The sequence below is a fragment of the Rhodococcus jostii RHA1 genome, from assembly GCF_000014565.1.
GTDB lineage: Bacteria > Actinomycetota > Actinomycetes > Mycobacteriales > Mycobacteriaceae > Rhodococcus_F > Rhodococcus_F jostii_A.
On sequence record NC_008268.1, the window covers coordinates 853,499 to 909,826 of the forward strand.

55 protein-coding genes and 1 pseudogene (2 of these 56 only partly in view) are annotated in these 56,328 nt (G+C 67.8%); 18 read left to right on the forward strand and 38 right to left on the reverse strand.

The window, feature by feature from the left end; translation table 11 throughout:
- Positions 1-159: the 5' portion of a transporter substrate-binding domain-containing protein gene (locus RHA1_RS03825; RefSeq protein ID WP_016880730.1), read on the reverse strand. The gene continues 765 nt to the left of window position 1, outside the view; only the first 159 of its 924 coding nucleotides appear in the window; the start codon lies at positions 157-159; its stop codon lies off the left edge, out of view.
- Positions 156-1,349, reverse strand: a complete 1,194-nt coding sequence (locus RHA1_RS03830) for an alpha-hydroxy acid oxidase (protein ID WP_041811045.1) — start codon at positions 1,347-1,349, stop codon at positions 156-158. The genes RHA1_RS03825 and RHA1_RS03830 overlap by 4 nt, the downstream gene beginning before the upstream one ends.
- Positions 1,350-1,577: 228 nt before the next feature.
- On the opposite strand from RHA1_RS03830, the gene RHA1_RS03835 reads away from it, so the two are divergent.
- Entirely contained in the window at positions 1,578-3,230 is a 1,653-nt protein-coding gene (locus RHA1_RS03835; RefSeq protein WP_011594046.1) for a PucR family transcriptional regulator, read from the forward strand.
- Between the two features lie 333 nt (positions 3,231-3,563).
- On the opposite strand, the gene RHA1_RS03840 is transcribed toward RHA1_RS03835, so the two are convergent.
- Genes RHA1_RS03840 through RHA1_RS03850 form a run of 3 tightly spaced genes read right to left on the reverse strand, consistent with a single transcriptional unit; the run spans position 3,564 to position 6,733 of the window.
- Complete coding sequence (locus RHA1_RS03840; protein WP_011594048.1) at positions 3,564-4,754, reverse strand: YbfB/YjiJ family MFS transporter; 1,191 nt, start codon at positions 4,752-4,754, stop codon at positions 3,564-3,566.
- Between the two features lie 45 nt (positions 4,755-4,799).
- Complete coding sequence (locus RHA1_RS03845; protein WP_009473451.1) at positions 4,800-5,699, reverse strand: LysR substrate-binding domain-containing protein; 900 nt, start codon at positions 5,697-5,699, stop codon at positions 4,800-4,802.
- Positions 5,700-5,704: 5 nt separating this feature from the next.
- Entirely contained in the window at positions 5,705-6,733 is a 1,029-nt protein-coding gene (locus RHA1_RS03850) for an NAD(P)H-dependent flavin oxidoreductase (RefSeq protein ID WP_029538125.1), read from the reverse strand.
- A 105-nt stretch (positions 6,734-6,838) separates the two neighbouring features.
- Here RHA1_RS03850 and RHA1_RS03855 point away from each other — a divergent pair, with 105 nt between their 5' ends.
- Positions 6,839-7,708, forward strand: coding sequence for a LysR family transcriptional regulator (locus RHA1_RS03855; RefSeq protein WP_041811047.1), 870 nt, complete (start codon positions 6,839-6,841; stop codon positions 7,706-7,708).
- Here RHA1_RS03855 and RHA1_RS03860 read toward each other — a convergent pair.
- The 6 genes from RHA1_RS03860 to RHA1_RS03885 form a co-directional block, all read right to left on the reverse strand.
- Positions 7,696-8,385 carry a pyridoxamine 5'-phosphate oxidase family protein gene (locus tag RHA1_RS03860; protein WP_011594051.1) on the reverse strand — a complete coding sequence of 230 codons (690 nt, stop codon included), beginning with the start codon at positions 8,383-8,385 and terminating at the stop codon, positions 7,696-7,698. The genes RHA1_RS03855 and RHA1_RS03860 overlap by 13 nt on opposite strands.
- Positions 8,382-9,758: an MFS transporter gene (locus tag RHA1_RS03865; protein ID WP_011594052.1), complete on the reverse strand. Its 1,377-nt coding sequence runs from the start codon at positions 9,756-9,758 to the stop codon at positions 8,382-8,384. Before RHA1_RS03865 ends, RHA1_RS03860 begins: the two co-directional genes overlap by 4 nt.
- A 58-nt stretch (positions 9,759-9,816) precedes the next feature.
- Positions 9,817-10,806, reverse strand: coding sequence for an NAD(P)H-dependent flavin oxidoreductase (locus RHA1_RS03870; RefSeq protein WP_011594053.1), 990 nt, complete (start codon positions 10,804-10,806; stop codon positions 9,817-9,819).
- Positions 10,807-11,035: 229 nt separating this feature from the next.
- Positions 11,036-11,776 (reverse strand): lipoate--protein ligase family protein, encoded by a 741-nt coding sequence (locus RHA1_RS03875; protein ID WP_011594054.1) that lies wholly within the window; start codon positions 11,774-11,776, stop codon positions 11,036-11,038.
- Between the two features lie 227 nt (positions 11,777-12,003).
- Positions 12,004-12,993: a transketolase family protein gene (locus RHA1_RS03880; RefSeq protein ID WP_011594055.1), complete on the reverse strand. Its 990-nt coding sequence runs from the start codon at positions 12,991-12,993 to the stop codon at positions 12,004-12,006.
- Positions 12,990-13,853 (reverse strand): transketolase, encoded by an 864-nt coding sequence (locus RHA1_RS03885; protein WP_011594056.1) that lies wholly within the window; start codon positions 13,851-13,853, stop codon positions 12,990-12,992. Before RHA1_RS03885 ends, RHA1_RS03880 begins: the two co-directional genes overlap by 4 nt.
- Positions 13,854-13,965: 112 nt before the next feature.
- On the opposite strand from RHA1_RS03885, the gene RHA1_RS03890 reads away from it, so the two are divergent.
- The 9 genes and pseudogenes from RHA1_RS03890 (at position 13,966) to RHA1_RS03930 (ending at position 24,223) form a co-directional block, all read left to right on the forward strand.
- The gene (locus RHA1_RS03890; protein ID WP_016880740.1) at positions 13,966-14,736 is read left to right on the forward strand and encodes an IclR family transcriptional regulator; all 771 of its coding nucleotides are present in this window, start codon (positions 13,966-13,968) and stop codon (positions 14,734-14,736) included.
- A 200-nt stretch (positions 14,737-14,936) separates the two neighbouring features.
- Positions 14,937-15,648: pseudogene (locus tag RHA1_RS03895) on the forward strand (SDR family NAD(P)-dependent oxidoreductase).
- 31 nt (positions 15,649-15,679) lie between these two features.
- The gene (locus RHA1_RS03900) at positions 15,680-16,648 is read left to right on the forward strand and encodes a substrate-binding domain-containing protein (RefSeq protein WP_011594058.1); all 969 of its coding nucleotides are present in this window, start codon (positions 15,680-15,682) and stop codon (positions 16,646-16,648) included.
- A gap of 3 nt (positions 16,649-16,651) precedes the next feature.
- Positions 16,652-18,187, forward strand: a complete 1,536-nt coding sequence (locus tag RHA1_RS03905) for a sugar ABC transporter ATP-binding protein (protein WP_011594059.1) — start codon at positions 16,652-16,654, stop codon at positions 18,185-18,187.
- Positions 18,184-19,203: an ABC transporter permease subunit gene (locus tag RHA1_RS03910; protein ID WP_011594060.1), complete on the forward strand. Its 1,020-nt coding sequence runs from the start codon at positions 18,184-18,186 to the stop codon at positions 19,201-19,203. The genes RHA1_RS03905 and RHA1_RS03910 overlap by 4 nt, the downstream gene beginning before the upstream one ends.
- Positions 19,204-19,222: 19 nt before the next feature.
- Positions 19,223-20,725 carry an NAD-dependent succinate-semialdehyde dehydrogenase gene (locus tag RHA1_RS03915; protein WP_041811048.1) on the forward strand — a complete coding sequence of 501 codons (1,503 nt, stop codon included), beginning with the start codon at positions 19,223-19,225 and terminating at the stop codon, positions 20,723-20,725.
- On the forward strand, positions 20,722-21,783 hold the full coding sequence (locus RHA1_RS03920; protein WP_011594062.1) for an SDR family oxidoreductase: 1,062 nt from the start codon (positions 20,722-20,724) through the stop codon (positions 21,781-21,783). The genes RHA1_RS03915 and RHA1_RS03920 overlap by 4 nt, the downstream gene beginning before the upstream one ends.
- Before the next feature lie 30 nt (positions 21,784-21,813).
- The gene (locus tag RHA1_RS03925) at positions 21,814-23,556 is read left to right on the forward strand and encodes a flavin-containing monooxygenase (protein WP_011594063.1); all 1,743 of its coding nucleotides are present in this window, start codon (positions 21,814-21,816) and stop codon (positions 23,554-23,556) included.
- Positions 23,557-23,785: 229 nt separating this feature from the next.
- Positions 23,786-24,223: a cupin domain-containing protein gene (locus RHA1_RS03930; protein ID WP_011594064.1), complete on the forward strand. Its 438-nt coding sequence runs from the start codon at positions 23,786-23,788 to the stop codon at positions 24,221-24,223.
- Positions 24,224-24,244: 21 nt separating this feature from the next.
- Here the strand turns inward: RHA1_RS03930 and RHA1_RS03935 are convergent, their stop codons facing one another.
- From RHA1_RS03935 to dprE2, 4 genes are read right to left on the reverse strand one after another with little or no spacing between them, the layout of a single operon-like run.
- Entirely contained in the window at positions 24,245-24,988 is a 744-nt protein-coding gene (locus RHA1_RS03935) for a cobalt-precorrin-6A reductase (protein WP_011594065.1), read from the reverse strand.
- 2 nt (positions 24,989-24,990) lie between these two features.
- Positions 24,991-25,740, reverse strand: a complete 750-nt coding sequence (gene cobM, locus RHA1_RS03940) for a precorrin-4 C(11)-methyltransferase (protein WP_009473503.1) — start codon at positions 25,738-25,740, stop codon at positions 24,991-24,993.
- A complete protein-coding gene (locus RHA1_RS03945; RefSeq protein ID WP_011594066.1) occupies positions 25,737-26,972 on the reverse strand; it encodes a bifunctional cobalt-precorrin-7 (C(5))-methyltransferase/cobalt-precorrin-6B (C(15))-methyltransferase in 1,236 nt (411 codons plus the stop codon). Before RHA1_RS03945 ends, cobM begins: the two co-directional genes overlap by 4 nt.
- Positions 26,969-27,745 (reverse strand): decaprenylphospho-beta-D-erythro-pentofuranosid-2-ulose 2-reductase, encoded by a 777-nt coding sequence (dprE2, locus tag RHA1_RS03950; protein WP_016880746.1) that lies wholly within the window; start codon positions 27,743-27,745, stop codon positions 26,969-26,971. Before dprE2 ends, RHA1_RS03945 begins: the two co-directional genes overlap by 4 nt.
- A 30-nt stretch (positions 27,746-27,775) precedes the next feature.
- On the opposite strand from dprE2, the gene RHA1_RS03955 reads away from it, so the two are divergent.
- Positions 27,776-28,189, forward strand: a complete 414-nt coding sequence (locus RHA1_RS03955) for a TIGR03618 family F420-dependent PPOX class oxidoreductase (protein ID WP_009473506.1) — start codon at positions 27,776-27,778, stop codon at positions 28,187-28,189.
- Here RHA1_RS03955 and RHA1_RS03960 read toward each other — a convergent pair.
- A complete protein-coding gene (locus RHA1_RS03960; RefSeq protein WP_011594068.1) occupies positions 28,149-28,907 on the reverse strand; it encodes a polyprenol monophosphomannose synthase in 759 nt (252 codons plus the stop codon). The genes RHA1_RS03955 and RHA1_RS03960 overlap by 41 nt on opposite strands.
- Before the next feature lie 118 nt (positions 28,908-29,025).
- The gene (locus RHA1_RS03965; RefSeq protein WP_011594069.1) at positions 29,026-30,165 is read right to left on the reverse strand and encodes a M24 family metallopeptidase; all 1,140 of its coding nucleotides are present in this window, start codon (positions 30,163-30,165) and stop codon (positions 29,026-29,028) included.
- A 36-nt stretch (positions 30,166-30,201) separates the two neighbouring features.
- Between RHA1_RS03965 and RHA1_RS03970 the strand changes: the two genes are divergently transcribed.
- Positions 30,202-31,158 carry a 5'-3' exonuclease gene (locus RHA1_RS03970; protein ID WP_011594070.1) on the forward strand — a complete coding sequence of 319 codons (957 nt, stop codon included), beginning with the start codon at positions 30,202-30,204 and terminating at the stop codon, positions 31,156-31,158.
- A 7-nt stretch (positions 31,159-31,165) separates the two neighbouring features.
- On the opposite strand, the gene RHA1_RS45770 is transcribed toward RHA1_RS03970, so the two are convergent.
- The 8 genes from RHA1_RS45770 to pafA form a co-directional block, all read right to left on the reverse strand.
- Complete coding sequence (locus tag RHA1_RS45770; protein WP_009473510.1) at positions 31,166-31,855, reverse strand: DUF4333 domain-containing protein; 690 nt, start codon at positions 31,853-31,855, stop codon at positions 31,166-31,168.
- 102 nt (positions 31,856-31,957) lie between these two features.
- Entirely contained in the window at positions 31,958-34,693 is a 2,736-nt protein-coding gene (locus RHA1_RS03980) for a DEAD/DEAH box helicase (protein ID WP_011594071.1), read from the reverse strand.
- 18 nt (positions 34,694-34,711) lie between these two features.
- Positions 34,712-35,752, reverse strand: a complete 1,041-nt coding sequence (tatC, locus tag RHA1_RS03985; RefSeq protein ID WP_009473512.1) for a twin-arginine translocase subunit TatC — start codon at positions 35,750-35,752, stop codon at positions 34,712-34,714.
- Positions 35,753-35,823: 71 nt separating this feature from the next.
- Positions 35,824-36,099 carry a Sec-independent protein translocase subunit TatA gene (gene tatA / locus RHA1_RS03990; protein ID WP_005563470.1) on the reverse strand — a complete coding sequence of 92 codons (276 nt, stop codon included), beginning with the start codon at positions 36,097-36,099 and terminating at the stop codon, positions 35,824-35,826.
- Between the two features lie 72 nt (positions 36,100-36,171).
- Positions 36,172-37,236 carry a 2-dehydropantoate 2-reductase gene (locus RHA1_RS03995; protein ID WP_011594072.1) on the reverse strand — a complete coding sequence of 355 codons (1,065 nt, stop codon included), beginning with the start codon at positions 37,234-37,236 and terminating at the stop codon, positions 36,172-36,174.
- The gene (locus RHA1_RS04000; RefSeq protein ID WP_009473514.1) at positions 37,233-38,213 is read right to left on the reverse strand and encodes a helix-turn-helix transcriptional regulator; all 981 of its coding nucleotides are present in this window, start codon (positions 38,211-38,213) and stop codon (positions 37,233-37,235) included. Before RHA1_RS04000 ends, RHA1_RS03995 begins: the two co-directional genes overlap by 4 nt.
- On the reverse strand, positions 38,206-39,201 hold the full coding sequence (locus RHA1_RS04005; protein ID WP_011594073.1) for a helix-turn-helix transcriptional regulator: 996 nt from the start codon (positions 39,199-39,201) through the stop codon (positions 38,206-38,208). Before RHA1_RS04005 ends, RHA1_RS04000 begins: the two co-directional genes overlap by 8 nt.
- A gap of 47 nt (positions 39,202-39,248) precedes the next feature.
- Positions 39,249-40,607, reverse strand: coding sequence for a Pup--protein ligase (gene pafA / locus RHA1_RS04010; protein ID WP_012687833.1), 1,359 nt, complete (start codon positions 40,605-40,607; stop codon positions 39,249-39,251).
- A gap of 73 nt (positions 40,608-40,680) precedes the next feature.
- Between pafA and RHA1_RS04015 the strand changes: the two genes are divergently transcribed.
- Complete coding sequence (locus RHA1_RS04015; RefSeq protein WP_011594075.1) at positions 40,681-42,147, forward strand: bifunctional phosphatase PAP2/diacylglycerol kinase family protein; 1,467 nt, start codon at positions 40,681-40,683, stop codon at positions 42,145-42,147.
- Here RHA1_RS04015 and prcA read toward each other — a convergent pair.
- The 5 genes from prcA to RHA1_RS04040 form a co-directional block, all read right to left on the reverse strand.
- Positions 42,138-42,917: a proteasome subunit alpha gene (gene prcA, locus RHA1_RS04020; RefSeq protein WP_011594076.1), complete on the reverse strand. Its 780-nt coding sequence runs from the start codon at positions 42,915-42,917 to the stop codon at positions 42,138-42,140. The genes RHA1_RS04015 and prcA overlap by 10 nt on opposite strands.
- Positions 42,914-43,798, reverse strand: coding sequence for a proteasome subunit beta (gene prcB, locus RHA1_RS04025; RefSeq protein ID WP_037229527.1), 885 nt, complete (start codon positions 43,796-43,798; stop codon positions 42,914-42,916). Before prcB ends, prcA begins: the two co-directional genes overlap by 4 nt.
- Positions 43,795-43,989 (reverse strand): ubiquitin-like protein Pup, encoded by a 195-nt coding sequence (locus tag RHA1_RS04030; protein WP_007299058.1) that lies wholly within the window; start codon positions 43,987-43,989, stop codon positions 43,795-43,797. Before RHA1_RS04030 ends, prcB begins: the two co-directional genes overlap by 4 nt.
- 170 nt (positions 43,990-44,159) lie before the next feature.
- Positions 44,160-45,659, reverse strand: coding sequence for a depupylase/deamidase Dop (gene dop / locus RHA1_RS04035; RefSeq protein ID WP_007299057.1), 1,500 nt, complete (start codon positions 45,657-45,659; stop codon positions 44,160-44,162).
- Positions 45,660-45,733: 74 nt separating this feature from the next.
- A complete protein-coding gene (locus tag RHA1_RS04040) occupies positions 45,734-46,111 on the reverse strand; it encodes a nitroreductase family deazaflavin-dependent oxidoreductase (protein WP_011594078.1) in 378 nt (125 codons plus the stop codon).
- A gap of 82 nt (positions 46,112-46,193) precedes the next feature.
- Between RHA1_RS04040 and RHA1_RS04045 the strand changes: the two genes are divergently transcribed.
- Complete coding sequence (locus RHA1_RS04045; protein ID WP_009473520.1) at positions 46,194-46,742, forward strand: NUDIX domain-containing protein; 549 nt, start codon at positions 46,194-46,196, stop codon at positions 46,740-46,742.
- A 63-nt stretch (positions 46,743-46,805) separates the two neighbouring features.
- Here the strand turns inward: RHA1_RS04045 and arc are convergent, their stop codons facing one another.
- Positions 46,806-48,581, reverse strand: a complete 1,776-nt coding sequence (gene arc / locus RHA1_RS04050; RefSeq protein ID WP_009473521.1) for a proteasome ATPase — start codon at positions 48,579-48,581, stop codon at positions 46,806-46,808.
- A 182-nt stretch (positions 48,582-48,763) separates the two neighbouring features.
- Between arc and RHA1_RS04055 the strand changes: the two genes are divergently transcribed.
- Positions 48,764-49,267, forward strand: a complete 504-nt coding sequence (locus RHA1_RS04055) for a WKL family lipoprotein (protein ID WP_009473522.1) — start codon at positions 48,764-48,766, stop codon at positions 49,265-49,267.
- 49 nt (positions 49,268-49,316) lie between these two features.
- Here RHA1_RS04055 and RHA1_RS04060 read toward each other — a convergent pair whose 3' ends face one another.
- Positions 49,317-50,171: a tRNA (adenine-N1)-methyltransferase gene (locus RHA1_RS04060; protein ID WP_009473523.1), complete on the reverse strand. Its 855-nt coding sequence runs from the start codon at positions 50,169-50,171 to the stop codon at positions 49,317-49,319.
- Positions 50,172-50,265: 94 nt separating this feature from the next.
- Here RHA1_RS04060 and RHA1_RS04065 point away from each other — a divergent pair, with 94 nt between their 5' ends.
- Positions 50,266-51,171: a RecB family exonuclease gene (locus RHA1_RS04065; protein ID WP_011594079.1), complete on the forward strand. Its 906-nt coding sequence runs from the start codon at positions 50,266-50,268 to the stop codon at positions 51,169-51,171.
- Positions 51,168-52,004: a thioesterase family protein gene (locus RHA1_RS04070; RefSeq protein WP_009473525.1), complete on the forward strand. Its 837-nt coding sequence runs from the start codon at positions 51,168-51,170 to the stop codon at positions 52,002-52,004. The genes RHA1_RS04065 and RHA1_RS04070 overlap by 4 nt, the downstream gene beginning before the upstream one ends.
- 64 nt (positions 52,005-52,068) lie before the next feature.
- On the opposite strand, the gene hisG is transcribed toward RHA1_RS04070, so the two are convergent.
- The 6 genes in view from hisG to metH are tightly spaced (at most 47 nt apart) and all read right to left on the reverse strand, a layout consistent with a single transcriptional unit that may run on beyond the window.
- Positions 52,069-52,920, reverse strand: a complete 852-nt coding sequence (gene hisG, locus RHA1_RS04075; protein ID WP_011594080.1) for an ATP phosphoribosyltransferase — start codon at positions 52,918-52,920, stop codon at positions 52,069-52,071.
- A 47-nt stretch (positions 52,921-52,967) separates the two neighbouring features.
- Complete coding sequence (locus RHA1_RS04080) at positions 52,968-53,249, reverse strand: phosphoribosyl-ATP diphosphatase (protein WP_009473527.1); 282 nt, start codon at positions 53,247-53,249, stop codon at positions 52,968-52,970.
- 25 nt (positions 53,250-53,274) lie between these two features.
- Positions 53,275-54,168, reverse strand: a complete 894-nt coding sequence (locus RHA1_RS04085; RefSeq protein ID WP_009473528.1) for a pseudouridine synthase — start codon at positions 54,166-54,168, stop codon at positions 53,275-53,277.
- Position 54,169: 1 nt separating this feature from the next.
- Complete coding sequence (trhO, locus tag RHA1_RS04090) at positions 54,170-55,027, reverse strand: oxygen-dependent tRNA uridine(34) hydroxylase TrhO (RefSeq protein WP_011594081.1); 858 nt, start codon at positions 55,025-55,027, stop codon at positions 54,170-54,172.
- Between the two features lie 15 nt (positions 55,028-55,042).
- A complete protein-coding gene (locus RHA1_RS04095) occupies positions 55,043-55,735 on the reverse strand; it encodes an HAD family hydrolase (RefSeq protein ID WP_011594082.1) in 693 nt (230 codons plus the stop codon).
- On the reverse strand, positions 55,728-56,328 hold the 3' portion of the coding sequence (gene metH / locus RHA1_RS04100) for a methionine synthase (protein WP_011594083.1). 2,969 nt of this gene lie beyond the right edge of the window; only the last 601 of its 3,570 coding nucleotides appear in the window; its start codon lies beyond the right edge, outside the window; it ends in the stop codon at positions 55,728-55,730. Before metH ends, RHA1_RS04095 begins: the two co-directional genes overlap by 8 nt.

Consider the following 56,328-nt stretch of genomic DNA (forward strand, 5'->3'; position numbering starts at 1 on the left):
CACCGCGAGTGACGGCGTGCTGTCGCCCTCGACAGGAGCCGAGGCCGGCGGGTCCGCAAATTCCTCGAGCCGGCCGCAGCCGATCGTGGAGAAGAGGAGGGCGGCGAGTGCGCCGGCACACAGAAGCCGGTGAGAGTAGCCTCCGGGAGTCCTCGTCATGACGAGGACTTCTGCTTCGGTGTGGCCGCGTGCGGTCCGGTGGATGCGTGCGTCGAGCGGGCGAACGCGGCATGGCGGTTCCGAACGAGGGACGGCCCGTTGTCCTGCAGTTCCTTGATGCTCGAGACCCCCAGCAGCATCATCGTCCGGGTCATCTCCTCCGCGAAGATCCGCAGCACGTGCGCGACACCCTCCTGGCCCGCCGCCGCGAGGCCGTAAAGGTACGGGCGGCCGATCGCACACGCATTCGCCCCCAGCGCCAGCGCCTTGATCGCGTCCGAGCCGCGGCGGATGCCGCCGTCGACGATGATCTCGACCCGACCGTTCACGCGTTCGACGATCTCCGGCAGCACGTCCATCGGGGAGGCCATGTGATCGAGTTGCCGTCCACCGTGGTTGCTGACCTGGATGGCGTCGATCCCGATGTCGGCGGCGATCGCCGCGTCGTCGGCGCTGACACACCCCTTGAGGACGATCGGACCGCTCCATCGGGAGCGCAGGTCGCAGAGGGTGTCCCAGTCGGTGGGCTCGTAGGAACCCGACAGCAGAGTTCGCCACATATCCGGCGTGCTCGCCAGCGGCCCCGCCGCGATGGTCCCGTCGAGATTGGGGAAGGCGATCGCGTCGTTGCGCAGAAATCTCCACGCCCACACGGGATGTAGCGCCCCTTCGATGACCGTCCGCGGTTTCAGGGACGGGGGTGCCGTGAAGCCGTTGCGGTAGTCGCGTTCGCGATGACCGATCGCTCGGCAATCGACGTTGACCAGCAGGGCTTCGTATCCCGCGTTCGCTGTCCGGTCGAGCATCGCCTGGAGCATGCCCTTGTCCGCCATCGGTTCGATGTTGAACCAGCGACGAAGGCTCGGGGTCTGCGCGCTGACCAATTCCATCGGCGTCGTACTCAAGTGCGCCAGACCGTATGGGACATTCGCGGCGAGAGCAGCACGCGCCGCACCGATTTCGCCCTCCGGGTGAAAGAGGCGTGTTCCCCCGGTGGGCGAGAGCATCAACGGCATGGCAACCGGCTTGCCCAGGAGGGTCGACGCCAGGTCGAGGTTCTCCACCGCGCCCCACCGTGGCACGAACGACCAGTCGTCGAACGAGGAACGATTGCGGCGGACCGACGCTTCGTCTTCGCCGCCGCCCTCGATGTAGTCGAAGATGCTCAGCGGGAGACGCGCGGCGGCCATCTTTCGTACGTCTTCGATGCTGTGGCATCGCCGTGCAAGCCGTTGCGACGCGGACCGAGCGGGGCCCTCGACATTCACTAACGACCTGACATCTCTGAGTTTCATCGGGACTCCTCGAAGTGGTGCTGACACCCGGTGCGCGGGGTGGAACCAATAGTGATCCAGACCTCACCCGGTTGATATGGAGGAGTTTCCAATCTGTGAGGTGATGCTTGTAAGATCTTCCAAATGCACCCAACGGAGGAGTTGGCGCGGCACGGCGACGCGACACCTGTGCCGATCGCGCTGTCGGCGTGGACAGACTTGGTGCAGGAAGATTTACTGCACGCGAATCCGACGGCAGAGAACCTTCGCCGTCCCGTCGCCGACGTGCAGCTCTACGACGCACTCGACGACCAGGCGAACGTGAGGAACACCGTCGTCCTTGCGATGGGGGTGTCCTGCGGGTCGGCCGGATTCGAGCGAGTGCTCGTCCACGCCGCCGACGGCGAGGCCGCCGCCGTGATCGTCAAAGCACGAGGAACGCCGATCGAGGACCTGCGGGCCGCGTCCAGTCGTCACGACGTTCCCGTGCTCGTCGTCGGCGACGACGCGGATTGGACACGACTGATCGCGATGGCACGCACAGCGGTCGCGGGTGCTGCGGTCGATTCGGTGTCGGGCGTGCGTCTGGGTGATCTGTTCGCCTTCGCCAACGCCGTGGCCTCGATAGCCAATGGAGCGGCCAGCATCGTCGATCCTTCGGGCCGCATCCTCGGATACTCGACGGTGCCGGGCCAGCCGATCGATGACCTTCGGCGCGAGACGACTCTGACCCTGCAGGAGCGGACACCTCCTGCCCTCGACGCCGATTTCAAGGTCGTCTACTCCTCCACTGCCGCACTGTTCGTGCAGTCGCCCAGCGGGATCGCGGACCGGCTGGCGCTCGCGGTCCGGGCGGGCGGGGAACTGCTCGGATCGATCTGGATCATCGATCCCGGAAGTGAACGCCGCCAACCCGCCCTCGATGCGCTCGACAGGCTGGCTCCACTGGCCGGACTGCACATGCTTCATGCCCGATCCGCTTCCGATTTCACCGAGCGACGAAACGCCGATCTCATGCGCACGTTGATGGACGATCCGGCCCAGGCCTCGTTCGCTGCCGCACAACTCGGTCTCGAGTTCACCGACGGATTCGCCATCGCGGCGTTCGCCCTCGCCCACCCGAACGCCGGCAGCCTCGACGCCATGCGCGAGCAACATCGGCTACTGCAGCTCGTGACCGTCACGTGCAACGTCCAGTTCCGCAGTGCGTACAGCGCCCTGATCGACTCGGTTGTATATGCCCTGCTGCCCTGCGCGGGCGACTCTCCCCGTGCAGCCCACCGTCGCGTCATTCGTGACATCGGCTCCTACGCAACGACGATCAGCGCGCATCCCGTCGTCGCGGCAGTGGGCGGAATCGCCGCGCAGATCAGCGAGTTACCTCGATCCCGGACCGAGGCGGTGCGCACATTGCAGTATCTGATGCACCAGCAGTCGGTCACGCGAGAGAATCCGACACCTCGAGCCCCGGCAGCGGCTGTGTTCGAAGACTATTGGACCGAGCTGAACCTACTGGAGATCGGTCAGTACATCGCCGAGAAGCATCTCGACAAGTTCGACGTCATCGATGCGATCCGGGCGTACGACGCCACCCATCACACCGACTTTCTGATCACCCTGCGTGCGTACTTCGATTCGAACGCGAACGTGTCCAAAGCGGCGGACCGAATGCATGTCCACGGCAATACCATTCGGTACCGGATCACCCGTCTCGCCGAAGAGTTTCAGATCGACTTCGACAATCCGACCACGCGGCTATGGCTGTGGCTCCGACTGGTTTCGACAGACCTGATGTAGGTGGACGCTTGCGGGGTGGATCCACTCCCCCACGCTGTACCGGCTCTGGGACGTGACGGTCGCAGCCTGCACGCCGGGTGCAGGGAACGCGAGAATCGTCAGCGCCATGGCGCCGATGACGAGGCCGGCGAGACAGGCCGCGCCACCTACACTCGCGCGAATCGCGTGAAGTGGTTGAAATCTGCGGCCTCTGCGTTGACTCACCATGACGATCTCCATGTGCTCTTGCCTGTGCCGCGGCGCCGGCGACATGAAAGCCAGCATGGCCGCTACCCGTCGTGACGACATCGGCCGATGTACGCGTGCGCATACCTGCTTTCCGACCGTCACTCCTCATTCGACCGTCGCTCGCTGACGAAACCGGGCGGTCAGTAGCGCGGCGGCGAGTGCTGCCGCCAGAACAATGCCCGAAGCGACGAGCAATGCCAGGTGGTAGCCATCGGAAAGCAGTGGCGTGACGATGAGCGGGCCCGCGATCTGACCGAGGCTGTATCCGGTTGTCAGGATCGCGACCGCGCGTGGGAACTGGAGGTGAGCGCCGATCCTCAACGACATCTGACTGATGCCGAGGAATGTTCCCCCGAACAGGAAGGCGGACACCAGGGCGGGCCACATGCCGTCTGCCACCGCGGGCAACGCGATGCCGGCGGCCTGAACGACGAGGGCGATCACCAGCAGAATCGGACGAGACCACCGTCGGCCGAGCAACGCCCAGAGTGGAGCGGACGGTAGCGCCGCCAGCCCGACGATCACCCAGGCGCCACTACCCGCGAAGCTGCCTGCGGTGTGGTCGATCGCTGCGACGAGAAAGGTGCCGGCAATGATGTATCCGACGCCCTCGAGGGAGTAGCTGATGAAGAGCGCACTGAACCGGCGGTGCCCCTGCGTGCGCGACCGTCTGCGCTCGGCCGCCGGCGCCGTCGGAGCGCGTTCCGGTGTGAGAGTCCACGCCGCGAGGGTGCAGATCAGGGTCAGCAGTGCGGCCGCCCACCACACGGATCCCCACGTGCTCATAGACCGCAAGACGAGGACCACGAACCCGGAGAGGGCAATACCTGCTCCGATTCCGCCGAACGCCCAACCCGACAGGTGTGCCGCGTGCCCACTCAGAGTGGAATGCATGGCGCTGACAGCGATGACGAAGACCATCGCACTGGTAGCACCCGCAATACAACGCAGTACGGCCCAGGCGGTTTCGTTCGATGTCACCGGCATGAGCGCCAGCGTGGCGGTCAGGATCAGCAGCGAGACACGCATGACTGCCGCCGAGCGCACCAAGGCGGGTAGGACGATTCCGGCCAGCGCCCCGACGAGGTAGCCGAGATAGTTCGCCGTCGCCAGAGCGGCGCCCGCCGACGGTGTCAATCCTGCCTGGGCCTCCATCAGAGGGAGAACAGGTGTGTAGACGAACCGTCCGATGCCCATGCTGGCCGCCAATGCAGCCCCGACCTGGCCGACCGTCACCCACGGCGACGTCGGCGTGCGGAATGCGACGAGCTCCTCGGCACCGTGTACTGCGTTCATGCGTTCTCTCTCAGAAATATTCGGTCGGCAGGCGTGCGGGCGGCTCTAGCGAGCCACGGATTTCAGGGAGGCCGGGCGGCTGGACTCGTGGGTGTGGAACAGGAAACGCGACATGGCAGGGGTCATGGTGGAGTCCGCGCGGCGGATGAACAGGGTTTCCGCGCGCGAGTCGGCCGGCGCGAGGTGATGCACCTTCAAGGCCGCCGTCAGCGGCGACGTGGTCACCACGCCCAGCGGCAGCAGGGTCACGCCCATCCCCGCAGCCGCGCACCCGAGGATGCCCTCGAGAGTTCCGAACTCGAGGATGTCCGGGCCCGGCACTCCGTGCTGCTCGAAGAGCCGCTCGAGGCGGGCCCGGTAGGCGCAGCCGGCCCGGAGGACGAGAACCTTGTGCCGCCGGCCATCGGCCATGATGGAGTCCAGATCGGCCACGCGAACGCCGCTCACCAGCACGAGTTGCTCGATGAAGACCTGCTCGGAGACCAGGTCCGGGTGCCGCACCGGTCCACAGACGAAAGCGCCGTCGAGTCGATGCTCGATCACCTGGGTGGTCAGCGCGTCCGTGGTGTCGGTCGCCAAGGTGAAGTCGACGCGGGGGCACTCCTCGCTGAACGCTGCCAGCACCCCGGGAAGCCGCAATCCCGCGGTGGTCTCCATGGAGCCGATCGCCAGTCGTCCGCCCGGATCTCGATCGTCGCTGACGACCTGCGTGACTTCCCGCACGAGCTGAGTGATCTGTTCGGCATAGGGCAGCAGACGTTCGCCGGGGTTCGTCAGGGTCACCCCACGGGCATGGCGGCGGAACAGTTCCACTCCGAGTTCGTCTTCGAGCGCGCGGATCCGCGAGCTGATGTTCGACTGAACCGTCAGAAGTTCCTTCGATGCCCGGGAAATTCCGCCGGCCCGGGCCACGGCCAGGAAGAAGTTCAGATCGCCGATGTCCATGAGAATTACCGTGCTTCACTCCACAGGTCCCGAACGATCTCCCCGGCGGGGGCCGAACGGGCACTGCGATAGCCGACACCGGCCCAGAGGGCGAGTCCGTGCGGGTCGCCGGCGGCGCCTGCTGCGGCTCGCAGCCCACTGGTCAGCAGGTGTACCTGTGGATATGCCGCCACCGCGTGAGCATCGAAGTCGGTGATGAAATCGTTGACCAGGCCACGCGCGGGACGACCGGAGAACGCGCGGGTGACGACGGTGTCGGTGAAGCGGGCGTCGTGCAACGCGGCGCGGTGCGCGGGTTTGGTCCCTGCCTCGTCGGCGTCGAGGAGAGCGGTGCCGATCTGGACGGCGGTGGCACCGGCCGCGAGCGCCGCCGCGACGTCTGATCCGGTCGCTATCCCGCCCGCCGCGATGAGGGGAAGGTCGATTGCCGAACGGGCCGCCTCCACCAAGTCCCTCGTCGAACGTGGGTCCGGCTCGGCGTCGGGGTCGAGCGTCGCTCGGTGCCCGCCCGCGTCCACTCCTTGCAGACCTATCGCGTCGACGCCCACCCGAGCGGCCGAGCGCGCCTCGTCGACATCGGACACCGTGGCCACCACGGCGCTGCCGGCGTCGTGTAACCGATCGACGACGTCCCGCGGCGGAAGCCCGAAGGTGAACGACACCACGGGAACGGCCCGCTCGACCGCGAGGTCGACCTTGGCGTCGAAGGCGTCGTCGTCGAAGTCGACGACCTCCGGCAGCGACACCTGCCTGCGTTCGGCGAGCGGCTGCAGCAACGACCGGTAGGCTTCCACCGCTGCACGGTCGGCCAGGGGGTGGCCGGGCACGAAAATATTGAGTCCGAACGGTGCACTCGTCAGCGCGCGGACCGCATCGACCTCACGTCGAACCGCATCGACGGTCTTGTACCCGGCCGCAAGGAAACCGAGGCCACCGGCGGACGAGACCGCGGCAACGAGCTCGGGTGTGCTCGGTCCTCCTGCCATGGGCGCCCCGATGATGGGAATTCGGAGGCCGTCCTCGAGATCGAACACCAGGATCCTTTCGGTCGATGTGTGCGTGGTCTTTCCGTTCCTCATCGTGCACCGCCGCATTGCGGAGCGGAAATGCCTAATCGGCCGGATCTATGCTTGGGAGTTATGTCCATCGAACTGCGGCATCTGCGGGCGGCCGTCGCGATCGCCGAGGCAGGCTCGTTCACCGCCGCAGCGAACGCACTCCACATCACCCAGCCGGCGCTCACCCGAACGGTGCAGCAGCTCGAGACCTCGCTCGGCGTGCGATTGTTCGACCGGACCTCGCGGGCACTTGCCCTCACCGAGGACGGTGCCGGGTTCGTCGAGAAGGTGCGCGTCATCCTCGGCGATCTCGATTCCGCGGTTGCGCTGTACACCAACCGATCCCTCGTCCTCGGCTTCAGTTGGCTCCTCCCCGATCCCTGGGCGCAGCAGGTGATCGACGACGTCGAGAAGAATTCCCGCGCCACCGTCGTTCCGCGACGCTACGACGACCCCGTTGCCGCACTGAACAACGCCACCGTGGACGCTGCCGTCGTCCGCCGGGATGTTCCCGGCGACGAGTTCGTGCAGCATCCGCTGTTCGAGGAGCAGCGGATCGCGGCGGTCTCGACGGCGTCGCCGCTCGCGACCCGAGAATCGATCGACTGGGCCGAGTTCGGAACGCTTCCCCTGGTCATCAATACCCTCAGCGGCACCACATCCGAAGACCTGTGGCCGAACCACGACGGCCCGGTGGTGACGTGCTCGAACTTCGACGACTGGCTCGAGTTGATCGCCGCCGATCGGGGTGTCGGCACGGTTCCCGAAGTTGCCCGCAGGCGGGTAACCCATCGGAACGTCCAGTTCATCCCGCTGGTCGGTGCGCCGCCCGCGGTCGTGAGGTTCGTGTACCGCCGCAACCGGGTGACACCGCTGCTGCGGGTCCTGCGGGACGCCGCGATCCGGCACTCTCCGCCACCCGGCAGTGTCACCGTCGGTCAACACGACTGATCGTCGTCGGTGTGCAGGCGTAGCCGGGCGACTTCCCGCTCCAGTTCTGCATTGCGGGATAGCAGGACTTCGATCTCTTCTTGTATACCCTTGCGGGCCAACGCGAGCGACTCCTGCATCCGGGCCTCGCCGTACTTCGGCGGGATGTTCTTCGTGCAGTTCCGGTCGAGGGCCTCGACGTGGATGGCGAACGCGCGATCGCATCCTGCCGGACCGACTCCGTCCGGTGTGGTGAGAAGCCGGGCGATCAGATCCGGATCGTCGGCACGCTCGACGACCTCGGCTCGGCCGTAGACTTTGACTCTGGTGCGGGTGGGGTAGTCGATGAAGAAGAGGGCCACTCGGTCGTTCTCGTCGAGGTTGCCGACCGTGACGAACTGTTGATTACCCGCGTAGTCCGCCAGCGCAATCGTCGTGGGGTTCGGCACGTGCACGAAGCCGGGCGGGCCGCCTCGGTGTTGGATATAGGGCCACCCGGAGGGCGTCACGGTCGCGATGAAGAACGAATCGGTGGCTCGGATCAGGGCAGTGACGCGGGTGTCCAGTTCGTCGGGCAGACCTGGGTCGTCCTCCTGCGCCCGCATGCCCCCGTACCAGTTGATGCTCCCCGTCGCCTTCTGCCGCTCCGCCACCGGAGCAGTGAACGCGATCGCGCCGTACCGGGTCGGGTGTCTCATGACGAGCACTCGGAATCGATCTGCTTCCACGCCCTCCGGACTATCGGGCTGTCCACTCCGCGCCGCAACGTCAGCACGAACACCACCGCTGTGACCGTGGTTACCGCGATGGGGTAGATCAGCCCGGCGAGGACGTTCCCGGTCGCCGAGTTGAGCGAGAGCGCGACCAGAGGGGTGAAGCCACCGAACACGCCGGTCCCGATGTGGTACGCCAGCGACAGTCCGGTGTAGCGGATCTGTGGTGGGAACAGCTCGGACAGGAATGCCGCGGTGGGCCCGTAGACCATGGTGACGAAGATGACCTGAATCGTCAGAGGGACGACCATCTGGATGTGGTGGCCGTGGACCGCGGCGTCCCGTATCCACAGGAACAGCGGGAGGTAGCCGACTGCCGAAAGCACCAAGCCGCACAGGATGATTCGAGTCCGCCCATATCTGTCGGACATCTTGCCGAAAAGGACGAAGAACGGCGTCGCGATGACCAGGGCGATTCCGACGGAGACATTCGCGGTGAGGAAGTCGATCTTCAAGATCGTCTGCAGGAAGTACAGCGTGTAGAACTGGCTGGTGTACCAGGCAACTCCCAGCCCGGCCGTGACTCCGAAGAGCACGACGAGCAGCAACGCGAAGGCCGGCTTGTGCGCCACCGCGTCCTTGATCGGTGAACGCGAGAGGTTCCCGCTCCGTCGCATCTCCTCGAACACCGGCGATTCGTGCATCTTCATGCGGATCTTCAGCGAGAACAGCACCAGGACCGCGGACAAAAGGAACGGAATCCGCCAGCCCCACACACTGAATGCCTGCTCGCCCAACCCGACCCGGCAGAGCACGATGACGCCGATCGAGAGGAGGAGGCCACCGGTCGCGGTGGTCTGGAGAACACTGGTGAGGGCTCCGCGTTTCTTCGCCGGTGAATTCTCCGCGATGTAGACGACTGCACCCCCGTACTCTCCGCCGATCGCGAGACCCTGCAGCAGCCGCAACGTCACCAGCAGTATCGGCGCCAGAATCCCGATGTGGTCATAGGTGGGCATCAGTCCGAGCATCGTGGTGGCGCCGCCCATGATGAGCAACGTCGTCATGAACGTCTTCTTACGTCCGACGCGGTCCCCCATTCTGCCGAACACCATGGCGCCGATGGGGCGTACGACGAAGCCCGTTCCGAAGGCGGCGATCGTGACGAGAAGTGCTGCGGTTCCGTTTCCTTCGGGAAAGAACATCCCGGAGAACACGACTGCGAGGCTGCCGTAGATGTAGAAGTCGTACCATTCGATCAACGTCCCGACGCTCGACGCGGTAATGATCTTGCGAAGACTGCTCTTCGCGACACCGCTCGCGAGAGCGGGCGGTGAAACGGACTGGCTGGTGGTCATGGGGAATCCTTCTCCGGGACGCGCGGGGTGAGGGTTGGCGAGGTCGCACCGATGGGCGCTAGGAGCCGATCGCCGCCAGGTCGTGGGAAGTGCGGCCCAGGATGGCGGCGGCGGTGTCGACCATGTCATCGATGATCGACGCGGCGGTGTCGACACGATCGATCTGTCCGACGACCTCACCGACGATCAGATTCGCGACGTCGTAGTCCTCGGCCTTCACTGCTGCCCGGAACTGCTCCTGCTTCTCAGGAAGCTCGCCCCGGAGACCGGACTCGTCGCCGTGCCAACGGCGGATGAAGTCGTTGTGCAGGACTCGGCCCGTGTATCGAGTCGGCCAGGGCTTCTCACGCACGATGTCGAAGGCGCTCTGCCTGATCGTGTCGTCCCCACTCGCCCGCAGGGCACGGTGCTGGGCCGCACGGGGAATCGCCGCCTCCTCCGCCGCCCAGAACCTGGTCCCGACGAGGGCACCGTCCGCTCCGAGCGCGAGCGCGGCCGCCAGGCCTCGGCCGTCGCCGATTCCACCGGCCGCCAGCAGCATCACATCCGGGGCCTCCCGCCGGAGAAAGTCGGCGATCTCCGGCACCAGAGTGAACGTCGATCGGGTTCCTGTTCCATGGCCACCCGCCTCCCCTCCTTGAGCAGCGATGACGCTCGCACCTACCGCCACCGCGCGGCGCGCTTGTTCGAGATCGTGCACCTGGCAGATCAGTGGGATTCCCGCGGCACGAATCGCAGGCGCATGCGGTGCCGGGTCGCTGAAGGAGAGGAATATGGCCGCCGGCCGGTAGCCGATCGTCTTCTCGAGGAGTTGCGGTTGCTGCGCCATGGACCAGGTGATGAAGCCACAGCCGACCGCGTCGGTCGTCACGCGGTCGAACTGATCGCGGAGCCAGGACTCGTCGCCGTATCCGCCGCCGATCAACCCCAGCCCACCCGCCTCCGCCACGGCAGAGGCCAATCGCCAATCGGAGACGTAATCCATCGGTGCAAGGACGATGGGGTGCTCGATTCCGAACTTCTCGGTCAGACGGTTCTGTAAGCGCATGCTGGGCTCCTCCACAAATTTCCGACGTGTCGCAGTGGTGTGCACGTGCTGCACGTCACACCGGACGGCTTTGCGACAACGCTAGAACCCGGCAGAACGGCGGTCCAACAGTTTGTACCGATGCCTGCGTTCTCCAGAACAGAACGCTCGCGCGCGCCCCGCCGGACGTGTGACATTCACTGTCCGGCAACGTACTAGGACAATGGGTCAACGCCTGGCGCGGTGACCCTCACGCCACATGTGCGTCGCGCAGGGTCGCGGCCTCGTCGAGTACGTCGGGGTCTGCGGTCAGTTCGCGGACCACACCGCCCTCGGCGAGGACCGCAGCCCGGACCTGTTCGAGGGTGACGTTCGGGTTCAGGTCGGTCAGGGACGCCGCCGTGCCCGGGTCGAACTCCAGCTCGAGCGCGGCGTTGACATCGGTGAGCACCGCCCGCACCGGGTCGGAATCGGACACCACCAGTTCGAAGCCGAAGAGCCACGCCCCGGCGACTATTCGCTGCGCGGTTCCTGCGAGCTTGACGCGGCCCGCGCCGTTCACCGTCCAATCACCGGGGCAATACTCACCGGGCACCGGTCCGATGCGCGCGTCGACCCCGAGCTTCCTCAGCACCTCCACGAGTCTCGGGGTGATGCGCTGGAAGCGGGGTCGAGCCCCGACCATGCCCTCCGAGTCGCTCGAGAACATCTCCACGACGAGGGTTTGCTCGTGGTAGGCCGCCGCCCGACCGCCTGCCCCTCGGACGACGGGGGTGAATCCGTGTCGCCGCGCCTCCGCGGCGGCGGCCGGAAACTGCGGTCGAACAGCGTCCAGCCGCCCGAACGACAGAGTCGGCGCAGGACTGTAGATGCGGATCAGCGCAGGGGCATTCGGCTCTCGCGCGGTGCGACGCAGAAGTGCCGTGGCGAGCGCCGCGTCCAACACGGGATCGTCCGGAAAGTGCGTGGTCAGCAACTGCTCGATCGTCATGCTCGTCCCGTCGGTCCACTCCGCAACACCACAGTCACGACATTATCGCCGCAACCGGCACGCCCCTACAGTGTCGCCGAGGGCGACCAGAGCACCCTCATCGCCGCGAGGCCACGCGAGGCCCGCGGTGGAATGGCCGGGCAGGGCGGGGGTCGTGTTGTCGTGACGACCCACCCGCCCGCCCGCCCGTATATCGGATCGCGGGAATGTTACTGCCGTGCGCGGGCTTACGACCCGACAGCGGCTCGCGCAACCTCCTCGATACCAGCGGCGTCGAGCTTGTAGTGCCGATACAGGTGGGTCGGCGGTCCGATCAGCGCGTATTCGTCCTTCACACCGTGTCGGATGACACGAGTGCCGTACCCGTGCTCGGCGACGACCTCCGCGACCGCTCCCCCGAGACCGCCGATGACATTGTGTTCCTCCACGGTCAGAACGATGCGGGACCGCTGTGCGGCGCGGGCGACGGCGTCGGCGTCGAGGGGCTTGACGGTGTGCATGTCGACGACTCCCGTGGAGATCCCGCCTGCGTTCAGAGCCTGCGCCGCCTCGAGCGAGGGATGCAACATCGATCCCGTGGCGATGATCGTCAGGTCGGTGCCGGCACCGTGTTCGATGGCGGTGCCGATGGTGAAGGGGTGAGCGCCGTCGGCGTATACGTCCGGGTCCTGACCACGGCCGATACGGAAGTAGATCGGTGCGGGATGGTCGACGGCGGCGCGGAGCGCGGCTCCGAGCTGAGCGGTGTCGGCGGGTGCGATGACCGTGAGCCCAGGGATGCTGCGGGTGATGGCGAGGTCCTCGGTGGCGTGGTGCGAGGTGCCGTAGAACCCGAGCGTGATGCCGGCGTGATGGCCGATGAGCCGGACGGGCTGCTTGGTGTAGGCGATGTCGGTGCGGATCTGCTCGCAGGCCAGGTAGGCCATGAACGACGCGAAGGTCGCAACGTACGGCTGGAGACCCGTAGTGGCGAGTCCTGCTGCGGTGGAGACCATGTGCTGTTCGGAGATGCCGAACTGGACGTATCGGTCGGGGTGCCGCTCCTGGAACGCGACCAGTCCGTTCGAATACTTGAGATCGGCGGTACCGGCGACGATGGGATGGCCCTCGTCCACCAGATCGGCCAAGGTGTCGGCGAGTATGTGGAAGCCGGGCGCCCGCTCGATCAGGGTAAGCAGGTGCCAGGACTCGGCCTGCAGGCCGGGTGCGACGCTCATCGGTTGTTCCTCAGTTCTTCGATCGCGTTGATTTCGTCTTGTTCTGCCAGCCAGCCGAGATGCCAGCCGAATTCGGACTCCATGTAGGAGATGCCCTTGCCCTTGACGGTGTTCGCGATGATCACCGCCGGACGTGTTCGTTCGGGGTCTTCGACGATCGCGCGGAAGGTCGCGAGCAGTGCGCGGACGTCGTGTCCGTCGACCTCGTACGCGTCCCATCCGAAGGCGCGCCATTTGTCGCCGAGCGGCTCGATGTTCGTCACGGTGTCGATGCGGCCGTCGAGAGAGTGGTCGTTGCGGTCGACGATCGCGATCAGGTTCGCAACGTCGTGGTGGGCGGCACCGAGCGCGGCTTCCCAGATTTGTCCTTCGTGCAGTTCGCCGTCTCCTAGAAGGACGAAGACGTTGGAGGGGCGGCCCTGCAGGCGGGTGCCGAGAGCGATACCGGTGCCGGTCGACAGGGCATGCCCGAGCGATCCGCTGCTGAAATCGATGCCGGGGATGCGGGTCATGTCGGGGTGGTCGCCGAACGCGTTGCCGAGGCGGGTGTACTCGTCGAGTTCGGCGGGGTCGAAGAATCCCCAATCCGCCAGGAGCGGATAGAGCGTGGCCGCGGCGTGGCCCTTGCCGAACAGGAAACGGTCTCGGTCGGGCCAATCGGGCTCGCCTTTCCGAAGCCGCATGACGCCGTAGTACAAGGTCGCGAGGATCTCGGCGCACGAGAAGCCGGAGGCGTAGTGACCGGTCTTGGCGATGGAGATGAGGCGGACGGTTTCGAGGCGGGCGAACAGCGCGCGTTCGGAGATCAGGTCGACGAGTTCGTCGTCGTGGTCGGTGACCGGTGGAGTTGGTGTCAGCATGGACGAAAAGTATCAACTGCCGGACGCCTTGTCCATAGAGCAGTAAAACTATTTGATGGACTGATTGTCCGCTGAGCGATAATCTGGACGTATGGCAAATGACGGAAGTTTGATGTTGGTACGCAAGGTCGCGGAGTTGCTCGACTTCCTGGCCAAGGGGGAGGCAACTGCCACCGAGATCGCGGAAGCGATAAATGAGCCGCGCAGCTCGATGTATCGCCTCCTGGCGAGCCTGCAAGAGGAGGACCTCGTGGAGGCGGGATCGCGGCGCGGCAAGTTCCGCCTCGGGTTCAAGCTGGTGTCACTCGGTTCGGCGGTGGTCGAACGGTTCGACGAGCGCCGGTTCGCACAGCCGGTCATGGAACGACTGCACGCCCTCACCGGCGAGACCGTGTTCCTCTGCGTCCCCCGCGGTGACCAGGCGGTGTGCATCGAACGCCTCGACGGCAAACGAGTGCAGTCGCTGGCCCTGCGGCTGGGCGGGTCACTGCCGATGCATACCGGTGCCGCCTCTCGCGCCATCCTGGCCTTCCGGGACGAAAGCGAGTGGGAGGCCTACATCGCCCGAAACACCCCGTTGACACGACTGACGCCCTCCACCCCCGCCGAGCCGTCCGAACTGCGGGCACTTCTGCGGCGCACCCGCGACGAGGGGATCGCGATCAGCGACCAGGACGTGACGGTCGGCGTGGCCGCGATCGGCGTCCCGATCATCGACTACCAGGGCCGCGTCCGGGCTGCGCTGTCGATCAGCGGCGTCCGCGAATCCATCCTCGGGGCCGACAGCGACCGATGGAAGGCGGAGGTGATCAGCGGCGGACAGGAGATTTCTCGTGCCCTCGGCGTCGATCTCGCCGGCCAGAAGGTCGCGAACTTCGGGTAGCACCTCCTCTCGCGCGTCCTTCTCGCTTAGTTTGTCTCGCCTACTAGACACATCGTCCGTGAAGTGAGACAGTGGTGAGCACCACAGTCAGTGGTGCGACTCACCAGCAGGAAGGCAAGGACATGAGCGGCGAGCTTCACGACCGCGTGGTCGTGATCACCGGTGCAGGGGGCGGCATCGGCGGGGCCTGTGTTCGACACATGCTCGCAGCGGGGGCCAAGGTGGTCGGCGCCGATCTCGACGTCACCACCTCGGACCTGCCCCACGATTCCGAGCACCTACGCCTGACGAAGGTCGACCTCCTCGATCCGTCCGGCGCCCAGACGATGATCGACTTCGCACTCGACCAGTTCGGTCGCGTCGACGTCCTGGTCAACAACGCCGGCGTAGCGCCGGTACGCGACAGCTTCCTGACGACGTCCGACGACGACTGGGCACTCACGCTGGACCTCAATCTGATGGGCTACGTCCGGGCGTCCCGTGCGGCGATTGATGCGCAGGCACGGCGACGGCGACGGCGCCCTCGTCCACATCGCATCGGAAGCGGCCCGGATGCCAAATCCCCGGCTGCCCGACTACAGCGTCTCAAAAGCTGCAATTCTGATGCTCTCGAAAGTCCTCGCCGCGGAGTTCACCTCCGGCGGCATCCGATCGAACGTCGTGTCGCCGGCGTTCATCCGATCTCCGATCTACGACCGGCCCGGCGGTATCGCCGATTCACTGGCGGCTGAATTTGGCGTCGACAACGAGACTGCGCTCGCCAAATACGTTGAACTGAACAAGATCCCGGTTGGCCGGCTGGGAACCGTGGACGAGGTGGCGGGAATCGTCGTCTATCTCGCGTCCACCCGCGCAAGTTTCGTGTCGGGGGCGAATTTCTGCATCGACGGCGGCGTCACGCCCGTCGTCTGACCGATCCAGACCAGCAAGAAGGAACAGCCAGATGTCAGTTCTCGATAGAACCTGTCCAGGTGCGAAAACGCCGTCGAAGATCGCCGCTGCACTGGGTACCGCGCTGATAGCGGCCGGCACCATGACAGCGTGCACGTCCGGCACGGGCGCCGGAGACGACGGCACCACCACGATCGGCGTCACCCTCAACGCAGCGTCGAACCCCTTCTTCCTCGCGGAAGGCCAGGCGATCGAAACCGCCGCCGCCGAGAAGCGCGTGGAAGTGTCCGTCCAGTACGCCAATGCCGACGTCGCCGTGCAAAGCGACCAGATCGATACGTTCATCCGGCAGAAGGTGGACTCGATCATCGTCGATGCCGTCGATTCCGACGGCATCGGTCCCGCCTTGCTCCGGGCGACACAGGCGAACATCCCCGTCGTCGCCGTCGATGTCACCGCGATCGGTGCCGACGCGACCGTGACCAGCGACAACGTCCAGGCAGGCCGCGAAGCGTGCACATATCTCGTCGAACAACTCGGCGGATCCGGCAAGGTAGCCATCGTCGACGGGGCCGCCGTATCCGCGATCTCGGACCGCATGCAGGGTTGCCGGGAAGCGTTGGACGCACACCCGGGTATCGAGGTCGTGGCCACTCAGCGCGCAGATCTCACCCGGGACAAGGCCATGAACGTCGCGAGCACCATCCTCACCGCGAACCCCGACGTGGACGGCTTCTTCGGCGTCAATGATCCCACCGCGATCGGAATCTCCCTCGCTGCACAGCAAAAGGGCGTCGACGTGAAGGTCGTCGGAGTGGACGGCGCGAAACAACTGACCGACCTCCTCGGCAAGAGTTCCATCATCGCCACGTCGGGGCAGGACCCTGCCCAGCTCGGCCGCTCGGGCCTCGACATCGCCGTTCGTCTCGCCGGCGGCGAAAAGGTCGACAGCGCACCGACATTGATTCCTACCGTCCTCGTCACCGCGGACACCATCACTGCCTACAAGACCTGGGGATGAACCATGGGTACGCTCACGAAGGCCCCCGCCGCGCGTCTCGAAGGCATCACGAAGTCCTTCAACGGCAACTCGGTGCTGCGCGGGGTGTCATTGTCCTTGCATCCCGGAGCGGTCTCCGTCCTCGCCGGTGAGAACGGTGCGGGCAAATCGACCCTGATCAAGGTGCTGACCGGCATCTACCAACCGGACTCGGGAACGATCCACGTCGCCGGCTCGCCGGCGCACTTCACCGGCCCGGGCGACGCACGCGCACACGGACTCACGGTCATCCATCAAGAGCTCAGCCTTGTTCCCGAACTCACCGTCGCGGAGAACATGGTGCTCGGCCGGGAGCCACGGCGACGTCTGGGCCGACTGGACCGCGGTGCCGCCCGCCGACTCGCCGTCGCGGCCCTGGCACGGGTGGGGTCGACTATCCGACCCGAAACCTCTGTGTCCGAACTCAGTACGGGTCAGCAACAGTTGGTCGAAATCGCCCGCGCCCTGTCCGAGGAGCCCCGGATCCTCGTTCTGGACGAGCCGACTGCCGCACTGTCGCAGGACGAGGCCGACAACCTGCTCCGCCTGGTCGCCGAACTCAAGGCGCACGGCCTGGCCATGCTGTACATCAGTCACCGGATGGCGGAGATCGACCGCATTGCCGATCACGTCACCGTCCTCCGCGACGGCGTCGTCGCCGACTCGATGGCCCGAGCGGACATGACCACGGACCGGATCGTGACATCGATGGTGGGCAGACCTGTCGAGATGATGTACCAGCACCGGAGAGCCACGGCACGCACCGACGTCCGACTCCAGGTCAGCGACCTCTCCTCCGACAGAGTGCAACCCTGCTCCCTGGAGGTCCGCGCAGGTGAGGTCGTCGGGTTGGCGGGCATCGTCGGCGCCGGCCGAAGCGAACTGTGCCGTCTGGTGGCCGGCTTCGACAAAGCCGCGGCCGGGCGGGTCGTGGTCGACGAACGACACGTCGACCTCGGCACCCCCCGCTCGACCGCGGCAGCCGGTATCGTGATGCTCCCGGAGAGCCGCAAGGAACAAGGCCTGTTCCTCGACATGTCGATCGCCGACAACGTCTGCCTCGGTACTGGGTTCGGCCGCCACCGCTTCGGCCGGACCTCGCCGGCAGCATTGACACGCGCGGCCACTCGATACACCGAGCAGATGCGCGTCAAAACCACCGGCGTCGACCAGCGCGTCGGGGATCTCTCCGGCGGCAATCAGCAGAAGGTCCTCCTCGCGCGCTGTCTCGCCAAGCAACCGTCGGTACTCATCCTCGACGAACCCACGCGCGGCGTCGACATCGGAGCCAAGGCCGACATCTACGCACTCATCAACGAGGTCGCTTCGAAAGGCGTTGCAATATTGTTGATCTCCTCCGAGCTTCCGGAGGTCATCGGCCTCTCCGACCGCATCCTCGTCATGCGCGAAGGCGAGATCGTCGCCGAGGTCACCGGCGACTCCATGACCGAGCAAGACATCATCCGGCACGCCACCGGAAGCGCGACTGCCCCTCCATCGCTCACCGAGGTAATCTCATGACCACCCGACTTCCCTCCCCCGCCCTGCCTGCGGCGCCGCACCGGCCCCCGCGTTCGAACGGTATCCGCCACCACGTCGCCGCACTCGCCGACCGGCTCGGTGTGGCGCTCGCACTCATCGTGCTGATCGCCGTGTTCTCCACAGTCGCACCGTATTTCCTGTCGGTCGACAACCTCTTCGACGTCGCCCGGCAGATCTCCGTGACCGCGATACTCGGTGCGGGACTGACCTTCGTCATCATGACCGGAGGCATCGACCTGTCCGTCGGTTCGGCGGTGGGCGTGACCGCGTTCGTCGCCGTCGCCCTCTCCATCAACGGCGCTCCCGCCCCGGTCGCCCTGCTCGGTGCGCTGGCCGCCGGCCTGATCATCGGATTGATCAACGGTGCGCTGGTGGCCGGGCTCGGGTTGGCGTCGTTCATCGTCACCCTCGCCGCGTTGACATACCTGCGTGGGGTCACCTACGTCGGTACCGACGGCAAGACGCTGTTCTCGACGGACCTCGGCTACGCCGTCCTCGGCCACGGCTCCCTACTCGGTGTACCGATTCCGGTGCTCGTGATGGCCGCGGTCTTCGCGGGCGGATGGTATCTGCTCAATCGCACCGTCTTCGGGCGCTGGGTTCGCGCAGTCGGCGGCAACGCCGAAGCCGCCCGACTGGCCGGCATCCCTGTCCGGCGAGTGCTCACCACCGTGTACGTGATCTCCGGCATCTGCGCCGCCGTGGGCGGAATCATCGCGTCGGCCCGTCTGCAGAGCGCGGTGCCGGACCTCGGTGCCGGATACGAATTGTCCGCGATCGCTGCCGTGGTCCTCGGCGGGACGTCACTGATGGGCGGGCGAGGCTCGTTGATCGGCACCCTGGTGGGTGCGGCGATCATCGGGGTTCTCGTCAACGGTATGACGCTGCTCGACGTCTCGACGTTCTACCAGCAGATCATCCAGGGCGCGGTCATCGTGCTCGCGGTGGCGCTGGACCGGCTGCGCATCAAGTCCTCGGGGACGCAGCATGCGTGACACACGATCAAAGGAAACCATGACGTACGAAACCATGAAACCCGATGCCGCACTGGCGAAGGTGCCCACCGACCTGTTCATCGGAGGCAGGTGGGTATCACCCGGAACGGGGCAGACCCTCGCGGTGGAGAACCCCGCCACCGGCGATGTGATCGCCGAGATCGCCGACGGCGGGCTCGCCGACATGGCCGCCGCTCTCGATGCCGCCGCGGCCGCCCAACGAGACTGGGCGCGCACCGCTCCCCGGACGCGCTCGGACATCCTGCGCCGCGCCTACACACTCATGCTCGAGCGATCCGACTATCTCGCCACCCTGACGACGCTCGAGATGGGCAAGCCCTACGCCCAGGCGCAGGCCGAGGTGACGTACGCAGCCGAATACCTCCGCTGGTACTCCGAGGAAGCCGTGCGCATCGGCGGCCGCTACACGGTCACCGAATCGGGGGTCGGCCGGATCGTCACGATGGCCCAGCCAGTCGGCCCGTGCCTGTTCGTCACCCCGTGGAACTTTCCCCTGGCGATGGGCACCCGCAAGATCGGCCCCGCGCTGGCGGCGGGCTGCACCTGCATCGTCAAACCCGCGAAGCAGACTCCGCTGAGCATGCTGGCGACCGCGTCGATCCTGGAGGAGGCCGGGGTTCCCGCCGGAGTGGTCAACATCGTGCCCAGCAGTGACTCGACCCGAGTCGTGGCCGCGGCCATGAATGATCCACGGCTGCGGAAGATCTCGTTCACCGGCTCGACCGAGGTAGGACAGTCACTGGTCCGGCAATCGGCCGACCAGTTGCTGCGCGTGTCGCTCGAACTCGGCGGCAACGCCCCCTTCATAGTCTTCGACGACGCCGACGTCGGCTCGGCAGTGGACGCCGCGGTACAGGCGAAACTGCGCAACAACGGGGAAGCCTGCACCAGCGCCAACCGCCTGTACGTCCATTCCTCGATCGCCGGCGACTTTGCTGCCGAACTAGCCGAGCGCTTCTCCGCGCTGACCATCGGCCCGGGCATGGACCCCGGCACCGACATCGGCCCACTCATCGACGACAAGCAACGACGCCAGGTGCAGAGGCTGGTCGACGACGCCGTCGCCAAGGGCGCACGCGTCGTGACGGGTGGGAACCCCCTCGACCGTCCGGGCTGTTTCTTCGCGCCCACCGTCCTCACCGAAGTTCCCGGTGACGCGCTCCTGATGCAGGAAGAGATCTTCGGCCCCGTCGCGCCGATCATCTCCTTCGACGACGAACCCGCGGTCCTCGAATCCGCGAACTCGAGTCGGTACGGGCTCGCTGCCTACGTGTTCACCCGCGACCTGGACCGCGCGATCCGCGTCGCCGAACAACTCGACAGCGGAATGGTCGCGATCAACCAGGGAACGGTGTCGAACCCGGCAGCACCGTTCGGCGGTGTCAAACATTCCGGCTACGGGCGGGAAGGCGGCCCGGAAGGCCTCGCCGAATACCTCGAGACGAAGTACGTCGCGCTGGGCGCGGGCACCGCACCCACGAGTACCGGAGGCATGGCATGAGCGACGGGAAGACTCTGGTCGTCGGCGCCCACGGAGTGATCGGCAGCGCAGTGGTACGCACGCTGACCGACGAGGGCAGGGACGTCGTCACGGTGGCACGCCGCGGCCCGGTCCAGCTGCCGGGCGGGACGACGGTCGCCGACCACATCCAGGTCGATCTCCTCGACGGCGCGGCCACCTCGGCTGCGTTCGCCGGCCGTTCCGACATCGACACGATCGTCTACGCCGCGTACGCCGAACGTGAGTCGATGGCGGCCACCGTCGCACCGAACGTCGCAATGCTGCGGCACGTGCTCGAGGCGGTCGGAGGGTCATCCTCCACCCTTCGGCATGTCGTTCTGATCGGCGGTGGAAAGTCGTACGGCGAACACCACGGCTTCTACAAGACACCCGCCAAGGAGACCGACCCCCGCCACCTCGGTCCCATCTTCTACAACGACCAGGAGGACCTGCTCTTCGCCGACGCCCAGCAGCACGGGTACACCTGGACCGTCCTACGACCGGATGCAGTGCTGGGTGTGAGCATCGGATCACCGATGAACATGCTGACCGGTGTCGGCGTCTACGCAACCCTGTGCCGGCATCAAGATCTGCCGCTGCGCTTCCCCGGAACCCCGAAGGCCTGGACGGCGCTGCACCAGGCGACGGACAGTGCCGTCGTGGGCGCCGCGGTGCACTGGGCGCTCGACGCCGAAACGGCACGCGGCGAGACGTTCAACGTCACCAACGGTGACAACTTCCGCTGGCAGCATCTGTGGTCGGACATCGCAGGCTTCTTCGGCATGGACGTCGCACCGATGCAGCCGATGACGCTCGGCGAGCAGATGGCGGACAAATCCGCACTCTGGGACGACGTCGTCGCCCGGCACCAGTTACGTCCGCTACCGCTGTCCGCGGTGGCAGCCTGGCCGTTCGTCGACGGATGGTTCGCCATGGAGTCCGACATGGTGCAGAGCACGATCAAGATCCGCCGGGCCGGCTTCACCGCGTGCATCGACACCCACGAGAGCTTCGTCGCCAACCTCGAGCAGCTCCGGGCGCTTCGCCTGATTCCGTAATCCCTTTACACTTTTCGACAGGACTACATCATGACCACCACTTTCAGTGACACCGATCTTCGAACCGACGCCCAGGCGTGGCTCGACGGATTCTCCCGGTTTCTCGCCGCCGAACTTGCACCCACCGCTGTGTTCGCCCCGCAGGCCTACTGGCGCGACGTGCTCGCGTTCACCGGGGATCTGCGCACGTTCAGCGACGAGATTCCTGCGGAGTTGCTCCGCCGCCAGGAGCTCACGAAGGCGACGAACATCCGGATCGCCGAAGACCGGACACCTCCCCGTCTCGTGGAGCGGGCGGGTATCCCCTGCCTGGAGGTCATCTTCGAGTTCGACACCCTCGCCGGGTCCGCCGTCGGGGTCGCGCGGCTGGTCGACGTGCCGGAACGCGGCCTGCTCGTGCGCTCCCTGTTCACAACCCTCGACCAGCTCGCCGACCACCCCGAACGCACCGGCGAGCACCGGCCCGTCGGGCAGGCGGACTCGTCCAAGTTCGGTGGCCCCAACTGGCTGGACCGCCGTATCGCCGCGCAAGCCTACGAGAACCGTGACCCGGACGTGCTGATCGTCGGCGGTGGCCAGTCGGGACTGACCCTCGCGGCCCGGCTCGGGCAGCTCGACGTCGACGCCCTCGTCGTGGACACACATGCGCGTCCCGGCGACAACTGGCGCACCCGATACCACGCCCTGACTCTGCACAACGCGGTGTGGCTCAACGACCTTCCGTACATGCCGTTCCCCGCAACCTGGCCGCAGTTCGTTCCCAAGGACAAGCTCGCCGGATGGTTCGAGGCGTACGTCGAGGCCATGGAAATCAACTTCTGGGGTACCACCGCCTTCATCGGCGGAGACTACGACGAACAGTCGCAGTCCTGGGTCGCGCGGGTTCGCCGCGGCGACGGAACCGTTCGGACCCTGCGCCCCAAGCACGTCGTGATCGCGACGGGCGTCAGCGGCATCCCGTACGTCCCGGAGCTCCCCGGACTTTCGCAGTTCGCCGGTCGCACACTGCACTCGAGCGAATACGACGACGCGAACGACTTCGCGGGTCAGCGTGTCGTCATCATCGGAACCGGGAACAGCGCCCACGATGTCGCCCAGGACCTGCATGCTCACGGTATCGACGTGACGATGGTGCAGCGCAGTTCGACCACCATCGTGAGCGTCGATCCCTCGGCCGCGGCGGCGGATGCGTCGTACCTGACCGCACCGACGCTCGAGGACTGCGACCTCCTCTCGATGGCGACGGTCTATCCCGACCTCTACACCGGCAGCCAGATGATCACCGCGACGATGAAGGAACTCGACAAGGACCTCGTCGCCGCCCTCAATCGCATCGGCTTCCGAACCGACTACGGCGAAGAGGACACCGGCCAGCAGATGAAGTTCATGCGCCGGGGCGGGGGTTACTACCTCAACGTCGGCTGTTCGGATCTGCTGATTTCCGGGCAGGTCGGGCTGGTCCAGTACGCCGATACGGCCGGGTTCGTCGCCGAGGGTTTGAGTTTGACCAACGGTGACGTCGTCGAGGCCGACGCCGTCATCCTGGCGACCGGATACCAGACCCAGCAAGAGGGTGTACGCGCCCTGCTCGGCGACGAGATCGCCGACGCGGTCGGCCCCATCTGGGGATACGACGACGAGGGCGAGGTCCGCAACACGTGGCGGCGGACCGCACAACCCGGACTGTGGTTCTCCTCCGGCAACTTCCAGCTCTGCCGGATCTACTCCAAGGTCCTGGCCATGCAGATCCGCACCGAACTCGACAACGGCTGAATCCGACCGGCCCGGGTGTAACACCGGTGCGCCGGATGACGGGGAGGGACCGATGCGCTCGCTCGGGCTCAGCGGACCCTCCCCGTCCGCGCCGACGCCCCCGAAGCGTCGGGTTCGCGGATATCCCCGCGGCCGCTCCCTCCGGACCCCTACCCTGGACACGCCGAAATGCACTCCCCTGGATGCCTGCGCGCAGTGTGCAGGACCAGCGCGCCGAGAGGTCGTCACGATGCTCCTCAGATCGAGTGTGGTCGTCTTGTCCTGTGCCGTAGCCGCGGTGCTGTCCGCTTCCCCCGCCCAGGCCACGCCGTCCTCGGGGGTGACCGCGCAGGTTTTGTTCGAGACGACGGTTCCGGCGGTCGCCGGAAGCTCGGCGGGCACCGATCTCACGCTGCGGCGCATCGAGATCGCCCCCGGCGGAACGACGGGATGGCACTACCACGACGGTCCGGTGTATGCGTTCGTCGAATCCGGTGTGCTGTCCCGCACTCTGCAGGACTGCACGAAAGCGGTGACGACAGCCGGTCAGGCGATCACCGAGGACCACGGCAGCGATCACGTCCACGAGGGCTCGAATCTGGGAACCGACCCGCTGGTGTTGCTCGCGTTCTACACGGAACCGGAGGGCAAGCCCCTGTCCGAGGACGCGCCGGCGCCGGCCTGCTGACGGGTCACCGCGCCCGCCTCCTCATCGGGTGACCGAGTCGATCCACTCGACTGCTCCCGCAACGTCGTCCACTGTTACCGTCTCCGACGGCGACGGTGGGCGGCTGATCATCAGTACCGGAACGCCCAGCGCACGGGCGGCGTCGAGTTTCGCGTCGGTCTGACCGCCGCCGCTGTTCTTGGTGACCAGGACGGCGATGCGGTGCTCCCGCATCAGCGCGATCTCGTCGGTCACCGCGAACGGCCCACGGGCGAGGAGCAGCGTCGACCGCGGCGGCGTCGCCACGTCGGGCGGATCGATCGCGCGGATGAGAAACCACAGTGCGTGCAGGCCGGCGAACGCGTCGACACCCTGCCTGCCGATGGTGAGGAAGACTCTCGTTCCCAGGTCGGGCAGCAGTGCAGCCGCGTCGGCGAGGTCGGCGGCGCGGTGCCAGCGTTCGCCGGGACGCGGAGACCATTCGGGGCGCCTCAGGACGACGTGCGGTATCCCGCGACGGTGCGCGGCGTCGGCGGCGTTGCTCGTGATCTGCGCCGCGAACGGGTGCGTGGCGTCCACGATCGCGTCGACGGGATGCGCGCGCAGCCACTCGTCGAGCCCGTCCGCTCCACCGAATCCGCCGATCCGCACGTCACCGACGGGCAGGCGCGGATCGCGGACCCGGCCGGCGAGGGAGGACACGGTGTCGACACCCGGAACGTCCGCGAGTGCGGCGGCGAGCGCTCGAGCCTCCCCGGTGCCGCCGAGGATCAGGATCCGTGCCACGCTCAGTGGGTGGTGCGCTCGCGGGTGGCGGAATACAGGTAACTGTCCGGAAATCCCTCGGCAGCAAGCACTTTCCCGACGATCACCACGGCGGTCTTCGTGACGCCCGCCGCCTTCACCTGATCGGCGATCGTCGCCAGGGTGCCGCGGAGCACGATCTCGTCGGGACGCGAGGCGAACGCGACAACGGCGGCGGGACAGTCGCGGCCGTAGTTCTCGGTGAGCTCTTCGACGATCTGATCGATCCGGTGCGCACCCAGGTGCACCACCATCGTGGCACCACTGCGGCCGAGGGAACGCAGGTCCTCGCCCTCCGGCATCGCGGTGGACAGCGTGGACACCCGGGTCAACACGATCGACTGCGAGACACCCGGAACGGTCAGCTCCCGCCCCAGCGACGCCGCCGCGGCGGTGAACGCGGGCACCCCGGGCACCACGGTGTACGCGATGCCGGCGGCCTCGAGCCGGCGCACCTGCTCGGCGACCGCACTGAAGATCGACGGGTCACCCGAATGCAGGCGCGCGACGTCCTGACCGGCCGCGTCCGCCTCGATCAGCAGGGCGACGATCTCGTCGAGGCTCAGCCGCGCCGTGTCGATCACCCGCGCACCCTCGGGGCATTCCGCCAGGAGTTCCTGCGGGACGAGACTGCCCGCATACAGGCAGACGGGGCTCGCCGCGATGATCCGCTGCGCGCGGACCGTGACCAGGTCGGCCGCGCCGGGACCTGCCCCGATGAAGTACACCGTCATGCCGCATCACCTTTCGACTGCTTCGTCACCGACCACTGCGCCACCGGCAGTTGCGGCCGCCACGCGGTGAACCCGCCGAGTGGCTCACCGCGATACACCTGGAACTTGCGGAGCTGCCCGCCGCAATTCGAGAACCACTGCAGCAGAAGCGCTTCCGATTCCGCCGTCACCGCGTTGACCACCATCCGGCCGCCGACCCGGAGCCGCGACCAGCACTCGTCGAGCAGGCCGTCCTGCGTGACGCCACCGCCGACGAAGATCGCGTCCGGTGTGGACAGTTCGGGTGGTACGTCCTCGAACGCTGCGGGCGCGTCGCCGAACACGGCGAGGGACGGCACCCCGAGCGCGGCCGCGTTCGACTCGATCTGGTCGACGCGTGCCGCGCTGCGCTCGAAAGTCACGGCCCGACAGAGGGGGTGGGTACGCATCCATTCGATCGCGACCGTGCCGGACCCGCCTCCCACGTCCCACAGCAACTCCCCCGCCGCCGGGGCGAGGGCGCACAGCGTCAGGGCACGGATCTCGTGTTTGGTCATCTGCCCGTCGCCCGTGAACGCGATGTCGGGCAGTCCGGGCATCCGGGTCAACCGGAGGGTGCCGGAGTCGGCCCGGCAGTCGATCGCGATCACGTTCAGCCGGGCCCCCGGTTCGTGCGACCATGCCGACGCCGTTCCGTCGAGCCTCGACTCGTCGGGCCCGCCCAGTTCGCCGAGCACACTGAGCCGCGACGGCCCGAACCCGTGTTCCGTCAGGAGTTCGGCCACGGCGGCGGGGGTGTGTTCGTCGCGGCTCAGCACGAGCAGTCGCGTGTGATCGCCGAGTGCAGGCAGGAGCAAGTCCACGTGCCGGTTCACCAGACTGACCACGGGCGTCTCGTGCGCCGCCCAGCCCAGCCGGGCGCACGCCAGGGTGGCCGAGGACGGGTGCGGGATCACCCGCACCCGATCCGCGCCGAGCAGGTCGACGAGGGTGACGCCGATGCCGTGGAACATCGGGTCTCCGCTGGCCAGGACGCACACCCGCCGGTCGTGGTGTTGTTCGAACAGGCCCGGCAGCGCGGGAACGAGCGGCGACGGCCAGGCCACTCGCAGTGCCGGCGACTCCGGGAGCAGGCCGAGCTGACGCCCCGAGCCCATCACCACGTCGGCGTGCTCGACCGCGCGTCGCGCGGACGGCGACAGACCGTCCCACCCGTCGGCCCCGATCCCGACGACGACGATCGGGTCGGTCATCGCGGCATCCGGCGCCAGATCGCCTGCGGCAGCAACCTCATGACGAAGAACACCGGGCGCAACCGTCCCGGCACCCACACCCGGCTCGCACCGCGGTGCAGCCCGCGCACGACCGCGTCCGCGACCTGCGCCGGTGTGCTCGACATCGGCGCCGGCGACATCCCCTCGGTCATCCGGCCGATCACGAAACCGGACCGGACGAGCAGGAGGGAGACACCGCTGCCGTGGAGGGCGTCACCGAGACCCGAGGCGAATCCGTCCAGGCCCGCTTTCGCCGACCCGTACACGTAGTTGGCGCGGCGCACGCGCACACCCGCGACGGACGAGAACACCACGATCCGCCCCGACCGCTGTTCCCGGAGCAGGGTGGCGAGATGCGTGAGCACAGCGACCTGCGCGACGTAGTCGGTGTGGACCACGGCGACGGCGTGCCGTGCGTCCCGCTCGGCGCGCGCCTGATCGCCGAGAATGCCGAACGCCAGCACCGCCACCGACAGCGGGCCGTGCGCGTCCACCACGGACCGCAGCAGCTTCTCGTGGCTGTCCACGTCGTCGGCATCGAATTCCACGCAGTCGACCACGGACGCGCCCGCGTTCAGGAGCGCCTGCCGTTCGGCGGCGAGTTCGGTGCTGCGGCGGGCCGCGAGGACGATCGTGCGGCCGGGCGCGAGCCGGGAGGCGATCTCGAGGCCGATCTCGCTGCGACCACCGAGGAGAAGTACCACCCCGTCGTCGCCGGGCTTGCCGCTGTTCTTCTTCGATCCCAGGCTCACCCGTCCAGTGTCCTGGATTACCGTCGGGGCATGGACCGCACCCCCTCCACCCCGATCCGCCTGACCGACGCGGCGCTCGCATTCCTCGGCGAATACCACCTCGGGACGCTCACCACGCTCCGCAAGAACGGCACCCCGCACGTCGTCGCCGTCGGCTTCACCTGGGATCAGGAGCACGGACTGGCGCGGGTCATCACCAACGGCTCCTCGCAGAAGGCCCTCAACGCCGAACGCGGAGGATACGGCGCGGTGAGCCAGGTGGACGGACCGCGCTGGATGACCCTCGAGGGCCCGGCCCGGGTCCTGACCGACCCCGAGTCCGTCGCCGACGCCGTCGCCCGCTACGCCGCCAGGTACCGCCAGCCCCGGGTGAACCCGACCCGGGTGGTCGTGGAGATCGCCGTCAGCCGCGTACTCGGCTCGGCTGCGCTGCGTCACCACTGAACCGCAGCTTCCACGGGACCAGCGCGGACTCGATCTGCACGGCGAGGCTCATCTTGGACACGCCGTCGGTGCGCTCCTCGAACCGGATCGGGACCTCGGCGATGGTCATGCCGCGCTGCACCGTGCGGTAGTTCATCTCCACCTGGAACGCGTACCCGTTGCTCTGCACACCCTCGACGTCGATGGCCCGCAGGGTGTCCGCGTGCCACGCCTTGAACCCGGCGGTGGCGTCCTTGACGCGCAGCCGCAGGATCGCGTTGACGTAGAAATTTGCCCACGCCGACAGCGCCTTGCGATGCCAGGGCCAGTCGCTGGCGACCGCGCCGCCCGCCACGTAGCGGGAGCCGAGCACGACGGCGGCGTCCGTCGTCGCCAGCGTCTCCACCATCCGCGGAATGGCCTCGGTGGGGTGCGACAGGTCGGCGTCCATCTGGATCACGATGCCCGCGCCCTCGTCCAGTGCCCGGGTCATCCCCGCGACATAGGCCCGTCCGAGGCCGTCCTTCACGGTCCGGTGCAGGACCCCGACCGGGATCGGACCGCTCTGCGCGAGCGTGTCGGCGACCGCACCGGTGCCGTCCGGCGAGTTGTCGTCGACGACCAGCACATGCAGGTTCGGAATTTCCGACGCCGCGAGAAGCTCGACGATCTTGGGCAGGTTGTCGCGTTCGTTGTAGGTCGGTACGACGACGGTTACCTTCGGGGCGACGCTTTCCATGACACCTTCGCGTGATCTGTGATCCCGACTCTCCGCAGACGTGCAGCGGTGAGTGCGGTCGTGAACAAATGGAAGATGTTACTACCCGCGCCGCACCGCCCCCGCACGCTCCCGGTGCTCAGCCGGGGAGAACCGTCAGCCCGTGCGGCCGGGTGTTGACCGGCTCACAGCCGTCGGCGGTCACGATGACTATGTCCTCGATCCGTGCACCCCACTCCCCGCGGAAGTAGATGCCGGGCTCCACGCTGAACGCCATCCCCTCGGCCAGTTCGATCGCGTTACCCGACACGATGTACGGCTCCTCGTGCACCGACAACCCGATTCCGTGCCCGGTCCGGTGTACGAACACCTCGGCCAGCCCCTGCGCGGCCAGCAGGTCGCGGGCGGCCGCGTCGACCGCCTCCGCGGTGACGCCGGGACGCACCAGGTCGACGGCCGCCGCCTGCGCCTCCTCCAGTACCGCGAACTTGGCAGCCACACCCGGATCGGGCTCACCCATGCTGTACGTGCGGGTGGAGTCGGAGTTGTAGCCGGGTTCGACGGGTCCGCCGATGTCGATGACCACGACGTCACCCGATTCGACGACCCGCTCGGACACCTCGTGGTGCGGGTCGGCGCCGTGCGGCCCCGAGCCGACGATGACGAACGCCGCCTCGGTGTGCCCCTCCGCCAGGATCGCGGCGGTGATGTCGGCCGCCACCTCGGCCTCGGTGCGGCCGACCTTCAGGAACTCCCCCATGCGGGCGTGGACCCGGTCGATGGCCTGACCGGCGCGGCGCAACGCGTCGATCTCCGCGTCGTCCTTGACCATCCGCAGCTCCCGCAGCACCCCGGTGGCCAGGACCGGCAGCGCACCGAGCGCCTCCGACAACGGAATCAGGTGCAGCGCAGGCATGGCATCGGTGACGGCGGTCCGGGCAGGAGACGGCAGCAGTCCCGACACCAACGCGTACGGGTCGACCCCGTCGACCCAGTCGCGGATCGTCAGACCGAGTTCGGTCGCGGCCGACTCGGTGAGCGACGCCAGTTCGAGCCGCGGCACGACCACGGAGGCGGTGTCGCCGTTCGCGGGGATCACCAGGCAGGTGAGCCGTTCGAACGACTCCGCGCGCGAACCCAGCAGATACCGCAGGTCGGGTCCGGGGGTGATGAGGAGGCCGTCGAGTCCGGCGTCGCGGGCCAGTGCGCCTGCGCGAGCGATCCGGTCGGCATAGATGGTGGTCGGGAAGCGTGAAGTCGATGCGCCGAGGGAACTCATGGCTTCAGGCTAAACCGGTTTGGCAGGATGAGGGTCATGACAGGGCCTCTGCTTCTCCTCGACGGTGCCAGCCTGTGGTTTCGCGCGTACTACGCGCTACCCGACTCGATCACCTCCCCCGACGGTCGATCCGTCAACGCGGTGCGCGGGTTCACCGACATGGTGGCCGCACTGATCACCAAGCACCAGCCGTCCCGGCTCGCGGTGTGCCTCGACCTCGACTGGCGGCCCGCGTTCCGCGTCGAGGCGGTGCCCACCTACAAGGCGCACCGGGTCGCCGAAGACACCGGCGGGGCGGAGGAAGAGGTTCCCGACACCCTGTCGCCGCAGGTCCCGATGATCCTGGATGTCCTGGCCGCCACCGGAATCGCGACCGCCGGTGCCGAAGGGCTCGAAGCCGACGACGTGCTCGGCACCCTGGCCGCCATCGAGACCCGCGACACCACCATCGTCGTCACCGGCGACCGCGACCTCCTGCAGGTCGTCACGGACGCCCCGGTCCCGGTGCGGGTGCTGTACGTGGTGCGCGGCCTCGCCAAGGCCGAACTGCTCGGGCCGGACGAGGTGGCAGCCAAGTACGGGGTGCCGGCCGACCGGGCCGGTGAGGCCTACGCCGAACTCGCCCTGCTGCGCGGCGACTCGTCCGACGGGTTACCGGGAGTGAAGGGGATCGGTGAGAAGACCGCGTCGAGCCTGATCATGCAATACGGATCGCTCGCCGCCCTGCGGGCCGCCGCAGTCGATCCCGAATCCGACATGGCGAAGGGTGCGCGCGCGAAATTCGCCGCCGCAGCGGACTATCTCGACGCGGCACTGCCGGTGGTGCGGGTGGTGCGGGACGCGGAGGTCGAACTGTCCCGCGAAGACACGCTGCCTGCCGAACCGGTCGACGCGGACCGGCTCGGCAGGCTGGCGGAGGAACTCGGAATCGAGAATTCCGTCGGCCGCCTCACGGCGGCGATGAAAAAGGTGGCCGCCGCACGGGTTCCGTGAGGGCCGTCTAGCTGGGGCGGCTCACTTCGTACGTGCCCTTGTCGTCGGTGAAGGTGAGAGTGACCTGCTTCTTCTCACCGTCCACGGTGAGACTGCACGTGAAGCTGTTGCCCTTCTTCACTTCCTGATCCGCGGGGCACGTGACACCGGACACGTTCTCGGCGCCGTAGGAATCGGTGACGATGCGCTCGACACCGTCCTCGGCCGCCTTCTGATCGAGTGTGTCCGTGCCGAACACCGTGAACGCGAGCACCAGGGCGATACCCACGATCACCAGCAGAGCCACCACACCGCCGATGATCAACGGCAGCTTCGACTTCCCCGACGAGGGCGGCTGCCCCCACTGCTGCTGGCCGGGGGTCGGGCCCCACTGCTGCGGCTGACCCGGTTGCTGACCCCACTGCGGCTGCCCGGGCTGCTGACCCCACTGTCCCGGACCGGGTTGCCCGAGCTGACCGGGTTGCGGCTGCTGACCCCATTGCGGTTGTCCGGGCTGCTGGGGGTGCTGACCCCACTGCGGCTGCCCGGGCTGCTGAGGCTGACCCGGTGTCGGCTGTCCCCACGGCTGAGCGGGCGGCTGCTGACCGTACTGCGGCGCCCCGTACTGGCCGCCGGTCTGGTCAGGGTTACCCTGGCCCGGTTGCTGTCCCTGGGCCCATTGCCCGTTCGGGTCGTTCGGTCCGTAAGGGCCGCTCATCGTCGCCTCCCGCTCACGTGTCAAGTTTTGTACCTACCGTAACGCCCCGCCATCGGATTCGGGCCTTCGGACGGCGTGCGAATCCAACCACACGGGGTCGGGTCACGCAGCATCCACGGCGACGACACCGCGGCGGATCGCCGCGACCGCACGACCTGCGGCCTTACCGACCTGCGGATCGGGGGACGTCGACCGGACCTGTTCGAGCAGGTCGATCACCTGCCTGCACCACCGCACGAAGTCGCCCGCCGACAGCGCACGCCCCTGATCTCCGGCCGCGATCAGCGCCTCGACGAGCGAATTGTCGCTCGCCCAGTGGAAGATCGCGGCAGCGAAGCCGAGGTCCGGCTCACGGGTGGGCGGCAATTTGTGCCGGATCTCGTCCGCCCGCAGCTCCCGCCACACCCGCACGGTCTCGTCGAGGGCGTGCCGCAGTGCTCCCGGACCGCCGGCTTCGACGGTGTCCCCTTCACGGCGCGATTCGAAGATCACGGCGGACACGACGGCGGCGAGTTCCGCGGGCCCGAGACCCTTCCACACACCCTGCCGGAGGCACTCGGCCACCAAGAGGTCGCTCTCGCAATAGATTCGACTCAGCCGTGTGCCGTGTTCGGTGGCGTCGGGGTGTTCGCCCGGCGAGATGTAGTCGCGTTCGGCGAGCAGCGACAGGATGCGATCGAACGTGCGCGCCAACGAGTTCGTCGTGGCAGCCACCTTCTGTCGCATCGTCTCCGTCTCGCGGGCCAGCCGGTTGTAGCGCTCACCGATCCGGCTCAGCTGTTCGCGGTCCGGCCAACTGTGGCACGGGTGCTGCCGGATGGCGCGCCGCAGCCGTGCGATCTCGGCGTCGTCGGTGGCAGCACCCGACTTCGTCCGCTTCCGGCGTCCGGGCGCGACGATTCCGGTGCTGCGCAACGCCGATGCCAGATCGCGTCGCACCCGGGCGGTGTGGTGATCGAAGCGCCGCGGCAACCGCATCGATCCCAAAGACCGTGCGGGCTCCGGGAAGTCGCCGGCCGACACCCGGCCCGCCCACTTCGCCTCGGTGAGGATCAGCGGTTTCGGATCCGTGGGGTCCCGGTCCGGTTCCAGCACCACGGCCAGACCCGAGTGCCGTCCCACCGGGATCGCGATCACGTCGCCGCGCCGCAGTGCGACAAGCGAGGCGACGGCGGCGTCCCGGCGTTCGGTTCGACCTGCCCGTTCGAGTGACCGTTCCCGGCTGCTCAGCTCCTCCCGCAGGCGCGCGTACTCGAAGTACTCGCCGTCCTCGCCGCCCAGCCGTTCGCGGAGCGTGGTGAGCGCGGCCTCGTTGCGTTCGATGCCGCGCGTCAGGCCGACCACCGACCGGTCGGCCTGGAACTGGGCGAACGACCGCTCGAGCAGGGCCCGTGATTCCGCCGCTCCCATGCGATCGACCAGGTTGATGGTCATGTTGTAGCCGGGACGGAACGAGCTGCGGAGCGGGAACGTGCGCGTGGAGGCGAGCCCGGCGACGTCCACGGGTTCCACCCCGGGCTGCCACAGGACCACCGCGTGACCCTCGATGTCGATGCCGCGACGTCCGGCCCGCCCGGTGAGCTGCGTGTACTCCCCCGGGGTGAGTTCGGCGTGGGCCTCGCCGTTGTACTTGACGAGGCGTTCGAGGACGACCGTGCGGGCGGGCATGTTGATGCCCAGCGCCAGCGTCTCGGTGGCGAACACGGCCCGGACCAGTCCTTTGACGAACAGCTCCTCGACCGTCTGCCGGAACGCGGGCAGCATCCCCGCGTGGTGCGCGGCGAGGCCCCGCTCGAGCGCCTTACGCCATTCCCAGTACCCGAGGACCTCCAGATCGGCCTTCGGCAGTTCGGCGGTGTGGGCGTCGATGATGGTCCGGATCTCGGCGACCTGCTCCGGCGTCGTCAGATCGAGGCGGGACCGCAGGCACTGTGCCAGCGCGGCGTCGCACCCGGCGCGACTGAAGATGAACGTGATCGCCGGGAGGAGTCCCTCGTCGTCGAGGCGGGAGATCACTTCCGGTCGGGGCAGCGGCCGGAAGTCGCTGGAGAACCCGCGGCCGCCGCCGCGGCGTCCCCTGCCCCGCGACTCCCACGAGTCGGCCCGCTCGAGGGCCTGCCGCTGTTTGACGTGACGGACCAGATCCTGGTCGACCACCAGATCCTGGAGGGCGTCCCCGCTCCGCGCCCTGGTGTCGAAGAGGTCGAACAGCCGCTTGCCGACCATGATGTGCTGCCACAGCGGGATCGGGCGGTTCTCGTCGACCACCACGGTGGTGTCGCCGCGCACCGTTTCCATCCACGCGCCGAACTCCTCGGCGTTGCTGACGGTCGCCGACAGGCTGACGAGGCGGACGTCCTCGGACAGGTGCAGGATCACCTCTTCCCACACGGCGCCACGGAACCGGTCCGCCAGGAAGTGCACCTCGTCCATGACGACGTGGGACAACCCGCGCAGCGCCGGGGAGTCGGCGTACAGCATGTTCCGCAGCACCTCGGTTGTCATGACGACCACCGGGGCGTCCGAGTTGATGCTCGAATCGCCGGTCAGCAGCCCGACGGTGTCCTTGCCGTACCGCCGCACCAGCTCCGCGTACTTCTGATTGCTCAGCGCCTTGATCGGTGTGGTGTAGAAGCACTTGCGACCGGACGTGAGCGCCAGGTGCACGGCGAATTCGCCGACCACGGTCTTTCCCGCGCCGGTCGGGGCGCAGACGAGGACGCCGTGGCCGCCCTCGAGCGCGCGGCAGGCGTTGATCTGGAAGGGGTCGAGCACGAAGCCGAGCTGCGCCGAGAACACGTCGAGTTCGGTGCCGCCGGTCGTGTCACCTGTTGTCACTGCCACCCCGTCAGATTGTCACAGGGTGTCGGAGAAGTCCTGACCCGGTGTGTTGCTGCCGGTCGTGCTCGCGTCGTCGTTCTTGTTGGCACCCGCGGGCTTGCCGGACTTGCGTGACCGCCGGAACCGGCCCGCCGGCTCGGGGACCGGTGTGGCGGCGACGTCGAACGCCTCGTTCAGGTCCGACGGTGCGGCGATGGTCGACGCCTCGTCGTCGTCGAGGGCACCCCACTCCTGTTCCGTGCGACGGGCCTTGCGGCGGTCGTTGATGCGGGCGATCTGCACGGCGACCTCGAACAGCAGGGTCAACGCGAACGCGAGCGCGAGCATCGAGAATGGGTCCTGCCCGGGGGTCGCGATCGCGGCGAACACGAACAGAGCGAAGATCAGGCCGCGGCGCCACGCCTTGAGCTTCGCGTACGGCAGAATGCCGACGAAGTTCAGCGCGACGATGAGCAGCGGTATCTCGAAGCTCACACCGAAGATGATCAGCAGGTTGATGATGAACCCGAAATATTCCGCGCCGCCGAGTGCGGTGATCTGAACGTTGTCGCCGATCGTCAGCAGGAAATGCAGCGCCTTCGCGACGACCACGTAGGCGAGGACGGCGCCTGCGATGAACAGCGCGGCACCGGACACCACGAAGCCGATCGCGTAACGGCGCTCCTTCGCGTAGAGACCGGGCGTGATGAACGCCCACAGCTGGTACAGCCAGATGGGGCAGGCCAGGACGACGCCCGCGGTCAGCGCGACCTTGAATCGGAGCATGAACTGCTCGAACGGTCCGGTCGCGAGGAGGCGGCACGACCCGTCGTTGCTCAGGTCGGCGCGACTCGACGCGGGCAGCGAACAGTACGGCCCGCGGAGAAGCTCACCGAGACTCTCGATCCCGAGAATCTGGTGGGAGTACCAGAAGAAGCCCACCGCGGTGGTGACCACGATGGCCAGCACCGACAGGAGCAACCGCGTGCGCAGCTCGTAGAGGTGATCGACCAACGACATGGTGCCGTCGGGATTGGTCCTCCGCTTGCTGTGGCGCGGATCGAACGGAATTCGCACTGTTGTTCGCCCTAGTCTTGGTCAGCAGGCAACCGGGGTGAAGAATCACCCCGGTTGTCAGGCGGCTCGGGCTACGCCGACTTGGGCTCGGTGTGCTGCGGCTGCACCGGCGCCGGAGGGGTGACCGGTGCGGTGGTGGTGTCCGCCACGGGCAGCTCGGCGGGCGCGCTCTGCTGCGCGGTGGGCGCCGGCGTGCTGTTGTCGTTCTGCATCTCCTTGACCTCGCTCTTGAAGATGCGGAGCGAACGGCCGAGTCCGCGAGCCGCGTCGGGCAGCTTCTTGGAACCGAACAGGATGATGACGACCAGCGCGACAATGGCCCAGTGCCAGGGGCTCATGGCTCCCATGATGAAACCTCCAAAAGATCAGGTGACCCCGATGCTACCGGACATACTCGGCACCGGTCCGGTCGAAACCGGCTAGTTGCGCTGCCGTTTACCTGTCGGTTTCCCGGGTGCCCGCTGTGAGCGCAGATCGGCGAGCAGGGCGTCCCCGGACCAGTGCCGGTTCCCGCCCGCCTCGGCCTCGCGGATCAGTTCGACCAGCCTCGCGTTCACCGGTGCGGCCGTGCCCGACGACGCGGCCAGGCGCACGATCTCCCCGCTGATCCAGTCCACTTCGGTGCGCCGGCCCGCTTCGAGGTCGTCCCACATCGAGGACCGCGCGTGCGGGTCGATGGCCAGCATCCGGCTGCCCGCCACCCGGAACACCCCGTCCGGGACGGTCAGCAACCGGGGAATCCACTGCGGCGGCAGCGGTGTGAGTTTGGCGACAGCGATGCCGCGGGCGGTCAGGAGAGTCAGTGCTTCCCGCTGCGCCAGCGCGACCGCGCGCCGGAACGACCGCTGCGACAACTCCTCGCGGAGCGGCAGGCTGGACAGGGCGTTGACCGCGTTGTTCAGGTTGAACAGCAGCTTCGCCCACTGCACCGAGCGGAAGTCGTCACGTGTGTGGAGCGGCAGCCCGGCGTCGTCGAAGACCGGTGCGAATGCGCGCACCGCCGGATGCTGCTCGATCTCGAGGTCGCCCTCGGAGCCCTGGTGGAAATGCCCGTCGCCGCGGTGCACCACATTGAACGGCACCATCGCCGCGAGAACGACCTGCTCCGGCAGGGCCGCGCGGAGGGTGTCCGCATTGCTCAGCCCGTTCTGCGCACTGACTACGACCGTGTCGGAACCGATCGCCGACGCCAGCGCGGCACCCGCCTCCGGTGTCCCCGCCGACTTCACCGACACGACGACGAGATCGGCGGTGGCCGCCGACTCCGGGCCGGTGGCGAAGGCGATGCCGGGGGCACCGACCCGGACGTCCGCTCCGTGCAAGTCCGTCAGCCGTAACCCGTGTTCGCGGATCTCCGCCCCGACGCGCTCCCGCCCGATCAGGGTCACCTCGGCACCGGCCGCGGCGAGCCGGCCCCCGACATAGCAGCCGATGCTGCCCGCGCCGAAGACGCTGATCCGCAGCGGACGCCCGTCGCCGCTCATGCCTCGACGGCGTCGTAGGCGGACAGCGCCTCCACGGCGCGGCGGCGCACCTCGTCGACCAGTTCGGCCGGTTCGAGCACTCTGATTCCGGAGCCGAACCCGAGCACGAGCCGGGCCATCCACTCGAGCGCCCCGTAACTCATGCTCGCCTCGACCGAGCCGTCGGCGTCGACCGTCCGGACATCCATCGGGTAGTAGTCGAGCACCCACACGCAGTCGGCGCCGATGTGCAACCGGGCCTGGGGAAGGGACGCGTCGCCGCTGAACAATTCCAGGTTGGAATCCCGGACGAGAGCCTGCGCCGGCGGTGTGGATGCCTCGTCCAGCTCGGTGGCGGCGTCGATCCGGTCGAGCCGGAACAGCCGGACCCCCTCGGCCTGCCGGCACCACGCCTGCAGATAACTCTGATTGTCGACCAGCACGACCCGCACCGGATCCACGGTGCGCTCGGTGACGCGGTCCCGGGACGCCGAGTAGTACGTCAGGTGGAGTGCGTGCCGATGATGGAGCGCGGACCGCACCGTGGCGGCGATGGGATCTTCCGCCACGTCCTCCACCGCCTCCCGCTCCGACGCCGGCGTCACCGCCGCGCGGGCCGCCGCGGTGCCCGCGGCGTCCTCGATCTTCGCGATCGCGCTGTGCGCCGCGGACGGATCGACCATGCCCGGCATCTCCACCAGCGAACGCAGGGCAATCAGCAGGGCCGTCGCTTCCGTGGACGTCAACCGCAGCGGTCGGTCGATGCCCGCCGAGAACGTCACCTCGATGCTCTCCTCGGAGAACGAGAGGTCGATGAGGTCGCCGGGACCGTAGCCGGGCAGGCCGCACACCCACAACTGGTTGAGGTCGGACATCAGCTGCGTGGTGGTGACGCCCAGTTCGGCGGCGGCCTCGGCCGCGCTCATCCCGGGATTCGCGATGAAGTACGGCACCAGGTTGAGGAGCCGGGACAGTCTCGACGACAGCCTGTTACTCACGACGTCCCCCTTCCCCTGCGGCGTCCTTCAGCTTGGTCAGCACATCGTGGCGTAGTTCGGGCGGATCGAGAACCAGGGCGTCCGCCCCGTGGCCCGCGACCAGCCGGGCGATCCAGTCCCGGGAGCGGACCGGGATCCCGAGCAGGGTGCCGGCGCGCTCGTTCACCCGCTTCGCCTCCGCCGTGGTCGCCAGTCGGCGCAGTTCCTGGGCCCGGCCCTCGGCCACCCATACGGTGGCGGTCCCGGTGACCTCCCCCGAACCGGTGACCCGGTCGACGATCTCCCGGAGGTCCACGCCCGCCGGTTTGTGGACGACCCCGGACGGTCCGAACTCCGTCACGTCGTCGCCGATCCGCGACAGCCGGAACGTCCGGACGGCCCCCCGGTCGACGTCGTGACCGACGAGGTACCACCGGCCGTGCGCTGTGACGACGCCCCAGGGTTCGACGGTGCGCTCGGTGTACGGCTCGTTGAGGGCGCCGCGGTGCGGGAAATGCACGGCGCGGCCGGCGTCGACCGCCGCCAGCAGCTTGCCGAGCGCCGGTTCGGAGCCGCGGGTGCGGGCGGGCACCGCCGTGATCGGGGTGGCCGCCGAATCCGGATCCACCTGCACACCCGCCGCGCGCAGCTTGAGCAGCGCCCCCTGGGCCGCGGACGTCAACTCCGGCGACTCCCACAGCTGGACCGCCACCGCGACCGCCGCGGACTCCTCCTGGCTGAGGTCGATGTCGGGGAGCTCGTACGCATTGCGGTTGATGCGGTAGCCCTCGACCGTCGAGAAGCGCGACGCCTGTCCGGTCTCGAGCGGAACACCGAGATCCCGGAGCTCGTTCTTGTCGCGTTCGAACATGCGGCTGAACGCCTCGTCGCTGGCGGAGTCGGCGTACCCGGCAACGCTCTCGCGAATCTTCTCGGCGGTGAGGAACTGCCTGGTGGACAACAAACAGATCACCAGGTTCATCAACCGCTCGATCTTGGAAGTCGGCACGCCCGGAAGCCTAGTGGGTGAGCCCGTTACGGACCCCCACAGCGCCGCTACATCGAGGCAATCAGGCGCTCCACCCGCTCGTCGACCGACCGGAACGGGTCCTTGCACAGCACCGTCCGCTGGGCCTGGTCGTTGAGCTTGAGGTGCACCCAGTCGACCGTGAAGTCGCGTCCGGCCTCCTGCGCCGCGGTGATGAACTCGCCGCGCAGCTTCGCCCGGGTGGTCTGCGGCGGAGTGTCCACCGCCGCCTCGATCGTCTCGTCCTCGGTGATCCGCTTCACCAGCCCCTTACGCTGCAGCACGTCGAACACGCCGCGACCGCGTTTGATGTCGTGGTACGCCAGATCCAGCTGCGCGATCTTCGGGTCGGCCAGCTCGAAGCCGTGCCGGTCCTGGTAGCGCTGGAACAGCTTGCGCTTGATCACCCAGTCGATCTCCGTGTCGACCTTCGCGAAGTCCTGCGTCTCGACGGCGTCGAGCATGCGACCCCAGAGGTCGACCACCTGAGTGACCTGCGGATCGGGATCCCGGTTCTGCAGGTGTTCCACCGCGCGCGCGTGGTACTCCCGCTGAATGTCGAGGGCGCTGGCCTGCCTGCCGCCGGCGAGCCGCACCGGGCGGCGTCCGGTGACGTCGTGACTGACCTCGCGGATGGCGCGGATCGGGTTGTCGAGCGCGAAGTCGCGGAACGACACCCCGGCCTCGATCATCTCGAGCACGAGCGCCGCCGTGCCCACCTTCAGCATGGTGGTGGACTCGGACATGTTCGAGTCGCCGACGATCACGTGCAGGCGGCGGTACTTCTCCGCGTCGGCGTGCGGCTCGTCACGGGTGTTGATGATGGGCCGCGACCGCGTGGTCGCCGAGGACACGCCCTCCCAGATGTGCTCGGCGCGCTGCGACAGGCAGAACGTGGCCGCCTTCGGCGTCTGCAGGACCTTGCCTGCGCCGCAGATCAGCTGCCGCGTCACCAGGAACGGGAGCAGCACGTCCGAGATCCGGGAGAATTCGCCGGCCCGGGCCACGAGGAAGTTCTCGTGACAGCCGTACGAATTGCCTGCCGAGTCCGTGTTGTTCTTGAACAGGTAGATGTCGCCGCCGATGCCTTCCTCGGCGAGCCGCTGTTCGGCGTCGATCAACAGCTCCTCGAGAACGCGCTCCCCCGCCCGGTCGTGGTTGACCAACTGGATGAGGTTGTCGCACTCGGCTGTGGCGTATTCGGGGTGCGAGCCGACGTCCAGATACAGGCGGGCACCGTTCCGGAGAAACACGTTGGAGCTCCGGCCCCACGACACCACCCGCCGGAACAGGTAGCGCGCAACCTCGTCCGGGCTCAGTCGCCTGTGACCATGGAAGGTGCAGGTCACACCGAACTCTGTCTCAATTCCCATGATTCGTCGCTGCACACCTCGACAGTACAACGCCGATCACCCGGCGGAGCGGTAAAACCGTCCGGCGACACCTCGCGCATACGCTGAGATGGTGAACCGACACTTACGCCGAATCCACCGGGCCGACGAGATCGTCTTCGACCGCAGCGCCGATCTGAGTCCCTCCGGGCTCGACCGGGCCATGCGCTTCCTCAGCCGCGCGGCCGACAAGGGGCTCCTGTGGTGGTTCGTGGCGGCGGTACTGGGACTGGTCGGCGGGCACGCCCGCCGCGGTGCTGTGCGCGGACTGCTGTCCCTCATGATGGCGAGCGGTCTGGCCAACGGCATCCTCAAACCGCTGTTCCCCCGGCGGCGCCCGCCCGCCCGCGTCTGGACGAACGTGCTGCGCGGGGTGCCGATCCCCCGGTCCTCGTCGTTCCCGTCGGGTCATGCGGCGTCGGCGGCGGCGTTCACCACGGGCGTGGCCCTGGAATCGCCTGCGGCCGGTGCCGTCGTGGCCCCGCTCGCCGCCGCGGTCGCGTACTCCCGCGTGCACAACGGCGTCCACTGGCCGACCGACGTTGCCGCCGGGCTGATACTGGGCGGGGCCGTCGCGTCGGGCACCCGCCGCTGGTGGGCGGTGCGCACGGAGGAACCGGCGGAGTTGGGCCCCACCGTCGACGCACCGGCACTTCGGGGCGGTGAGGGCCTGCTCGTGGTGGTCAACCCGGAGTCCGGGCCGGACAGTGTCGATCCCAGTGAGGAGATCACGACCGCACTCCCCAAGGCCGACGTGCGCGCCCTCGACACCGACCGCGATTTCGCAGAACAACTCGACGCCTGGGTGGCCGACACGGATCCGCGCGCCCTCGGGGTGTGCGGTGGAGACGGGACCGTGGTCGCCGTCGCATCCGCGGCAACGCGTCACGCGCTGCCGCTGGCGGTGTTCCCGGGCGGCACGCTCAATCACTTCGCGCGGGATGCCGGCGCCGCCGACATCTCGGACACGGTGAACGCCGTCGAGACCGGGCATGCGGTTCTCGTCGATCAGGCCGTCGTCCACACCGATGTCGCGGAGCCGGCGCCGTTCCTCAACACCGCCAGTCTCGGCGGCTATCCCGACGCGGTGCGACTGCGGGAGAAGTGGCAGCCGCGGTACGGGAAGTGGCCCGCGGCATGTGTGGCGATGATTCGGATTCTCTCCGCGGCAACACCGCTCGCCGTCACCATCGACGGCAGGCCCGTGAAGGTGTGGATGTTGTTCGTGGGGAACGGTCGGTATTCCCCCGGCGATCAGGTTCCGATGTCGCGTCCCGCCATCACCGGCGGACTGCTCGACGTCCGGTACGTGCGGGCCGACCGGCGAGCGTCCCGGCCGCGGCTGCTGTTCGCCGCCGCCACCGGGACGCTCGGAAGCAGCCGGGTGTACGTGCGATCCCTGGCGCCCCGGCTCACCGTCCGCGTGGACGGCTCGCCGGTCGCGCTGGCCACCGACGGTGAAGTGGTGGCCGACGCCCTGCGGTTCGACTTCCGGACGGTGCCCGGAGGGATCGCGGTGTACCGGCCTCAGTCCTGAGGGTCGGCGGGCTTCGTCTCGGTGTCCGGCTTCGACTCCGGAGCGGGCTCCGAGGCGGGCGCAGGTTCTGCGGGGATCAGCTGTTCGAGCGCCGGTCCGGTGATCCGCCGGAACGCGCGGCGAGGACGGGACTGGTCGAGCACGGCCACCTCGAGGCTGGCCACGTCGACGTTCCGCTTCTCGCCTTCCCCGGCACCGCCCTGACGCAGGGCGTTGACCGCGATACCGACCGCCGCCTCGAGATCGAGGTCGGCACGGTACGACTCGCGCATGGCGGTCGCGATCGGCTCGGTCGTGCCACCCATCACGACGAAATGCTGTTCGTCGACGATGGATCCGTCGTAGGTGATGCGGTACAGCTGGGGAGCCTTCGGGCTGCCCACGCGCCCGACCTCCGCGACGCAGATTTCCACCTCGTACGGCTTGGGCTGTTCGGTGAAGATCGTGCCCAGGGTCTGTGCGTACGCGTTGGCCAGCGATCGGCCCGTCACGTCACGGCGATCGTAGGAGTAGCCGCGCATGTCGGCGTGGACGATCCCGGCGCGCCGCAGGTTCTCGAACTCGTTGTACTTGCCGACGGCCGCGAACCCGAGACGGTCGTACAGTTCGCTGACCTTGTGCAGCGCGGTGGAGGGATTCTCGGCAACGAACAGCACGCCGTCGCGGAACGTGAGCACCACGACGCTGCGTCCGCGGGCAATTCCCTTGCGCGCCAGTTCCGAGCGGTCCCGCATGATCTGCTCGGCGGACGCGTAATACGGCATGGTCATCGCGCAGACCCCCCTTCTTCGGTGCGCTCGGCGACGATGCGCCGAGCCAACTCGGACGTCGTCTCCTCGGACACGTGCACGGCACCGGCCTGGGTGATCGTGACCGCGGTCGGGTAGATGCCGCGGGTCAGGTCGGGCCCACCTGTGGCCGAGTCGTCGTCGGCCGCGTCGTACAGCGATTCGATGGCCGCCCGCAGGGCGGTCTCCTCGTCGCTGTCCGGCGAGTAGATCTTCTTCAGTGCCGACTTCGCGAACAACGATCCCGAACCGACCGCGTGGTATCCGGCGCGTTCCTCGTACCGGCCGCCGACGACGTCGTACGAGACGATCCGGCCCGCGTGCGCCTCGTCGTCCGCGTCGAGGTCGTAGCCGACGAGCAGCGGGACGACCGCGAGACCCTGCATCGCCGCCCCGAGGTTGCCCCGCACCATCGACGCCAGGCGGTTCGCCTTGCCGTCGAAGGTCAGCTGAACGCCCTCGATCTTCTCGTAGTGCTCGAGTTCGACGGCGAACAGGCGGACCAATTCGATGGCGATACCCGCGGTGCCGGCTATGCCGGCCGCCGAATATTCGTCGGTGACGTACACCTTCTCGACGTCCCGGCTGGCGATCAGGTTGCCCTGGGTCGCGCGCCGGTCGCCGGCGAGCAGGACGCCACCCTTGTAGGTGAGCGCCACGATCGTCGTTCCGTGCGGTGCGAGATCACCGCTCTCCATCCCGTCACCACCCCGTGTCGAGTGCGAACGATGGCCGATCCGATTCTCCGGCAGCAATTCTGGTGCGTGACCACGCAGATACTCGGTGAACGAGCTCAGATTCGAACCGAAACTGAGCCTCGTTTCACCGTCGCCTGTCCGCAATGCCGGTCGATCCGCCGTCACTGGCCGCCCTTCTGGACATAGGCCCGGACGAAGTCCTCGGCGTTCTCCTCGAGTACGTCGTCGATCTCGTCGAGCAGGTCGTCGGTGTCCTCGGCCAGCTTTTCGCGACGTTCCTGACCCGCGGCACCGTCAGCGCCCGGGGTGTCGTCCTCGTCGCCGCCACCAGTTCGTTTGGTCTGCTCTTGTGCCATCGCAGCCGACCTCCTTGTGTGAAGGGAGCTCTTCTTCCGAGCGTCCTGTCCTGCCAAGCAGTCTGACTACATCATCCGCTCGGACCTTCACCCTACCGAGCGTCGCCGCCGCACGTGTGCCGACGCGACGGCGAGTTCCGGCGCAGATCCGTCCGCGACCGGTCGACGGGTCAGTTCGTGAGCTCGTCGACGAGTTCTTTCGCGGTCTCCACCGACTCCAGCAACTCCCCCACGTGCGCCTTGCTGCCCCGCAACGGCTCGAGGGTGGGGATACGGACCAGGGAGTCGCCACCGAGATCGAAGATCACCGAATCCCAGCTCGCGGCCGCGATGTCGGCGCCGAACTTGCGCAGGCACTCACCCCGGAAGTAGGCGCGGGTGTCGGTGGGCGGGGTGTCGACGGCGTCGAGCACCGCCTGCTCCGACACCAGCCGTTCCATCGACCCGCGGGCGACCAGCCGGTTGTACAGACCCTTGTCCAGGCGGACGTCCGAGTACTGCAGATCGACCAGATGCAGTCGGGGCGCGGACCAGTTGAGGCCCTCGCGGTTCCGGAAACCCTCGAGCAGCCGCAGCTTTGCCGGCCAGTCCAGCAGGTGGGCGCACTCCATCGGGTCCCGTTCGAGAAGGTCGAGCACCATCGCCCACTTCTCGAGCAGATCGGCCACCCGGGGGTCGTCGTTGCCCTCGGCGGACATGAACTTGTCGACTCGGTCCAGGTAGATCCGCTGCAACGCAAGCCCGGTCAGTTCCCGGCCGTCGGCCAGCGCGACGGTGGCGCGCAGCGTCGGGTCGTGGCTGATGTGGTGCACGGCGGTCACCGGGCGGGCCAGCTGCAGGTCGGTGAGGTCGACACCGGCCTCGATGAGATCGAGGACCAGGGCCGTCGTCCCGACCTTCAGGTACGTCGACATCTCGGCGAGGTTCGCGTCGCCGATGATGACGTGCAGACGCCGGTACTTGTCCGCGTCCGCGTGGGGTTCGTCGCGGGTGTTGATGATGCCGCGCTTGAGTGTCGTCTCGAGCCCGACCTCCACCTCGATGTAGTCGGCCCGCTGGGACAGCTGGAAGCCGGCCTCGTCACCGGACTGGCCGATGCCCACCCGGCCCGACCCGCAGATCACCTGACGGGACGCGAAGAACGGGGTCAGCCCGTTGATCACCGCGGAGAACGGCGTGGCCCGTGACATCAGGTAGTTCTCGTGGGTGCCGTACGACGCGCCCTTGCCGTCCACGTTGTTCTTGTACAGCTGCAGTCGCGGGGCGCCGGGGACGCTCGATGCGTGCCGGGCGGCCGCCTCCATCACCCGTTCGCCTGCCTTGTCCCAGATCACGGCGTCCAGGGGGTCGGTGACCTCCGGGGCCGAGTACTCGGGGTGCGCGTGATCGACGTAGAGGCGGGCGCCGTTGGTGAGGATCATGTTGGCCGCGCCGACCTCGTCGGCGTCGATCACCGGCGCCGGGCCGCTCAGCCGGCCCAGGTCGAATCCGCGGGCATCGCGCAGCGGCGATTCCACCTCGTAATCCCATCGGGTGCGCTTGGCGCGCGGCACTCCCGCTGCCGCCGCGTAGGCCAGCACCGCCTGGGTGGACGTCAAGATCGGATTGGCCGAAGGCTCGCTGGGTGAGGAGATTCCGTACTCGACTTCGACACCGATGATCCGCTGCATGCTGCCGAGCCTATGCGATCACCCACATCACCCGGCGGCACACTCCTGCCGCGCGAGCCGTCCGCGCCCGGCGACTAGTCCGGCGAGCACTCCAGGTACTGGTCCGCCGAGATCGCCCGGAGTACCGTGCGGACCCCGGCGGGAGCCCAGGAGTGGGTGCTGTCGGTGACGACGCTCGGGTCGGTCAGGTGTACCGTCCGGCGCCGCGTCACGATGGTGCATCCGCCCGCCGCCACCACGTTTCGCACCCAGTCGCTCTGCGCACCGTACGTCAGGGCGAACCGGTAGCGGCCGTCCACGACGAACACGTTGACGGGTGTGCGATAGGGCTTGCCCGACCTGCGGCCCCGGTGCTCGACCATGGCGAACCCGGGCAGGATCGTCGCGACGTGACGGCTCACCTGATTGGTGACGACCCGGTTGAATCGGGCGACCGAACGCGGCAACGCCATGACCTCTCACCCCTTCGGCACCGGAACGAGCAACCGACCTCGACAGTACCGACGTCCGCCGGGGTGCTGGCAGGATCGACACATGGATTCCGCACCGAACACCCCACCCGGCACGGACGAAGTGGTGGCGGTGTTCGACAGTGCGGGACGACCGGTGGGGTCCGCTGCGCGTTCCCGCGTCTACGCCGAGGGGCTGTGGCACGCGAGTGCCGGCGTCCTCGTCCGGTCCGGCGACGGGAAGCGCCTCTACGTCCACCGACGCTCGGACACGAAGACGGTGTTCGCCGGACATCACGACTGCCTGGCGGGCGGGGTGGTCGATCCCGGGGAGACCCCGGAGGAGGCCGCGAGCCGGGAGCTGGCGGAGGAACTGGGCATCACCGGAGTGGGCCTCACCCCCATCGCGAGGGTGGCGTGGGACGGGCACTGGCGGGGTTTGCGGCTGCGCTGCCACCTATACGCCTACGAGACGCACTGGGACGGGCCGATCGTCCACCAGGCCAGCGAGATCGCGTCGGGCTGGTGGTGGACGCCCCACGAACTGGTGACGCATCTGCACGACCCGCAGTGGCCGTTCGTTCCGGACACCCGGGCGCTCCTCGAGGACTACCTCGTCACACGGGACCGCTGACGCAGACGCCTGCGCGGCGGGAACCGTGTTCGGGTTCCCGCCGCGCAGGTGATGCCGGACGGCCTACAGGTACTGGCCCGTGTTGGATTCGGTGTCGATGGCGCGGCTCGCGCTCGCGTTCTTACCGGTGACCAGCGTGCGGATGTAGACGATCCGCTCACCCTTCTTGCCCGAGATCCGGGCCCAGTCGTCGGGGTTGGTGGTGTTCGGCAGGTCCTCGTTCTCCGAGAACTCGTCGACGATGGAGTCGAACAGGTGCTGGACCCGCAGACCCGGGGCACCGGTGTCGAGCACCGACTTGATCGCGTACTTCTTGGCGCGGTCGACGATGTTCTGGATCATCGCACCGGAGTTGAAGTCCTTGAAGTACAGGACCTCCTTGTCGCCGTTGGCGTACGTGACCTCGAGGAAGCGGTTCTCCTCGCTCTCGGCGTACATGCGGTCGACGACCCGTTCGATCATCACCCGGATGCAGGCCGTGCGGTCGCCGCCGAACTCCGCGATGTCGTCGCTGTGCACCGGCAGCGTCTCGACGAGGTACTTCGAGAAGATGTCCTGTGCCGACTCCGCGTCGGGGCGTTCGATCTTGATCTTCACGTCGAGGCGGCCGGGACGCAGGATCGCGGGGTCGATCATGTCCTCGCGGTTGGATGCGCCGATCACGATGACGTTCTCGAGTCCTTCGACACCGTCGATCTCACTGAGCAGCTGCGGCACGACGGTGGTCTCGACGTCGGAGGAGACACCCGATCCGCGGGTGCGGAAGATCGAATCCATCTCGTCGAAGAACACGATCACCGGGGTGCCCTCGGACGCCTTCTCCCGGGCCCGCTGGAAGATCAGCCGGATGTGCCGCTCGGTCTCGCCGACGAACTTGTTCAGCAGCTCGGGGCCCTTGATGTTGAGGAAGTAGGACTTGGCTTCCTTGCTGTCCTGCCCCCGCGCCTCCGCGATCTTCTTCGCGAGCGAGTTGGCGACCGCCTTGGCGATGAGCGTCTTACCGCACCCGGGCGGACCGTAGAGGAGCACACCCTTCGGTGGCCGCAGCTCGTATTCGTGGAACAGGTCTTTGTGGAGGAACGGCAACTCGACGGCGTCGCGGATCTGCTCGATCTGCCGTCCGAGGCCGCCGATGTCGTCGTAGTGCACGTCGGGAACCTCTTCGAGGACCAGATCTTCGACCTCGGCCTTGGGGATCCGCTCGAACGCGTACCCGGCCTTGGTGTCGACGAGGAGGGAGTCGCCCGGCCGTAGTTTGCGGGTGGGCGATTCCGCGTCGTACGCGATCGACTCCCTCTCGCTGTCCTCGTACACGGTGGCGAGGGGTTCGGCCAGCCACACGATCCGCTCCTCGTCGGCATGGCCGACCACGAGGGCGCGCTGACCGTCGTCGAGGACCTCGCGCAACGTGCTGATCTCACCCACACGCTCGAAGTTGCCCGCTTCCACGATCGTGAGGGCCTCGTTGAGGCGCACGGTCTGGCCGAGCTTGAGGGTCTCGGCGTCGACGTTCGGGGAGCAGGTCAACCGCATCTTGCGCCCGGAGGTGAACACGTCCACGGTCTGATCGTCGTGCACTCCGAGCAGCACGCCGTACCCGCTCGGCGGCTGGCCGAGGCGATCGACCTCTTCTCGAAGGGCGATGAGCTGCTGACGGGCCTCCTTGAGGGTGTCCATCAGCTTGGTGTTCCGGATGGACAGCGAATCCACTCGCGATTCCATCTCACGAAGCTGTTCCGGCGACTCCGCGAGCTGCCTGCGCAGTGCCGACGCCTCTGCGCGCAACGCCTCGAGCTCTCGTGCGGCCGCAACCGAATCGGGGTTCTCTGTCGAGCTCATGTGCGTCTCCTCCCAATGAGATCTATCAACGCTACCGGCACTGCCCGAATTCTGCGCCGTGACACGGATTCTGCCGATTGCGAATCGGCATACGTGACGCCCTGGGCCACCGAACCTCTCATGTTAGCCTTACCTACCTGTCGAGCAGTTTCTCTCTCTTCTGTGTAACGAAAGGGTTCGTCGTGATAATCCGCAAGCCCCTGAACGGAACATCCTTCATCGGTAGGTCCGTGGTTGCCGTCGGCGCGGTGGTCTTCGCGCTCGGGATGTCGGCCTGCTCGTCCGACGACGCTTCCGACACCGCGGCAGCGACGTCCGCGGCCACGTCGTCCGCGGCAGGCGAGGCGGTTGCCGCGCCCACGTCGGACGAACTGCTCGGTACGCTCCAGGTCCTCGTGGACCCCGCCCGACCGGTCGACGAGAAGACCGTCGTGGTCGTCGACGGCGACGAACGCCGCCCGAACCTCGAGGCCATGACGGCGGCGATGGCCAACTACCCGGTGTCCTTCACCGTCACGGATGTGCAGGTAGAGGGCGATACCGCGACGGCGAACGTCGCGATCGTCAGCCCGCACGGCACGGCCGCTCCGACCGCGTGGACGTGGGAGAACGTCGACGGCACCTGGAAGGTGTCGGACGAGAGCACGTGCACCCTGCTGGGCATGGCACGCGCCGGCTGCAGCTAGCTTTCCCTCCTTCGGCGGCGCCCTCTCCGGTCGCCGCCGAAGGCGTGTCTCAGCCCTTGCCCGACCGGCGCTGCGGCTTGGGGGTGACGGTTCCTTCAGCGAGACGCCGGGCGCTCACCAGGAACGCGGTGTGGCCCTGCATCCGGTGTTCCGGGCGCACGGCCAGCCCGACGACGTGCCACCCGCGAACGATCGATTCCCAGGACCGCGGTTCGGTCCAGCACTCCTGCTCGCGCATCGCCTCGACCACCTTCGAGAGCTGCGTCACAGTGGCGACGTAGACGATGAGCACACCGCCGGGAACCAGCGCCTTGGACACCGCGGGCAGCGCGTCCCAGGGGGCCAGCATGTCGAGGACCACCCGGTCGACCTGACCGCCCGCCGCGTCGGCGTCGAACTCGGCAACGTCGGCGATGGTCAGATCCCAGTTCTCGGGGCGTTCCCCGAAGAAAGTCTCGACGTTCCGGACCGCGTGTTCGGCGTGGTCGTCGCGCACCTCGTACGAGATGACCCGGCCTTCCGGACCGACCGCCCGCAGCAGTGAGCACGTCAGGGCACCCGAGCCGGCACCGGCCTCGAGCACGCGGGCGCCGGGGAAGACGTCGCCCTCGTGCACGATCTGCGCGGCGTCCTTCGGGTAGATGACCTGCGCCCCGCGGGGCATCGACAGGATGTAGTCGACGAGCAGCGGACGCAGCGCGAGATATGGGGTGCCGTTGGTCGACTTGACCACGCTGCCCTCGTCGGTGCCGATCAGGTCGTCGTGCAGGATGCCGCCGCGGTGGGTGTGGAACTCCTTGCCGGCCTCCAGGTTGACCGTGTAGTGCCGGCCCTTGGCGTCCGTCAACTGGACTCGATCGCCCACCCGAAACGGTCCGCTCGGTCGCGTTTCGCGTCCCACCATCGTCACCGACTCCTCAGCCTGTTCGTCCGGCGCCGTCCGACGCCCACACCGCGCCCCGACTCGACTGTCGGACCGGGGGCCTACCCTGCCAGGTGTGAGCATCTCAGAGTCGCCAGCCCCCGTCACAAAGGGTTCCCCGTCACAGCCCGGCGACACTTCGGCCACCCGCAGGCGCCCCGCCCTGTCACCGTCCCGCGCCGGCGACTTCAAGCAGTGCCCGCTCCTCTACCGTTTCCGCGCGGTCGACCGGCTTCCCGAGGCGCCGTCGCGCGCACAGGTGAAGGGCACGGTCGTGCACGCCGCACTGGAGACCCTGTTCGGGCTGCCCGCGGCCGAACGCGTTCCGCAGAAGGCGGTCGATCTGATCCTCCCGTCCTGGGAGCGCATCCTCGCCGAGGCCCCCGACCTGATCGATCTGGTCCCCGACGAGGAGCGAGACGCGTTCCTCGACGAGGCGCGTTCCCTCGTCACCACCTATTACGAATTGGAGGATCCCACCCGGTTCGAGGCCGAATCGTGCGAACAGCGCGTCGAGACCGAACTCGCCGACGGGGTGCTGCTCCGCGGATTCGTCGACCGCATCGATGTCGCCCCCACCGGTGAGGTGCGGGTGGTCGACTACAAGACCGGCCGTGCGCCCCGCGAGATGTCCGAGTCCAAGGCGCTGTTCCAGATGAAGTTCTACGCGCTGGTCCTGCTCCGCACCCGCGGCATCGTCCCCGCGCAGTTACGACTGCTGTACCTCGCGTCCGGCACGGTCCTCACCTACGCACCCGACGAGGACGAACTGCTGCGGTTCGAGCGCACGCTGTCGGCGATCTGGAAGGCCATTCTGGCGGCCGGGGTCACCGGCGATTTCCGACCCAAGCCGAGCCGGCTCTGCGACTGGTGTGATCATAAGTCCATGTGCCCCTCGTTCGGTGGAACGCCGCCTCCCTACCCGGGATGGCCGGAGGGGCCCGCCGAAGACGCACCGGGTTTCGAGGAGATTGTCGAATGAGTTCCGAGTCCTATTACGTACCACTCGGTTCGGAAGCACTGAGTGCGCCGGAAGTGGACTCGGACCAGAAGATCACCGTCGAGCGGTTCGACAGCACGGATCTGACGATCAGCGTGTGGGCCGAGACGATGCAGCACGGTGCTCCCCCGTCCGCGCTGCTCGTGCGAGCACTCGAGCGCTGCGCCCCACGCGACGATGTGCGTCTCACGCGGGTCGTGGTCGAGATCCTCGGTCCCATCCCGATCGCCGAGCTCGAGGTCCGGTCCTGGGTGCAGCGACCGGGACGCCGGGTGGAGCTGGTGGTCGCCGAATTGTGGACCGTCGGCGACCGGCCCCGTGCCGTGGCGCGGGGCTCGGCCTGGCGGATGGAGACCGTCGACACCAGCGACGCCGTCCACGTCGTCGACCCGCCACTCGAACCGCGGTCCACCGGGCGGGACGGCAAGTTCAGCGAGGCCTGGAATTCGGGCTACCTGACGACCCTCGACTGGCGGTGGATCGCCGAGATGGGATGCGAGGGCCCGGGCAAGCTGTGGGCGAAGCCGAGGCCCACACTGGTTCTCGGCGAGACCATGACGCCGCTCGAGCGGCTGTTCGCCATCGCGGACATCGCCAACGGCGTGGGATCGAAACTCGACCCGGCAGACTGGACGTTCCTCAACACCGACCTCACCGTGCACATCTTCCGGGTCCCCGAGGGCGACTGGGTGGGGGTCAGCTCCGAGACCTCCATCGGACCCGACGGAGTGGGCATGTGCGCGGGCGTGCTCTACGACGAGACCGGCGCCGTCGGCCGGATCGCCCAGACCGTACAGGTCCGCGCCCGCCCCTGAGCGGAGCGAGCGCGGATCGTGTTGCGGGCGGGGCGAACGCGGATCGTGTTGCGGTGGAGCAAGATCAGAGTGCGCGGCAGGACCGGATGTTGGACGCGAGGATGGCCTTGGCGCCGAGGTCCGCGAGTTCGTCCATGACTCCGTTGTGGCCCTTGATCGGGACCATCGCCCGGACCGCCACCCAGTTCTCGTCGGCGAGCGGCGACAGCGTCGGCGACTCGAGGCCCGGGGTGATCTTCAACGCGTCGTCGAGGATCGTCTTGGGGCAGTCGTAGTCGAGCATCAGGTTCTGCTGCGCGAACACGATGCCGCGCACCCGCTCGACCAGCTGGTTGCGTGCGGAATCGTCGTCGGGCGAGCCGGCGCGCTCGATGAGCACACCCTCGGAGTCGCACAGGGTGTCGCCGAACGCGACCAGGTTGTGCTGGCGCAGCGTGCGGCCGGAGCCGACGACGTCGGCGATGGCGTCGGCGACGCCGAGCTGGATCGAGATCTCCACGGCGCCGTCGAGGCGGATGACCGAGGCCTCGATGCCGCGTGCGGACAGGTCGTCACGCACCAGGTTGGGGTAGGACGTGGCGATCCGGAGCCCGGCGAGGTCCTCGACCGTCCAGTCCTTGCCCGCGGGGGCGGCGTATCGGAACGTGGAGCGGCCGAAGCCGAGCGACAGCCGTTCGGCGACCGGGGCACCCGAGTCGCGGGCGAGGTCGCGGCCGGTGATGCCGAGATCGAGTTCACCGGAACCGACGTAGATCGCGATGTCCTTGGGGCGCAGGAAGAAGAACTCGACCTGGTTGGACGGGTCGAGGACGGTCAGGTCGCGGGAGTCGGTGCGACGACGGTAGCCGGCCTCGCTGAGGATTTCGGCGGCGGACTCGGACAGCGAGCCCTTGTTGGGGACTGCGACGCGCAGCATGGCGGAGGGTTCCTTTCGGGAGCGGGTGGAGGAGTCTCGATCACCGATCACAGATGTCGGTAGACGTCCTCGAGCTTCAGGCCCTTACCCACCATCAGCACCTGCGTCCAGTACAGCAGCTGAGAGATCTCCTCGGCGAGCGCCTCGTCGCTCTCGTGCTCGGCGGCGATCCACACCTCACCCGCCTCTTCGAGAATCTTCTTTCCCTGCGAATGGACGCCGGCGTCCAAGGCGGCAACGGTGCCGGACCCCTCGGGGCGGGTAGCGGCACGCTCGGTCAGCTCGGCGAACAGGGATTCGAAGGTCTTCACGAGGACCCATTGTTTCACGCCGCCGCGGACCTCTCCGAACCGGTCACCACCCGAGTGTGCGGCGACTCTCGAACCGGCGGACCTCACCCGAACGGGGATCGGTGAACTCGATGGCCCGCGCCAGCAACCGCAACGGGGTCGAGAAGTCGCCAGGCTCGGAACGCCGGAAGTCCGGGTAGTAGTTGTCGCCCTCGATCGGCAACCCCAGCGACGACATATGCAACCGCAGTTGGTGTGTCCGGCCGGTCTTCGGCAGCAGGCGGTACCGCGCGCGGCCGTCGCGGGTATCGAGCAGGTCGACGACGGTCTCACTGTTCGGTTCGCCCGGTTCCTCCGTCGCCGTCATGATCCCGTGTTCCTTGACGATGCGACTGCGGATGGTGCGCGGAAACGCGAGCGCGGGGTCGTGCCCGGCGACGGCCTCGTATTCCTTGGTGACCTGCTGGGAGACGAACAGTTCCTGATACGGCCTGCGGTCTTCCCGCCTGATCAGGAACACCAGAACGCCGGCCGTCATCCGGTCGAGCCGGTGCGCCGGCGTCAGGTCGGGCAGGTCGAGCGCCCGCCGCAGCCGCACGACCGCCGTCTCGGTGATGTGCGCGCCCCGCGGGATGGTCGCGAGGAAATGGGGTTTGTCGATAACCACGAGGTGGTCGTCGCGGTGCAGGATGTCGATCTCGAACGGAACCGGGATCTCCGGTGCGGGGTCGCGGTAGAAGTACACGAAACGGGTCGGGGCATAACGGGTCCCTCGGTCGACCACCCTGCCGTGTTCGTCGACGACTTCCCCGCCGTCGATCAGCGACAGCCAGTGCGCGCGTTCGTCCGGGTACGTCTCGACCAGGAATTCGGCGACCGTCTTCGTGCCGACGCCCGCCGGCATCCGGATGCGGTCGGGTCCGAGGCCGTTGCGGACCGGCAGGGGCGCCCCCGCCACCTCAGCCCGCCCTGTTCTCGGTGCAGTCGGCGCAGACGAGCACGAGTTCGCGGCCCCGGTCGTCCGGCATATTCTCGTACCGGGACGTCGGACCCCCGCACGTGCTGCAGCGCCCCAGGGTCTTGGCCTGATCGCTGAACTCGATGCTCATCCGCTTGTCGAAGACGTACAGCGACCCCTCCCACAGGCCCGTGTCGCCGAATGCCTCGCCGTAGCGGACGATTCCGCCGTCCAGTTGGTAGACCTCACCGAACCCGCGCGAGCGCATCAGCGAGGACAGGACCTCGCACCGCACTCCCCCGGTGCAGTACGTGACGACGGCCTTGTCCTTGAGATGGTCGTACTTGCCGCTGTCGAGTTCGTGCACGAACTCGCGCGTGGTCGACACGTCGGGCACGACGGCGTCTCGGAATCGGCCGATCTCCGCCTCGAAACCGTTGCGCCCGTCGAAGAAGACGACGTCGTCACCGCGGCCCTCGACCAGGCGGTGCACCTCGTCGGGCGCCAGGTGGGTACCGCCGCCGACGACGCCGTCCGCGTCCACCTTCAGCTCGCCCGGCGCACCGAACGTCACGATCTCCGGCCGCACCTTGACGCTCAGCCGCGGGAAGTCGTCACCGAGCCCGTCCGACCACTTGATGTCGGCGTCCTTGAACGGCGCGTAGCTGCGGGTCCCCTTCACGTACCGCTTGACGTCGCGGATGTCGCCGCCGACCGTCGCGTTGATGCCGTGCTCGGAGACGAGGATCCGTCCGGTCAGGTTGTTCGCCTCGGCGAGTGTGTACTGCCACAGCCGTATCGCCTCCGGGTCGGCGAGCGGAGTGAACACGTAGAACAGCACGATTTTCGGAACAGCCACGGGAAACCAGACTACCTAGAGACGGACACCACTCCGCTGCGCCCACACCTCGGCGAGGTCGGCACCGGTGAGGCCCTCGAGACTGTCCCGGAACACCCGCCCGGGGCCGTCGGCCACCGCGATCTCGCACGGGACGACCAGGACGACGCAGCCCGCGGCCTGCGCGGACGCCGCACCTGTGGGCGAGTCCTCGATGGCGAGGCACTGCGACGGATCCAGCCCCAGCAGGGCCGCGCCCCGCAGATACGGGTCGGGATGCGGTTTACCTGCCGGTACCTCGTCGCCGCACACCGAGTGGTCGAAGTGGTGCCTGCCGAGCGTCTCGAGTGCCCGCTCGGTGAGGCGGCGCTCGGTGTTGGTCACCAGTGCCGACCTCAGGCCGTGCGCCCGGACGGTCTGCAGTGCGTCGTGGGCGCCCGGCCGCCACGGGATCCCGTCGCCGAACAGTTCCTCGACGCGGGTGAACATCCATTCCTTGGCCTCGGCGAGCGCCGCCGGGTCCCGGTCGAGCCCGAGGGCGTCGAAGATGACGCCGAGAGCGTTGGCGCTGGACGCACCGATCGTCTTCAGCCGCGTCTCCTCGGTCATCGGACCGCCGAGGTGCAGCGACAACTCGCGGACCGCGACGTCCCACATCTTCTCGGAATCGAGCAGCGTTCCGTCCATGTCCCACAGAACACCTGCGAGACCGTCGAATGCATCAGACATTGAAGTACTTCGCTTCGGGGTGGTGCAGCACGAACGCATCCGTGGACTGCTCGGGATGCAGCTGCAGTTCCTCCGACAACTTCACACCGATCCGTTCGGGTTCGAGGAGGGCGACCATCTTCGCGCGGTCCTCCAGGTTGGGGCAGGCGCCGTACCCGAAGGAGTACCGGGCACCGCGGTAGGCGAGGTCGAAGAATCCGGACACCTCGGACGGGTCCTGCTCGGCCACGTTGTGCCCGCCGGGCAGCACGAGTTCCTCGCGGACCCGTTGATGCCAGTACTCGGCCAGCGATTCCGTCAGCTGCACGCCGATACCGTGCACCTCGAGGTAGTCGCGGTAGGCGTTGGCGGCGAACAACTCGTTCGCGAAGTCCGCGATCGGCTGCCCCATCGTGACGAGCTGCATCGGGAACACGTCGACCTGACCGGTCTCCTTCGCCTCGGTGCGGGACCGGACGAAGTCGGCGACGCACAGGAAGCGGTCGCGGTGCTGGCGCGGGAACGTGAACCGGAAGCGTTCCTCCGCGTCGGGTGTCGGGTCGGTGAGCACGACCACGTCGTCGCCCTCGGACACCGCGGGGAAGTAGCCGTAG

What these genes read in the sequence shown, in the direction of transcription:
- RHA1_RS03830 (WP_041811045.1), bottom strand. Translation starts at nt 1,349, where the DNA reads ATGGCCGCCGCGCGTCTCCCGCTGAGCATCTTCGACTACATCGAGGGC.
- RHA1_RS03835 (WP_011594046.1), top strand. Translation starts at nt 1,578, where the DNA reads ATGCACCCAACGGAGGAGTTGGCGCGGCACGGCGACGCGACACCTGTG.
- RHA1_RS03840 (WP_011594048.1), bottom strand. Translation starts at nt 4,754, where the DNA reads ATGAACGCAGTACACGGTGCCGAGGAGCTCGTCGCATTCCGCACGCCG.
- RHA1_RS03845 (WP_009473451.1), bottom strand. Translation starts at nt 5,699, where the DNA reads ATGGACATCGGCGATCTGAACTTCTTCCTGGCCGTGGCCCGGGCCGGC.
- RHA1_RS03855 (WP_041811047.1), top strand. Translation starts at nt 6,839, where the DNA reads ATGTCCATCGAACTGCGGCATCTGCGGGCGGCCGTCGCGATCGCCGAG.
- RHA1_RS03860 (WP_011594051.1), bottom strand. Translation starts at nt 8,385, where the DNA reads ATGAGACACCCGACCCGGTACGGCGCGATCGCGTTCACTGCTCCGGTG.
- RHA1_RS03865 (WP_011594052.1), bottom strand. Translation starts at nt 9,758, where the DNA reads ATGACCACCAGCCAGTCCGTTTCACCGCCCGCTCTCGCGAGCGGTGTC.
- RHA1_RS03870 (WP_011594053.1), bottom strand. Translation starts at nt 10,806, where the DNA reads ATGCGCTTACAGAACCGTCTGACCGAGAAGTTCGGAATCGAGCACCCC.
- RHA1_RS03875 (WP_011594054.1), bottom strand. Translation starts at nt 11,776, where the DNA reads ATGACGATCGAGCAGTTGCTGACCACGCACTTTCCGGACGATCCCGTG.
- RHA1_RS03880 (WP_011594055.1), bottom strand. Translation starts at nt 12,993, where the DNA reads ATGAGCGTCGCACCCGGCCTGCAGGCCGAGTCCTGGCACCTGCTTACC.
- RHA1_RS03885 (WP_011594056.1), bottom strand. Translation starts at nt 13,853, where the DNA reads ATGCTGACACCAACTCCACCGGTCACCGACCACGACGACGAACTCGTC.
- RHA1_RS03890 (WP_016880740.1), top strand. Translation starts at nt 13,966, where the DNA reads ATGTTGGTACGCAAGGTCGCGGAGTTGCTCGACTTCCTGGCCAAGGGG.
- RHA1_RS03900 (WP_011594058.1), top strand. Translation starts at nt 15,680, where the DNA reads ATGTCAGTTCTCGATAGAACCTGTCCAGGTGCGAAAACGCCGTCGAAG.
- RHA1_RS03905 (WP_011594059.1), top strand. Translation starts at nt 16,652, where the DNA reads ATGGGTACGCTCACGAAGGCCCCCGCCGCGCGTCTCGAAGGCATCACG.
- RHA1_RS03910 (WP_011594060.1), top strand. Translation starts at nt 18,184, where the DNA reads ATGACCACCCGACTTCCCTCCCCCGCCCTGCCTGCGGCGCCGCACCGG.
- RHA1_RS03915 (WP_041811048.1), top strand. Translation starts at nt 19,223, where the DNA reads ATGACGTACGAAACCATGAAACCCGATGCCGCACTGGCGAAGGTGCCC.
- RHA1_RS03920 (WP_011594062.1), top strand. Translation starts at nt 20,722, where the DNA reads ATGAGCGACGGGAAGACTCTGGTCGTCGGCGCCCACGGAGTGATCGGC.
- RHA1_RS03925 (WP_011594063.1), top strand. Translation starts at nt 21,814, where the DNA reads ATGACCACCACTTTCAGTGACACCGATCTTCGAACCGACGCCCAGGCG.
- RHA1_RS03930 (WP_011594064.1), top strand. Translation starts at nt 23,786, where the DNA reads ATGCTCCTCAGATCGAGTGTGGTCGTCTTGTCCTGTGCCGTAGCCGCG.
- cobM (WP_009473503.1), bottom strand. Translation starts at nt 25,740, where the DNA reads ATGACGGTGTACTTCATCGGGGCAGGTCCCGGCGCGGCCGACCTGGTC.
- RHA1_RS03945 (WP_011594066.1), bottom strand. Translation starts at nt 26,972, where the DNA reads ATGACCGACCCGATCGTCGTCGTCGGGATCGGGGCCGACGGGTGGGAC.
- RHA1_RS03955 (WP_009473506.1), top strand. Translation starts at nt 27,776, where the DNA reads ATGGACCGCACCCCCTCCACCCCGATCCGCCTGACCGACGCGGCGCTC.
- RHA1_RS03960 (WP_011594068.1), bottom strand. Translation starts at nt 28,907, where the DNA reads ATGGAAAGCGTCGCCCCGAAGGTAACCGTCGTCGTACCGACCTACAAC.
- RHA1_RS03965 (WP_011594069.1), bottom strand. Translation starts at nt 30,165, where the DNA reads ATGAGTTCCCTCGGCGCATCGACTTCACGCTTCCCGACCACCATCTAT.
- RHA1_RS03970 (WP_011594070.1), top strand. Translation starts at nt 30,202, where the DNA reads ATGACAGGGCCTCTGCTTCTCCTCGACGGTGCCAGCCTGTGGTTTCGC.
- RHA1_RS45770 (WP_009473510.1), bottom strand. Translation starts at nt 31,855, where the DNA reads ATGAGCGGCCCTTACGGACCGAACGACCCGAACGGGCAATGGGCCCAG.
- tatA (WP_005563470.1), bottom strand. Translation starts at nt 36,099, where the DNA reads ATGGGAGCCATGAGCCCCTGGCACTGGGCCATTGTCGCGCTGGTCGTC.
- RHA1_RS03995 (WP_011594072.1), bottom strand. Translation starts at nt 37,236, where the DNA reads ATGAGCGGCGACGGGCGTCCGCTGCGGATCAGCGTCTTCGGCGCGGGC.
- RHA1_RS04015 (WP_011594075.1), top strand. Translation starts at nt 40,681, where the DNA reads ATGGTGAACCGACACTTACGCCGAATCCACCGGGCCGACGAGATCGTC.
- prcA (WP_011594076.1), bottom strand. Translation starts at nt 42,917, where the DNA reads ATGACCATGCCGTATTACGCGTCCGCCGAGCAGATCATGCGGGACCGC.
- RHA1_RS04030 (WP_007299058.1), bottom strand. Translation starts at nt 43,989, where the DNA reads ATGGCACAAGAGCAGACCAAACGAACTGGTGGCGGCGACGAGGACGAC.
- dop (WP_007299057.1), bottom strand. Translation starts at nt 45,659, where the DNA reads ATGCAGCGGATCATCGGTGTCGAAGTCGAGTACGGAATCTCCTCACCC.
- RHA1_RS04040 (WP_011594078.1), bottom strand. Translation starts at nt 46,111, where the DNA reads ATGGCGTTGCCGCGTTCGGTCGCCCGATTCAACCGGGTCGTCACCAAT.
- RHA1_RS04045 (WP_009473520.1), top strand. Translation starts at nt 46,194, where the DNA reads ATGGATTCCGCACCGAACACCCCACCCGGCACGGACGAAGTGGTGGCG.
- arc (WP_009473521.1), bottom strand. Translation starts at nt 48,581, where the DNA reads ATGAGCTCGACAGAGAACCCCGATTCGGTTGCGGCCGCACGAGAGCTC.
- RHA1_RS04060 (WP_009473523.1), bottom strand. Translation starts at nt 50,171, where the DNA reads ATGGTGGGACGCGAAACGCGACCGAGCGGACCGTTTCGGGTGGGCGAT.
- RHA1_RS04070 (WP_009473525.1), top strand. Translation starts at nt 51,168, where the DNA reads ATGAGTTCCGAGTCCTATTACGTACCACTCGGTTCGGAAGCACTGAGT.
- hisG (WP_011594080.1), bottom strand. Translation starts at nt 52,920, where the DNA reads ATGCTGCGCGTCGCAGTCCCCAACAAGGGCTCGCTGTCCGAGTCCGCC.
- RHA1_RS04095 (WP_011594082.1), bottom strand. Translation starts at nt 55,735, where the DNA reads ATGTCTGATGCATTCGACGGTCTCGCAGGTGTTCTGTGGGACATGGAC.